Below are 54,719 nucleotides of genomic sequence, written 5' to 3'. Positions count from 1 at the left end.
TATGCAATTACATAATTATGACTTTATGTTTTTGCATAAAAGCATAAACTTAAAAGCTTTGAGACTCAATAAAAAGAAAGCGGTGTTGTGAAGTAGAGGGATACCTCCCCTAAGGAAGACGCACCCTATTCAGTTGTCAATTTGACAAGGGCTCTATAAAGGCCCTCAGAACTTTGTAGTTTATTATAACACGCCTTTGTGCTTTTTAGTTAAGCGATTGCCGTAAGCCAAAGCTAAAATTAGCAACTTCTCTCTAAGTAGCAACAAAACAGCAAAGTAAGCAAGGGCGCAGGCTGGTATGCTGATTAATAAACTAATTCCCTTTAGCGTAAATCCGAACCATCCCATCAGCAAACTTGCAAAGACTATTTTTACCATCCCAGAGAAAATGTCTCTCCAATCAATAATTTTGTAGGTCTTTTTTAGAAGGTATGCAAAGGAAAAAACAGAAGAGGAGGCCGTTCCCAAAGCCAAGCCTATCACACCAAGCTTAAGGACAAAGGCGTAAAGGTAAGCAGTCAAGCCTTCAAAGATTATGCCCCAAAAACTTGCCTTTACAGGAGTGAACGTGTCTCCCCTTGCAAAAAACACACTGCTGAGGGCCTTTTGAAGGGAGAAGAAGACCAAACCTAAGCTGTATGCCTGAAGGACCATGCCAACCACTTTAACGTCGTTCTCTAAAAACATTCCCCTACCGTATAAGAGCTCTACTATTTGTTCTGCAAAGACTAAAAGACCCACAACCGCCGGGAAAGAAAGCAGAAGTATAAAGCGAAGTGCTAAAGTTGTGCTTTTTGTTTTGTCCTCTCCGTGGGAAAGGGCAGAGAGCAAAGAGTTTGCCATACCAACGGATATAGCACCCAAGGGAAGCTGAAAGATGCGGTTAGCGTAATAAAGGTAAGATATGGAACCAAGGGCTAAAAAGGAAGCCAAGAACGTATCGATAAAAAAGGAAAGTTGGGCTATGCCAAAACCCATCAACGCGGGCAAAAGTCTTTTGAGTAGTAGCTTTACATCCGAATGACGCTTAAAACTAATACCTATAGGAGCGCCTTTTAAAAAGAAAACATGAAACAAAAGCTGAAAAAGTCCCCCTACGAGAACACCCGCTATGAGCGAGTAATAGCCAAGGCTGTTAGAACCAACGGTTATAGTTAAGGAAAAGACAGCATTAAAAACCGCTTGGGCAAAGGCGGGAACAAAGAAAACACCCTTTGTATTCAGAACAGCCATAAAAAAGGCAGAAAGACCTACAAAGAAAAGGTAGAGAAATATCCACTTACCCATAAAAACAGCTAAGTCAAAGTAGGATTTGGCCTTAATTCCTGGCGCTATAAGGCTTATTATCTGCTCCGCAAAAAGGACGAGCAACAAGGTAGTAAAAAGGTTTATAAGAAGATAGTACGTGAAGGTGGATTGGAGAAACTCCTTTTCTTTTCCCTCCTTTGTATTCTTGGCGTATATTGGAACAAAGGCAGCGTTAAACCCTCCTTCTCCAAACAGTCTTCTAAAAGTGTTGGGAAGCCGAAAGGCTACAAAGAAGGCATCCGTAATACTTGATACACCAAAATAGTAAGCTATTAAAGCATCCCTTACATAACCTACAGCTCTGCTTATAAAAGTGGCTACAGAAAAGGCTATGCTGTGTTTTATTAATCCCATTTACTTTTGGTGCCGGAGGTGGGAGTCGAACCCACACGCCCTCACGGGCACTGCCCCCTCAAGACAGCGCGTCTGCCAATTCCGCCACTCCGGCTATTATTAAAATTATATACCATGATAGACCAAACAGACCTTCCTAAGGATGAACTGGCAGAAAGGGCAGTCTTAGGTGCCATGATAAAAGATCCCGAAAATATACCCACGGTCCTTGAATACCTAAAAGAAGAAGATTTTTTCTTTGAAGATCACCGAACTGTCTTTTCGCTCCTCTGCAGAGTTTGGGAAGACAAGGGTAGAGATTGGGATGATATAGTCCTAAACAATTACATCGTAAAATCTGGATTGCAAAATAGGATCAGTATGGATTTTGTGTACGCCTTAGCACAGGAGGCAGCAGAAGGAGTGCTCTTAGAAGAAGCGATAAACAGTGTAAAAGAAAAGGCAGGGCTTAGAAGGCTTATGGAGTTGTCCATAGAAATACTAAAAGGAATAAAAGAAAGTCCAGACCTCAGCAATTTGATTGAGAAGGCCACACAGAGGATATACGAGATCTCGGAAAAGCACCATGTTACCCACTACCAACACATAAAGGAGATAACAAACCAGGTTTTAGAAATAATAGAAAAGAGAAGAAGCGAGGAGAAGTTAGTAACTGGAACACCTTCTGGCTACATAGACTTGGACATGCTAACCACAGGCTTTCATCCATCTGACCTTGTTATAGTGGCTGCAAGGCCTGGTATGGGAAAGACGAGTTTTATGTTGTCCATGGCGATGAACCTTGCTCTGGAAGAAAGGATCCCTCTAGCTATATTCTCTTTGGAGATGAGCAAAGAACAGCTTGTCATGAGAATGCTTTCTATGCTCTCAAAGGTGCCCCTTCAAAACATAAGGAAAGGTTTTATATCCGAAGAGGACTGGGAAAGATTGCTAAGCGCTGCCTTGGAACTTTCCTCCTGCAATATATACATAGACGATACTCCCACACTCTCCACTACAGAACTTAGGATAAAAAGTAGGAAGTTAAAGAAGGACAAAGGAGTTCAGATAATATTCGTAGATTATCTACAGCTTCTTAGGCCGCCCCACAGAAGAAGCTCTCGCCAAGAAGAAGTGGCTGAAATTTCAAGAAATCTCAAAGCTCTGGCAAAAGAAATTGCGGTCCCGGTGGTAGCCTTAGCACAGCTCTCCCGTCAAGTGGAGCACAGGAGCGACAAAAGGCCTCAACTTGCGGATCTCAGAGAGTCTGGTCAGATTGAACAGGATGCGGACCTTATCCTTTTTATCCACAGGCCAGAGTATTACAAGAAAAATCCACCACCAGAAGAAGAGGGTATAGCAGAAATAATAGTGGCAAAGCAAAGACAGGGACCTACGGGAATAGTAAGGTTGGCTTTTATGAAAGACACCACGATGTTTAAGTCTCTGTCACCCACCTACAAAAGCAGAGTAGAACCCTATACACCGCAACAGATAGAAGAGGATATTTCTACAGAAGACTACGACTTGGACTTCTGATGAGGGTAAGGTTTAGAATCTCAATATACAAAGACGGTAAGAAATTAAGTAAGGAAGACCTCAAACAGGAAAAATCTCCCTTTTGGATAGGTGTAAGGTATATAACAGAATTTAAATACTTGGAAGCTACAAAATGGCTTATGATTGCAGAAGATTGCTACGAAAAATATCTTTTGCTCTCTCTTGCTAACTTAGCCTTGGGACAGGAGAATCAAGGTAGAGAGTTCTACAGTGAAGCTCTAAAACACAAATCAATGCATCCGCTTAAAATCTTTTTGGAAGTTCCAGAAAAAAATATAAAACTTGAACCCAAAAACCTTTCAGAAATTCTGGCTTTTGTTTAATATTATATTGATGCGGCGTGGATACTTTGGTACCTTTGGGGGCAGGTTTGTTCCAGAAACCTTGATGTACGCCTTAGAGCAGTTAGAAGAAGAATACGAAAAGATAAAAACAGACGAGAGCTTTTGGGAAGAGCTACGCTTATACCTAAGAGACTTTGCGGGCAGACCTACTCCCCTCTACCTTGCCAAGAACCTAACTGAATACGCAGGAGGAGCTAAAATCTACCTGAAAAGGGAAGACCTTTTGCATACGGGTGCTCACAAGATAAACAACACGCTCGGTCAGGCTCTTTTGGCAAGGAGGATGGGCAAAAGAAGGATCATAGCAGAAACCGGAGCAGGACAGCACGGCGTGGCAACCGCAACCGCCTGCGCTCTTTTAGGGCTTGAATGCGTGGTCTATATGGGAGAGGAGGATGCCCAAAGGCAGAGATTAAACGTTTTTAGAATGAAGCTACTGGGAGCACAGGTAAGAATAGTAAAGAGCGGAAGCAGGACCTTAAAGGATGCAATAAACGAAGCTCTAAGGGACTGGGTTTCCAACGTGGAAACCACCCATTACATAATAGGCTCCGTGGTTGGTCCCCACCCCTTTCCAACCATCGTAAGAGACTTTCAGAGGATTATAGGAGATGAGACAAAAAGGCAGATCTTAGAGTTGGAGAGAAAACTTCCCAAGGCTGTTGTAGCATGCGTAGGTGGGGGCTCCAACGCTATGGGAATATTCTATCCTTTTGTGGAGGAAGAAGGGGTAAGGCTTGTAGGTGTGGAAGCTGGCGGGCTGGGTATAGAAACGGGTAAACACGCCGCTTCAATAAACGGTGGAAAAGTTGGAGTGCTTCATGGTATGAAGTCTTACTTTTTGCAAGATGAAGAGGGCCAGATAAAGACCACTTACTCTATATCTGCGGGGCTTGACTATCCGGGAGTGGGACCAGAGCACGCCTACCTTTTTGAGACTGGAAGGGCAGAGTATGTATACGCTACCGATGAAGAAGCCATAGAGGGCTTTAAACTGCTTTCAAGGCTCGAAGGTATAATTCCAGCCTTGGAGCCAGCTCACGCGGTTTTGAAAACTGTGGAGATAGCCAGAGGGCTTGACAAAGAAGATGTGGTGATTCTGAACCTCTCGGGCAGAGGGGACAAAGATATGGAAACAGTTATGAAACACCTTGGAGAAGCTTAAGTATCTTCCGATAGTTTTTTTCCTCCTGTCTGTTCTTTTTTCCATTCAAAGGGGTCAGGATCCCTTTCTTTTTGACGAAGATCTGGGAGAGGGTTTTGTGGTCCTTCGGGTGGAGGGGGAACATACCATAGAAGAGGGTAGGCTTCTTTCAAAGGTGAAGGTCTTGGGTGGAGATTTTCCTGAGATATACGCAAAAAGGGCCACACTCATAGTTTATGGTGCTTTGGACTTGCCCTCAAGAAACTTAAAGGCATACGCAAAAGTGAAAGTGTCAAAGGGAAGGGTAGTTATAACTTCAAGCTATGGGGACCTATCCTTTGTAGAACCAAAGCCAAGCCTCAGAGAGCGCATGATAAAAAGAGTGGAAGAGAAGTTTGAAGATAGGCAAGTTAAGAGCTTGGTGCTTGCTTACTTTTTGGGCGAAGACCAAGAGCTTTTGCCTTTAAAGGTTCAGTCTGCCTTTTTGACCACTGGACTGGTCCATCTTCTAGTAGTCTCCGGGGGGCATCTGACTGCCCTTGCCTTAATTTTGAGATACCTTGCTCCTTACAGGTATGGTTTGATTTTGTCCCTTGTGGGTATAACTTTTTACAGTCTATTTTTAGTCCCTTCTGAGCCCCCAGTCCTTAGAGCCTACCTTATGGCTGTTTTTGTTATTCTTTTGCTCCTTTACGGAGAAAGGCCAAACCTCCTTAACATACTCTTTCTGTCCGGAGCGATCATACTACTTTTTTATCCAGAATACGTTTATTCTTATTCCTTTTGGCTTTCCTTTTGTGCCACCCTTTACATAATCCTATCCCTGAGGGATGCCCCTAAGAAAAACTTGGTTTTTATGTTCTTTTGGGTCTCCTTCTTTGCCTTTCTTGGCACCATGCCCATAATTACCCTCCTTTCCTTTTCTGCGCCTTTTAGCATTGTTCTGACCCCCTTGCTAACTCCCCTCTTTAGTCTTTTTACTGTATATGGCTTTCTGGATATGGTCACTCTATTTTCTTTACCTTCCTTCCCCCTTGAACTCTTAGGAACCGCCATAATAAAAACCGTGGTCTTCTTCTCAGGCTTTGCCCCAACCGTTTTCTTTAAATTCCGTCTTTGGGAGACTGTCCTAAGTCTTTCGTTGGGAGCTTTTACGCTTCACTTTCTAAAAGGTTGGAATAAACTCTTTGCCGGTGTAGTATTCCTCCCCTTCCTGTTTTAGCCTGTGGTAGTAAGCTCCAGTGCAAGAAACCAAACCTTCTGCAATGTATAATCCTAACCTCTTGCTTAGCTCCCTCTCTTCTATTCCTAAGATCTGGGACAGCTCGCTCAGGGTCTTTGGTGTGTTTAGAAGTATTAAGATTGGGTCTTCGGATTTTTCATCCTTTAATTCGAACTTCTGAAGCCTTCCCACAAGCTTTGCCACTCCCTCATTTACCAGCTTTATACAACCTTCCCACCTTTCACTGGACCCGTATCCTACGTGCACATAAACCTGCCTTCCTTGCTCTTTGGCATAGTAAGCGGTTATCAAAGCTCCTGAGTTTTCCCCAGCCTCCACCACAAAAACACCTTCCGAAACCCCGCTGATGAGCCTATTTCTTCTTGGGAATGTGTGTTTTTCAGCGCTCTCCCAAGGAAGAAACTCAGAGACAACAGCCCCGCTACTTAGAACCACTCTTTTTAGACTCTCTTGTGCCTGTAAGATACCAAATCCCAAAAAGCATACAGTATAACCCCCTCCTTCCACACAGAACTTGTGGGAGAGAAAGTCTATTCCCATTGCACCACCAGAAGCTATGGCGTATCCCTTTGACACCAGAAGATTTACCAGGTCCCTTAGATACCTCACACTGTATCCATCTGGCTTTCTTGTGCCCACCACTCCAAAGAATACCCTTTGCTTAAGCTCCCCTTGGTAAAACAAAACAGGTGGTGGATCCTCTATCTCCCTCAGCTTAGGAAAGTAATCTTCATCTGAAAGAGTAATGCATCCTATACCCTCTTTTTGCAATACCTTTATAACTTGCTCCGGGTCAAAGCTGAGATTTTTCTCCTTTATCCTGCTTGCCTTAACCTTTCCCACAAGCTCTTCAAGCTCCGCCTGGTCTGCCTCCAGTATAAGCTTTGGGTCTTTGTAGTGCTGGTAAAGTTTTTTTATGCTCCTTTCGCCAAGCCCGGATATAGCTCTCAGAGTAAGCCAATAAAATACATTCTCCATTAGAGTTTATCCTTTTCTATCAGAGACTTTACCTCTTGGATGGCAGAGTCTATCTGAAGCTCTCTTCTTTCTCCCGTGTGCCTTATCCAAAGCTCCACCTTACCTTCCTTAACTTTTTTACCAACAACCAGGATATAAGGAAAGCCGCAAAGCTCCCCATCTGCAAACTTAAAGCCCGGGCTCTCGTCCCTGTCATCGTATATCACGTCTATTCCGAGCTCCATAGCCAACGTGTATAGTTTTTCCGCAACGCTTTTTTGCTCTTCATCCGACTGATTGACGCAGATAATATCAAGCTCAAAGGGTGCAACCACCGTAGGAAACTTAATACCTTTCTCGTCGTGATACTGCTCTACGATGGCTGGAAGGCACCTTGATATACCAATACCGTAGCATCCCATAACCACGGGCTTTTCCTGACCTAACCTGTCTTTGATGAAAGCTCTCATAGGCTCTGAGTATCTTGTTCCCAAGAGGAATATGTGCCCCAACTCTAAGCCTCTCCCAACTCTAAGAGGAGAACCACATTTGGGACAGGGGTCTGCCTCTTCTACCTGACACACATCTACAAACTCTCCATATTGAATATCCCTTCCCGCATTGACGTTGATGTAATGATAGTCCTCCTCGTTAAGTGCAACCACCATGTTCTTTACTCCAAAAACTGAATTATCCCAGAGGACTTTGAAGTTTGAAGGAAGATTAAAGGGACCTACAAATCCCTTTGATGTGTTTAGAATTCTTCTTATGTCTTCGTCTGTTGCCAGTCTAAATTCATCTGTTCCAAGGACATTTTCTAACTTCTTTTCATCCACTTCCCTGTCTCCCCTGATTAAAACCATGATAGGCTCTTCCCCTTTTAGGTACAAGACCGCCTTTAGAATTTTGTATGCGGGAATTTTTAGGTAGTCAGAAAGCTGGGCTATGGTGGTAGTGTTGGGTGTATAAACCTTCTGGATGGGCTTTTCTTCCTCTTGCTCCTCTTTGTGTTTTGGCAAAGGCACTATTTCTGCATTGGCGCAGTATCCGCAGTTTTCACAAAAGGCTACGCGCGCTTCTCCGTAGTCTGTCAAGACTATAAACTCGTGGGACATTTTACCGCCTATGGTTCCCACGCTTGCTTCAGCTAAAAGGGTGTTCAGCCTTAACTTTTTGAATATCCTCTCGTAAGCAAACTTCATAGTCTCGTAAGATATCATGGCAGAAAACTCATCCTCGTCAAAGGAGTAAGCATCTTTCATAATAAACTCCCTTGACCTTATCAGTCCAAAACGGGGTCTCTTTTCGTCCCTGAACTTAACCTGTATCTGATACAAAATCAAAGGAAGCTTTTTGTAAGAATTTACAAAGCTTCTAAAAAGGTCCGTTATCTCCTCCTCGTGGGTAGGTCCCAAACAGTATTCCCTTCCGTGTCTGTCTTTTAGAGTAAATAGCTCCCTTCCGTAAACTTCCCATCTTCCCGTTTCCTTCCAAAGCTCAGAGGGGTTTAAGACGCTCAGCAAAACCTCTTGAGCTCCGCTTCTTTCCATCTCTTTTCGTACAATGGCTTCTATTTTCCTTATCACCTTTAGAGCGGGGGGAGTGTATTCGTATATGCCAGAGGCTACCTGCTTGGTAAAACCAGCCTTCAGGAGGAGTCTGTGGGAATTTGCTTCTGCGTCTGCAGGCTCTTCTTTTAGTGTATACCAAAAATATCTGCTCCATCGCATAGGTGGGATATTTTAAAATAATCTTATGCTGAACAGAATTTTGAGGTTTTTGGGTATGTTTTCTAACAACATAGGGATCGATCTGGGAACTGCAAACACAGTTATATACTTGGAAGGAAAGGGGGTGGTCCTTTCGGAGCCATCCATAGTGGCCGTAGACGTGAGAACTGGAAAAGTTATAGCGGTGGGTAAAGAAGCCAAAGAGATGCTTGGTAAAACTCCCGGAACCATTCAGACCATAAGACCACTCAGAGATGGAGTTATCACGGACTTTGAGGCCACGAGAATAATGCTCTCACACATGATAAACAAAGTGATAGGCAAAGGTATATTTAAAGCTAAACCCCGAGTAGTTATCGGGGTGCCCTCAGGTGTGACGCAAGTGGAGAAAAGGGCAGTCATTGACGCAGCAAAGAGTGCGGGCGCAAGAGAGGTTTATCTTATAGCAGAACCGATGGCCGCGGCAATAGGTGCTGGACTGCCTGTAGACGAACCTGTTGGTAATATGGTAGTAGACGTGGGGGGTGGAACTACCGAAATAGCGGTTATATCCTTGGCTGGTATAGTAACCTCCACTTCTATAAGAGTGGCGGGAGACGAAATGACCGAGGCGGTGGCTAATTACGTAAAGAAAAAATATCATATACTAATAGGAGAGCAAACTGCGGAGAGAATAAAGATAGAGTTAGGTAGTGCTATCATAGAAGACCAAGAAAGAACGATGGAAATAAAAGGAAGAGATATGACCGGTTTACCGAAGACTATAAGTATATCAAACTTTGATATAGCTCAAGCCTTAGAAGATGTGGTCAATTCTATTATAAACGCTGTAAAGCTAACCCTTGAAAAAACTCCACCGGAATTGGCTTCCGATATAGCAGAGAGAGGCATAGTCTTAGCAGGCGGTGGCTCTTTACTTAGGAACTTAGATACAAGAATCTATCGTGAAACGGGAATATTTACAAGGTACTGTGAAGATCCTATGACCGCAGTGGCACGGGGCGTAGGTTCGGTCCTTGATAAGATGCATCTAATAAGGCAAATAGCCATGGAATGAAAAGTAGAATTATCTACGTTTTACTCTTTTTCTTTAGCGCCCTATCTTACTTAACTGAAGTTTATTCCTATCCAATGATCTCCCCTATAATTGGTTTTATAAACAGTATTTTCTTACCTGTGCTTGAGTTAAAGAGTCAGATCTCTTATAAAGTCAGAGATTTGGCAAATACATATGTCTTTTTAGTTAATGTGCAAAGGGAGAACAAAAGGCTTTTGGAAGAAATCAGCCGATTGAACTTAAAAGTTAGTGAGCTTGAAACGTGCAAAAGAGAGCTTAATCAAATAAAAAATCTGGAGGGATTTTATAAGGAACTAGATTACTTAATAGCAAGCGTGACTGCTTACGATCCCTCTGGCAGGGATGCGTTTATTATTTTAGACAAAGGTAAAAAGGACGGGATCGAAGAGGGCTTTGTGGTAGTAAATAGAAACATATTCGTGGGCATAGTAGACCAGGTATACCTGAGTAGTTCAAGAGTGAGAACGGTATGGTCTGATGCTATGTCTGTAAGCGTGGTAGTGGAGGGTAAGAACTATATATACAAAGGAGGTTTTCCTACTGGTAGGCTCCTGCATGTATTACAAGAAGATGATATTAAGGAAGGGGTTAGGGTTTTGCTTAGAAGTCCCCATTTTCCTTCCTTTGAAGTAGGCAAAGTGTATGGACCACCTTCCCTTGAGGAGCAGTTTTTCAAAAGGGTGGAAGTAAAGCCAGAAGCCGACGTTAGAAGGATGGAGTTCGTTGTTATTTTAAGGAGGAGGATTTGAGTTTCTATCTGGTTTTGTTCTTGATTTTAGTGCTTCAGAGCTCAGTTTTGGTTGGAATTTTTAAAAGTTACCTCTTTGTTCCTGATCTGCTGTTGTGTTTTGTCTTCCTTTCAAACCTCAAAGGCCAGGTAAATTACGGCAGGGGGTTTTTAGGGGCTTTGCTTTTGGATTTACTTCAAGGTTCCTTAGGATGGCATGCGTCTGGTAAGTTGTTAGCGCTCATGATTTTGGACGTTGCAAAAAAGGTTTTTTATGTGAAACTTATCTCAACGCTGGTTATGTTTTATGTAGTAATAGCCACTATCGAACACGCATACAGGTATCTTTTATTCAGAACTAAGTATTACTATCCTCTGGACTTTTATGCTCTAATTGGTTTTTTAATTGAACTGTTCATAGTTTACTTCTTTGGAAAAAAAGTGTTGAAAGGTAGCGATGAAGCGTAGGAATTTTATACTTTTTTTTGTATTGTCTTTCGTTCTATACTTGATTTTGGTTTTCAGACTGTTTTATCTTCAAGTTCTGAAAGGAAACTACTACAAAGACCTATCTAAGAGAAACTACATCAGACGTAGGATAATATATTCCCAAAGGGGGGACATATTAGACAGGCACTATAAAAAGCTTGCCTATGATGTGCCAGAGTATGCAATCTTTTTAGACCCTAAGATAATGCAGGAAAAGGAGGTTGTGGAACAGACCTTGAAAAATCTAAGAGAAATTTTTGGTATAGAGATATCCACCCAATCACTATTAGACAAATACAACAGTATAGAACCTGTACTTATCAAAAAGCTCGCAGATCAATCAGAAATAGATGCATTTTACAACAACAGCTACCGCTTGCCTGGAGTGTTTATAAACACGATCCCAAAAAGATTTTATCCTATGGGGGAGGAATGTGCTCACATCATAGGCTATGTGGGTTATCCCACAAAAAAGCAGTTGGAAGTTTATAAAGATAGAATATCGCATCAAAGCTTGGTAGGAAGGCAAGGGTTAGAGAAAGCGCTGGAGGAATCTCTGCAGGGGGCGGTGGGAGCAGAGGAGCTCATAGTGAATGCGGTAGGGAAAGTGGTAGGTGTATACAAGCAGACAAATCCCAAAAGGGGCAACACAGTGGTTTTGACAGTGGATAGCAGAATTCAAAAGATTGCGTACGAAGTTTTTAAGGAATCAGGGCACAAAGCTGGGGCTATCTTGATACTGAAGGCAGATAGCGGAGAAGTGCTTGCTTTGGTAAGCTATCCTTCTTATGACCCAAACAAGATATACCAGATGTGGGACGAGTATCAAAAGGATCCTTTAAATCCTCTCTTCAATAGAACCCTTCAGGCCTATTATCCACCCGGATCTGTAATAAAGGTCGGATTGGCTGTAGGTCTTCTCCAACAGGGTGTTAGTATTAAAGAAGGGGTAGTTTGTAAAGGATCTTTTCCATTGGGTAATAGAGTTTTCTACTGCTGGAAAAGAGATGGACACGGGTGGGTAAATCTAAAGACCGCCATAAGGGATTCTTGCGACGTGTACTTTTACCACTATTGTTATTACAAACTTGGTCCCAGGAAGATGGAGAGTATTCTAAGGCAGTTTTCCTTTGGTGAATCTGTTCCCTTTGAGCTTCCCAATTCCAGCGGAATATTGCCAAATCCAGAGTGGAAAAGAAAAAACAAAAAGGAACCGTGGTATGGTGGCGATACGGTAAATATGTCCATAGGACAAGGGCACCTAAAGGCTACTCTACTTCAGCAGTGTTTAATGGTAATGGGGATAGTTAATGACGGAGTCATCTACAGACCCACACTCATTAAAGAAGTAAGGGATCCTAATGGAAGGTTAATATGGAAAAACAAAAAAGTAGTTTATAAAGTTGTCAAAGCTCCGCCGGAGTATTTTGCCATTGTTAGAGAAGCTATGAGGGATGTGGTAAGGTCTGGCACTGGCCTATTGGCTAACTCTCCAATGGCAGAAATAGCTGGGAAAACTGGAACAGCTCAGGTAGCAGCAATCAGCGCAAGAAGAAAAACACTACCCTATCGCCTTAGAGACCATGCTTGGTTTGTGGGGTTCTATCCTTACAGAAACCCACATTTCATCATCGGAGTTTTGGTAGAACACGGTGGCTCAGGTGGCGGTGTGGCTGCGCCTATAGCCAGAAGAATAATAGAGAGAATTCAGATGGAGGGTATTCACAAGGAGTTCACTTAGATTAAATTTTTTTGCATGCTTAAGAGCTCGGTTGACCACAAGGCTATCCAGTTTGAATTTGCAAAAAAAGCCTTTTTTTCCTTTATTGAGGAGAGAAAGCACATCATACCATATCTGCGTCCAGAAAAAACTCCTGTGCTCTGCATGGACCTAAACGGAATAAGGCGTAGATACATTGAACTAAAGTATCACTTTTCCAACTTTAATATTTACTACGCAGTCAAAGCAAATGACCACGAGAGAATAATAAAGTCCCTTGCGGAGTTAGGTTCTCACTTTGAAGTGGCCTCTAGCCAAGAGTTGAGTAAGGTGCTTCAATCCGGAGTTAGCCCAAACAGGATAATATCCAGCAACCCAGTTAAACCTTTTGACTTTATAGAGTATTGTAAACAAGTAGGAATGGATAGATTTGCGGTGGATTCTTATACGGAGGTAGATAAGATAGCAAAGGTAATGAAGAGGGCGAGAGTATATGTAAGAGTGGTTGTTCCAAATGAAGGAAGTGATTGGCCACTTTCCAAGAAATTCGGCGTAGATTTGGACACTGCCATAGACTTACTGGAATATGCCAGAGAAAAAAATCTCATACCCTACGGTATTACTTTTCACGTGGGATCTCAGTGCAACAACTTTAGAAATTGGTTCATAGGTATAAGGACTGCTGCTGAACTATGGGAGAGGGCAAGAAGTAGGGGCCTTAAGCTTCAAATGCTAAACATCGGCGGTGGAATACCTGTGAAATACAGTTACGAAGCACTGAGTATAGAAGATATTGCTTATTATGTGAAAGGCTTAATGCAAAAATTTTTCCCTATTTTACCCCACGAACTTCAGATAGAACCCGGGCGCGGTATAGTGGGTGATCAGGGAATAATGGTATGCAGGGTTATAGGTAAAGGGAAAAGGGGGGAGGATAACTGGTTTTATATAGATACTGGCGTTTTTAACGGCTTAGCTGAAGCCTTAGGTGGCATTAGATATGCCTTTTACATAGACAGAGAGGGTGAGCTGAAAGAGTGGACCATCGGAGGAGTGTCCTGTGATAGTATGGACGTGGTGGCAAGAAATGTGGCCCTGCCAGAACCAGAGGTGGGAGATTACCTATACATACTCTCTGCGGGAGCCTACACTACTGTATACGCTGCCCCCTTTAACGGCTTTCCCATCCCAGAAGTTATATTTCCTTAAACTCAATTTTGAGAATACCCTGTTCTTTCAATGGCTCCACCACTATTATCCTTTTCAAAAAGCTCTTCAGCTCATCAGGAACTGCAAAAGTGTTGTTCCCGCTGACGTATGGCAAGTTTAGTATCACTAGTGTTCCCATTTCCATAATCTTAATGATTTGATCCACTTCTCTCTTATCAAAAAACTCCTTAAAGCCTAAGTAAAGAATATCAGGATTTATTAAGACCACATCTCTTAAACCTTCTTCCAAACTTTCCACGTCTACGCCTATTTCTCTCTGTATAGCTAAGGAAACGCCGTGCTTTAGCATGTAATTGAGGGGTTTTTCTAATACAAAAACAACTTTCGTAAAGTTAAAGCATACATACTGCATTAAGGAATATGAAAAAGTGCTTACCTTTATAGGACTCTTGCCCGTTACAATCACCAAACATGAATTTAAATCTTCAAAAATCCTATTTACTTCTTTAATTACGTTTTGGTAGTTCTCACATAAATCTTCCAGCTTTGGTATGTCGAAAGGTGTCTTGACGATTGATATTACATAAGTGCCCCTTTGTTTCACATAAACCACTCTAAACCTGCCTACTTTATGCAAACTGAAGGAAAAGGCTCCTTCTTTCCCCAAATGGCTAATGGGAGTAGATGAATAACTTCTAAGTGCAATAAGCGTATCTCTGACATCCTCATTCGTGAGCACGACATCAAGACACTTAATCAGTCTACCGTCTTTTCTTTCCAGGGGAAAAGTATTTGGTGCCAAAAATACTTCAGAAATCTCATCCGAGCTACTAAGATAACTTATAATTTGCGGTGCATAATTCATTGTTAATTATTTATAATAACACAATTGCATATGCAAAGGTCCGCTGGAGTTTTACTGCACATTACCTCCCTTCCCTCCCCCTTTTGCATAGGAGATTTGGGAAGACAGGCGTATCTTTTTGTAGATTTTCTCTCTGAAAGCAACCAAAGTCTTTGGCAGGTATTGCCTCTTAACCCAACCTTTGAAGAGTTTGGAAATTCCCCCTACTTTTCTACATCCTTGTTTGCGGGCAACCCTGTTTTGATAAGCCCAGAACTTTTGTGTGAAGATGGTTTGATCTCTTCAGAGAGTTTGGAGAAATTCAGAGAAAACCCTACTTCTAAAGTGGATTACCCTAAGGCTTACTTCCTTAAAGAAGTGCTTTTGGAGGAAGCGTTTAAAAACTTTTCCGAATCTGGAGATTTCTATTCCTTTGAGGAAGAAAATTCCTTCTGGCTTGAAGACTACGCAGTATTTTCTGCCCTTAGGAAGAAAAACACAAATTCTTGGGAGAAATGGACAGACCTAAAACCCGATCCTTTGGAAATCAGAAAAGAGAAGTTTAAGCAGTATATATTTTTCAGACAGTGGTTTAAGCTCAAAGAATATGCCAATAGAAAAGGAATAAAGATAATAGGTGACCTTCCTATATACCCTGCCTTTGACAGCGCGGACGTATGGGCTAACAAACACCTGTTTAGGTTTGACGTTGTAGCAGGCGTACCACCAGATTATTTTAGCCTTGAAGGCCAGCTTTGGGGAAACCCAGTCTATAACTGGGATGCATTGAGGGAAGAGAACTTTCAATGGTGGATAAAGAGGATAGAACACTCTTTAAAGCTTTACGATATTTTGCGTATTGATCATTTCAGAGGGTTAATATCCTATTACACTGTACCTAAGGGAGAGAAAACTGCAAAGTATGGAAAATGGGAAAGGGCTTATCCAGAGGAATTTTTCAGCCTTTTAAAGGAACGTTTTCCAAACTTTCCTTTTATAGCGGAAGACTTAGGCACTATAGACAGGGAAGTGGAGGAAATAAGAGATAAGTTTGGTTTTCCATCAATGAGAGTTCTTGCTTTTGCTTTCTTTGAACCTCACAGCTCTCATCTTCCACACAACTATACACAAAACTGCGTAGTTTATACCACCACACACGACAACATGCCCCTTAAGGACTGGTTTGAATACGAGCTCAAAGAAGAAGATAGAGAGAGACTTTATAAGTATATTGGCAAGAAAGTAGAAAAAGAAAGGGTAAGCGCAGAGCTTATTAGGCTTTCCTACATGTCCGTTGCAAACTACTGCATAGTGCCCATGCAAGACCTTTTGAACCTTGGAAAAGAATCAAGAATGAACACACCAGGCACTTCCAAGGGCAATTGGGAGTGGAGGATGATTACTTTACCCCAAGCGGAGCTTAACCTTTGGCTTTCTGAACTGACATACATTTACCAAAGGTTCAACACTTGAGGGCTCCAAAGAGCACATCGTTTAAATACTCCAGTTTCTTTTCCACGTCCTCTTGGCTATCTCCCACTACATTTACATGTCCCATTTTCCTTCTGTACCTTTTTTCCTTTCCATACCAGTAAAGCTTTGTTCCTTCTACAGAAAGTATCCTTTTGATGTCTATTTCTTCGTAGGACTTACCTATTATGTTTACCATGCCAGAAGGGCTTTTTAGCCTTGTGGAGCCAAGAGGCAAACCACAGATTGCTCTTACAAGGTTTTCAAACTGAGATGTATAACAGCCATCCAAAGTCCAATGTCCCGTGTTGTGAGTCCTTGGAGCTATCTCATTTATCAGTATCCGCCCATCCTTTGTATGGAAAAACTCAATACACAAAAGCCCTACTATGTTTAACTCTTCCATCAGAGATTTGACCATTTCCTGCGCAAACGGAAAGTTCAGGTCGGTGGTTTTGTTGTATATCAAAATGCCTTCCTCATGATAGTTTATGGTTAGTGGATACAATTTTATCTCTCCTTTACCACTTCTTACACCTATTATGGAAAATTCAAAATCAAATTCTACAAACTCTTCTACTAAAAACCGCTCCTCTTTTTTGTGATTCATTCTGATTGTCTTAAGCTTTCCTGTATCTCCCTTTATAAGGTATTGACCTTTTCCGTCATATCCAAGACTCTCCGCCTTTATCACCACAGGAAGGTTAAGCATTGCCACGGTTTTTTCTAAGTCTTCTCCAGCAGATACCAGAAAGTTTGGCACTGGATATCCACTTCTTCTTAAATACAGCTTTTCTTCCACTTTACTCTTTTTAAGATTTAGAACCTCAACGGAAGGTAAGGTCAAATGGGAAACGCTTTCCAGCACCTCATCGGGAATATGCTCAAACTCGTAAGTTACAACATCGCAGAGCCTCACAAATTCATCTATACTGCTGTAGTCAAAACATCCGTCTGCTACTTTACAGGCGGGAGAGGTTTTGGAGCTGTCTAAAACCAAAAACTCAAAACCAAGCTTTTTACCTTCCATTATAGTCATCCAGCCAAGCTGTCCTCCGCCTAGTATGCCTATCCTCATCAGTAAGTCCTATGGGCCGGTTGATATTTAAAGATATTTACTGGTATGTACTCAATCACCAGCTTGTCCCCTCTTTGATACACTAGAGTATGCTTTAAGAAGTTCTCGTCGTCTCTGTTTGGATAGTCCTCCCTTGTGTGACCTCCCCTTGATTCTCTTCTATGAAGTGCGCAAAATGCTACCACTCTTGCTAACTCCAGCATATTTCTGAGCTCTAACACTTCCACCAAGTTTGTATTGAATATTCTGCTTTTGTCCACTACCGGTATGCTTTCCCATCTTTCCAAAAGCTCGCTTAGTTCCTGATAGGCTTCTTGCAAAGACCTTTCGTCTCTGAAAATACCCACCTTTTCCCACATTATTTCTCCCATTTTCTTTCTTATATCAGCCAACTTCTCAGACCCTTCTCTGTTCATTAATCTTTCAATAAATTCTACGTTTCTTCTCCTTTCCGCCTCTGTCAGAGGTAGCCAGTCTACTTGCTTAGCATACTCCCTTGCAGATATGCCACAGAACTTGCCAAAGACGAGTATTTCAGTTAGAGAGTTCCCCCCTAATCTATTTGCTCCGTGTACAGACACGCATGCGCACTCTCCCACCGCATACAACCCTTCTAACTCTGTGGCGCTGGTTCTGTAGTTAGTTATATGTATGCCACCCATGCAGTAGTGGGCAGTTGGCCTTATGGGAACAAGGTCCTTAACAGGATCCACACCCTCAAAATCTATAGCAAGCTGGCGCACCTGTGGAAGTCTTTCTTTTATCTTAGCCTCTCCCAGGTGTCTTAGGTCCAAATAGACATAAGCGCTGGTGCCACTGCCAACCCCTCTTCCCTCTCTTATCTCATACTCTATAGCCCTCGAGACCATATCTCTGGGAGCCAACTCCATCTTCTCAGGTGCGTACCTTTTCATAAATCTCTCACCAAGCGCATTTAAAAGATATCCACCTTCACCTCTACAGGCTTCGGAAAGAAGTATGCCCGTCTTTGCCAGGCCCGTAGGATGAAACTGTATAAACTCCACATCCTTAAGCCCCAACCCAGCCCTTAGGGCAACGGCCACACCGTCACCCGTATTACCAACCGCATTGGTGCTTCTCTGCCAGTATATCCTGGCAAAACCTCCTGTGGCTAAGACCAACGCCTTGGTTTGGATGTTCAAGACTTCTCCGTTTTTTATGTCATAAACTGAAACCCCTTTTACCCTTACACCATCGTGGATTATGTCCAATAGAAAAAATTCGTTGTAAAAATCTATGTTATCCCGCGCCAATGCCTGCTCAAACAGAGTGTGGAGTATAACATGACCTGTTCTATCTGCGGAGAAAACAGTTCTCGGAAAAGATGCTCCACCGAAGGGCCTTTGGGCTATCCTTCCATCTGGGAGGCGTGAAAAAGGCACACCCCATCTGTCAAGCTCGTATACAATATCCGGAGCATTCTCGCACATAAAGAAAACTGCATCCTGATCTGCTAAGAAGTCTGAACCTTTTATTGTATCAAAGGCATGGGATGCGGGCGAATCTTCTGGGATCACATTTCCAAGGGCTGCATTCATGCCTCCCTGAGCTGCACCCGTGTGGGAACGTGTAGGATAAACCTTAGAGATGACTGCTACTTTGATGGTTGGGTCCATACTGGCTTCAATAGCAGTTCTTAAACCCGCACCACCTGCTCCAACAATAACCACATCGTATTTTGCCATAGAGTATGATTATACTACCAAACTACTACCCTTTGTGCTTTTACGATGAGATCTGCTATTTGTTCGTAGGACTTTAACTTTTCTTCGGGCAACTTTAGAGCTCTGTCTTGAACGTCTTCCCTACATGCAAACCAATCCTTTCTGGAAGGAAACCTCAAAACCGCATCTTGGACTAACACGACCACGTCCCCTTCCTCCACCAAATCGGAGCTAAAGTCTCCCAATTTTCTCACTATCCAAAGGGTCCTCACCATACTAACACCGTCGCTGAAGAAGCTATCATCCTTTTTATTTGCTCGGTGTTTATAAATTCCACCTCTTTTACAAAGTCCTCTTTTTTTAGTCCCCTCTCTTCCGCAGAAAGATCCTCTACAAAAAGTTTAACATTCACATATTCAAGATTTTCTATCAGTTTCTCAAAACCTGAAATTAAAAGATTTTCCCAATTACATCTGGTCAATGCATAAACGCCATCCTTAAAAAATATCATTGAGACTTCATGGTTTATACCTAAGGCTAAGCCCACACGTAAAGCTTCGTGGGACTTCCAGGAAAAAGGGTCTCCTTTTATTAAAATTGTTACTTTCATTAAGCTTGGGCTTGCGCCCTCTGCAGTATTTTAACCACAACCCACCTTTTGGTCTTTGATATGGGTCTTGTTTCCCTTATTAGAACTACATCCCCTACCTTGCATTGGTTTTCTGGGTCATGGGCATGATATTTTTTGCTTCTTATTATGTGCTTTTTATAGATTGGGTGTTGCATTTTTCTATCTACTCTCACGACCACCGTTTTATCCATCTTGTCGCTTACTACTGTACCAACAAATTCCTTTCTTTTTTCGTGCCACTTCTTTTCCGTCATGATTCACCCCTCAGCTTTTTTTGTCTGATAATGGTTAAAACCCTTGCCAACTCCTTCCTTTTCTTTCTAATCATCATCTTGTCTTTTAACCCCTCAATCTTTTTCTTAAAACGCAGATCCAAGATTTCTTTTCTTATTTCTTTTTCTTTGTTTAAAAGTTCTTTAATCGAAAGCTTTGCAAGCTCCTTAGCTTTCATCCTCTAACACCCCCGTTTTTTCTTACCAATCTGACGCTTATAGGTAGTTTAGCAGCAACCAATCTGCAGGCTTCTTCAGCAACGTCTTCTGGCACACCAGCAAATTCGTACAGGATTTTCCCAGGTCTCACAACTGCCACAAAACCCTCTGGGTCACCTTTTCCTCCACCCATACGTACTTCATTGGGTTTTCTCGTATAGGGCTTATCTGGAAACACGGTTATCCATATCTTTGCTCCTTTACGTAGACTTCTAACCAAAGCGACCCTTCCCGCTTCTATCTGTCTTTGGGTCAGCCAGCAAGCCTCTAATGCCTGTATACCGTATTCACCAAAGGATACCTTGTTTCCTCTAAAAGCTTTACCCTTCAGTGTTCCTCTCTGCTGTTTTCTAAACTTTGTTTTCTTGGGTGCAAGGAAAGACATATTAAACTACCTCCTTTTCTGTTTTCTTTAAATCCTCTTCTATTTTCTTTACTATCTCCTCTTTACCGCCCTTAAGTATGTCACCCTTGTATATCCAGACCTTTACGCCCAAAACTCCGTACTTTGTCTGAGCAACTGCATAGCCATAGTCTATATCAGCCCTCAGAGTCTGAAGGGGCATCCTTCCTACTAAAAACCACTCAGCTCTTGCCAGCTCAGCACCGCCTATCCTTCCCTTCACTTGAACTTTGACACCCTTTGCACCAGCCTTAAGTGCGTTGTCTATAGCCCTCTTCATAGCCCTTCTGTGAGAAACTCTTCTCTCTATTTGTAGGGCTATCTCTTCTGCCACCAACTGGGCATCTAGCTCAGGAGCTCTTACTTCTTCCACGTTTATGTTGTAGTTGTAACCTGGGGCTATGCTAAGCAGATCTTTTTTGAGCTGTTCTACTTCCGCACCCTTACGACCAATTATGATCCCAGGTCTTGCCACCTTTATCCTTATTCTTACCCTTTCCGCAGCTCTTTCGATTACAACCTCAGAGACACCAGCCGCATAGTATCTCTTCTTTATATATTCCTTAATCTTTATATCCTGATGTAAAAGCTTTGTGTAATCTCTCTTATCTGCATACCATTTGGAATTCCAGTCTTTTATTACTGCCACTCTAAAACCTATAGGATGCGTTTTCTGACCCATTAATCTTCCTCCTTTCTCTCCTCTAACTCTATGGTTATGTGGGATGTTCTCTTTCTTATCATTGTAGCCCTTCCGTGTGCTCTTGGCATCCACTTTTTATACATAGGCCCCTCGTCTGCCACAGCCTTTTTTATGTATAGACTGTCAAGGTCCATACCTTTTTGCTGCGCATTAGCTAAGGCGCTTTTCAAAACTCCCTCTACTATCCTTGCAGCCTTTTTGGGAATGAACTTTAGTTGATAGAGCGCATCGCCTGCTTTGGTCCCCTGTATTATTCTTAGCACCTGTCTTGCCTTTGTGGGGGATATTTTTGCATACCTTAAAACCGCTCTCATAACTTCACCTCACTTCTTTTTAGCCACCTTTGAGGATTTCTCCGGGTGGCCTTTGAATGTCCTAGTTGGGGCAAACTCACCCAACTTGTGCCCTACCATATCGGAGGTAATATAAACCGGAACAAAAGTCTTACCGTTATGAACCGCTATAGTGTGGCCCACAAATTCGGGTATTATGGTGGTGTCCCTACTGTAGGTTTTTATGACCTTTCTTTCCCCAGTTTGGTTCATTTTCCTTATCCTATACCAGAGCTTGGGATCTACCCAGGCTTTTTTGTCCACAAGTTTTCTGTACTCATCCCAAATGGCTTTGTATTTTTCGTATGCCTTTTGGAACAGCTCGGGCGTGTGTTGCACCTTTCTAACCTTTTTATAAACTCTCTGGGTTTTCTTGTAGAGTTTCAGAAAACTGTCCAAGTCTTCTATTAGTTTATTTCTCTTGTTCCAGGCACCCTTAAAACCCATTATTTAATACCCTCCTTAAGAGGTTTTCCTTTTCTGCTAACAAGGATAAATTTATCTGAATACTTTTTACCCCTTCTTGTCTTATATCCTTTGGTTTTCCAGCCCCAAGGGGACTCGGGATGCTTTCCTTTTGTTTTACCCTCTCCACCACCGTGGGGGTGATCCACTGGGTTCATAGCCGTTCCCCTTGTGTGAGGCCTCCAGCCAAGCCAGCGGTACCTTCCAGCCTTTCCGTATTTAACAAGCTCGTGCTCAGCCAGGCCAACTGCGCCAACCGTAGCCATGCATCTTTCATGAATAAGCCTGATTTCACCTGAAGGAAGCCTTACCTGAACATAATTGTCTACTTTACCTATTACTTGGGCAGAGGTTCCAGCAGACCTTGCTAACTGTCCGCCCTTTCCTGGGTTTAGCTCTATGTTGTGAATGATAGTTCCTACTGGGATGTATTTTAAAGGCAATGCGTTGCCGGGCTTTATTTCTGGCAGTTCTTTTCCAGCGGAAGCATCCTCATAGGATATAGATATCACAGTATCACCAACCTTTAATCCCTCTGGCCATATTATGTATCTTTTCTCACCGTCTGCATAGTGAAGGAGTGCTATCCGTGCGGACCTGAAGGGATCGTACTCTATGCTCGCAACCTTTGCGGGTACAAGGCTCTTGTCTCTTTTAAAGTCTATTATTCTGTATCTCTTTTTGTGGCCCCCACCTCTTGATCTGACGGTAATCTTTCCGTGAGAACGCCCCTTAGCTCTTTTGTAAAAGTAGGTTAAAGACTTCTCAGGCTCAGACTTGGTTATTTCTGCAAAGTCGTAGAGAACTGCGTGCCTTTGCCCGTTAGTTACTGGTTTTAATTTCCTTACACCCATGTTCTTACCTCACACCAGAAAGATCAATTTCTTGATATGGATCTATCGTAACTATAGCCTTTTTGTAGGATTTTGTATATCCATACCTTCTAAACTTACCAAAAACCCTCTTTTTCTTTGGCTTTACTATCATAGTATTGACTTTAAGAACCTTTACGCCAAAGAGGGTTTGGACCGCATACTTTATCTCCTGCTTTGTAGCATCCATCGCCACTTCAAAGGTGTATTTTTTGTGGTCCTCCATAAGTCTATTGCTCTTCTCTGTGATTATAGGTCTTATTAACACGTCCTCCGGCCTTTTCATGAGCCTAACCTCTCGTAGATCTTATCAAGGGCAGACTTGATTATTACCAAACTGTCTGCCCAAAGTATGTCGTAAACGTTGAGCCCTTCCACAGGAAGAACTTTCGCAGTCTGCAGGTTTCTGAAGGACTTTTCTGTAATCTGGTCCCTTTCGGGAATAATCACTAAAACTTTTTTTCCTTCCAAACCGTTAGCCCTTAGGAATTCTAAAGCTCTCTTCGTTTTGGGAACTTCTCCCATATCTATACTATCCACCAAAATTATAGCGTTTTGTTTTGCTTTTGAAGAAAGGGCCATCTTAAGCGCCAACTTCCTTACTTTCTTGGGTAAAGGATAATAGTAATCTCTGGGTTTGGGACCGTGTGCCACACCACCACCCACAAAGATGTTTGCTCCTCTGTCTCCGTGCCTTGCGTTTCCAGTTCCCTTTTGGGGATAAAGCTTTCTCCCACTGTAAGCCACTTCACCCCTGGTTTTGGTGCTGTGGGTTCCTTGCCTTCTTTTGGCAAGCTGCCACCTTACTACTTCCCACAGAATGTGTTTTTTCACCTCAAGTCCGAATATGTCCTCTCTTAGCTCACTCATGCTTCACTCCTAAGGATGTTCTCTGGAATGTGTTTTATTCTGTTTAGCTTTAACCTCTGCGATCTTCTGTTAGCTATTTTGCTCTTTTCTATAATCAGTATCCCCTTTGGGTGACCAGGTACAGAACCCTTTACGAGCATTACTCCTTTATCGGGCAGCACATCAACCACCAAAAGAGATTGCACCCTTATTTTTTCTGCGCCCCAATGTCCAGCCATTCTTTTACCCTTCCACACCCTTCCTGGATCCGTCCTTTGACCAATAGAACCCACTGCCCTGTGATATCGGTGTCCGTGAGACCTTGGAAATCCACCAAAGTCCCACCTTTTCATCGTGCCAGCAAAACCTCTACCTTTACTAATGCCCACCACGTCTACCAAATCCCCGGGCTTAAAAACATTTTCCAATTTTATTTCCTGCCCTACCTGATAGTCCTGGGGATTATCCACTCTAAACTCCTTCAACTTTCTTAGCAGAGCAACACCAGCCTTTTTCAGATGTCCTATCTCCGGCTTTGTAAGCTTTTTCTCCTTTACTTCAAAGGCACCTACCTGAACCGCACTGTAGCCATCCTTATCCATCGTGCGAATGGCAGTCACATAGTGCTTTGGAACCTTTATAACCGTAACGGGCACCGCTGTACCATCCTTGAGAAAAACCCTTGTCATACCAAGCTTTATTCCAAAAAGACCTACACTCATGCTTAGCTCCCCATCTTTAGCTCAACATCTACCCCTGCGGGCAAGTTTAGGCTCATCAGAGATTCTACTGTCTGAGGCGTGATTCGGACTATATCTAAAATCCTCTTATGCTCCCTTATTTCAAAGTGCTCTCTGGATTGATCAAACTTGTGAGGAGAGCGCAGAACAACCCACCTTCTCCTTTTTGTAGGCAAAGGAATTGGACCTTTCACTATACCACCTGTTCTTTTTACTACATCCACTATCTGCCTGACGGACTGATCCAGTAGCCTATGATCGTAAGATCTCAGTTTTATTCGTATTATGTCCTGCTCCATCCTTTACACCTCAATCAAGGATTTTTGTAACCACACCAGCACCCACAGTCCTTCCACCTTCCCTTATGGCAAACCTAAGTCCTTCCTCCATCGCTATGGGCTTTATTAGCTCAATCTCAAGCTCCACGTTGTCCCCAGGCATCACCATCTCCTGACCCTCTGGCAACTTCACCACTACCCCTGTCACGTCCGCTGTCCTAAAGTAAAACTGTGGCCTGTAATTCACAAAAAATGGACTGTGCCTCCCACCTTCTTCCTTCGTCAATACATACACCTGTGCCCTAAACCTCCTGTGCGGCGTCACACTACCTGGCTTTGCCAATACCTGCCCCCTCTCCACATCGTCTTTGCCTACACCCCTCAAAAGCACACCTATGTTGTCCCCAGGTAGTGCCTCATCAAGGACCTTCCTAAACATCTCTATGGATGTGGCTACAGTCTTCAGTGGTTCTTCTCTGAGCCCTACTACCTCCACTTCCTCACCAGGCTTTAGTACTCCACGCTCTACCCTGCCTGTTACCACCGTTCCACGTCCAGATATGCTAAATACGTCTTCTATGGGCATCAAAAATGGTTTGTCTGATTCCCTTACAGGAGTTGGTATGTATTCGTCCATGGCGTTGAGCAGTTCCACTATGGCATTGCACCACTTGTCAGGTTTCCCTGCTTCTAACTCCTGCAATGTCCCTAAGGCAGAACCCCTTATGACCGGTACCTCATCTCCAGGAAATTCGTACTTATTCAAAAGTTCCCTCACTTCAAGCTCCACAAGGTCCAAAAGCTCTGGGTCATCCACCATGTCACACTTGTTCATGAACACCACTATGTAGGGGACATTGACCTGTCTTGCCAACAGCACGTGTTCTCTTGTCTGTGGCATTGGACCGTCTGCTGCAGAAACCACAAGGATAGCTCCGTCCATTTGGGCTGCGCCTGTTATCATGTTCTTGATGTAGTCTGCGTGTCCTGGGCAATCTACGTGTGCGTAATGTCTTTTTGCGGTTTCGTATTCCACGTGTGTTATGTTTATGGTTATACCTCTTTCTCTTTCTTCTGGTGCTTTGTCTATTTCTTCGTATTTCATACACCTTGCCTTACCGCCGGGCATAACACCCGCAGCCAATGCACATGTTATGGCAGAGGTTAGAGTAGATTTGCCATGGTCTACGTGCCCTATAGTTCCTACGTTGACGTGTTCCTTCTCTCTTACAAACTTCTCCTTTGCCATTCTATCTTACCTCCTTATTTATGATTTAAGAGCTCCTGTTCTTTCTCCGATTATCTGCTCCGCTACGTGCTGCGGAACCTCTTCATAATGGGAAAATTTCATTATAAATGTTCCTCTTCCCTGTGTCAAGCTTCTTAAAGTGGTGGCGTATCCGAACATTTCCGCAAGAGGCACGTAAGCTTTCACTACAGTTATAACACCTTTGTTTTCCATACCCATTATCTTACCCCTTCTGGAGTTTAGGTCTCCTATCACATCACCCACATAATCTTCGGGAGTTTCTACCTCCACCTCCATCACAGGTTCCAGTAGAACTGGATCTGCCTTTTTCATTGCCTCCTTAAAAGCTATAGACCCAGCTATCTGAAAAGCTATGTCTGAGGAGTCTACCTCGTGATAAGACCCATCAAAGAGTCTAACCTTAACATCTACCACAGGATACCCTGCAACTACGCCACTCTGCATAGCTTCTTTAACACCTTTCTCCACAGAAGGTATAAACTCCTTTGGTATAATGCCACCTACTATGGCGTTTTCAAAGACAAAGCCTTGTCCTCTTTCTAAGGGTTCTATTTCTATGATCGCGTGTCCGTATTGACCCCTTCCACCGCTCTGCCTTATAAACTTTCCTTCTGCAGTAGCCTTTTTCCTGATGGTTTCTTTATAGGCTACCTGTGGCTTACCTACATTGACCTCCACACCGTACTCCCTCTTCATTCTGTCAACTATGATCTCCAAGTGCAATTCACCCATGCCGTGTATTAGCACTTGCCCAGTTTCTTGATCCACCGTTGCCTTAAAGGTGGGGTCCTCCTTCATAAACCTATTGAGGACTTGAGATAGTTTTTCTTGGTCCTTCTTTGTCTTGGGCTCTATTGCCATGGAAATAACTGGTTCTGGGAATTCAAGCTTTTCTAAAACTATGGGGTGTTTTTCATCAGAAAGCGTATCTCCGGTGGTTGCATCAAGCCCAACAGCGGCTACTATCTCACCCGCACTTGCTTCTTGCACGTCTTCCCTTGAGTTGGCATGCATAAGCAGAAGCCTTCCAATCCTCTCTTTCCTATCCTTTGTGGCATTGTACACGTAGGAACCGGCTGTAACCTTGCCGGAAAACACCCTAAAGTAGGTTAGCTGTCCTGCATAAGGGTCACTCATAACTTTGAACACATAGGCACAGAAGGGCTCTTCGTCCAGAGGTTTTCTCTCCTCCTCTTGGTCATTCTTTGGGTTAATTCCTTTAACGGGGGGAATGTCCAAAGGAGATGGAAGGTAATCTATTACCGCATCAAGTAGTGGTTGTACTCCTTTGTTTTTAAAAGCAGAACCGCATAGAACTGGCACAAGTTTTTTCTCTATAGTGGCTTTTCTCAATACTTTTTTGAGTTTTTCTACTTCAATCTCTTCACCTTCCAAATACTTCATCATCAACTCATCGTCCTGCTCTACTATAGCTTCCACCATTTTGGCTCTCCATTCCTGAGCCTTGCTTGTGTATTCTTCAGGTATATCTACTATCTCGTAGCGCGCACCGAGCGTTTCTTCTAGCCATATGATAGCCTTCATTTCCATAAGGTCTATCACGCCTTTAAACTGATCTTCTGCACCTACTGGTATTTGAATGGCGACGGGTTTGATGCTGAGCTTGTTTTCTATCTCCCTGAAAACCCTGTAAAAGTCTGCACCGAGCCTGTCTAATTTATTTATGAAGGCAATCCTTGGCACGCCAAATCTATCAGCCCACCTCCAGTTTGCCTCAGATTGGGGTTGCACACCCTCCACTGCGGAGAATACAAAAATAATGCCGTCCAGCACTTTCATAGAGCGCACCACTTCCACAGAAAAGTCCACGTGTCCGGGCGTGTCTATGATGTTTATTTGATGGTCTTTCCAGTAGCACGCGGTGGTAGCAGCAGTTATGGTTATACCCCTTTCCTTCTCTTGAGGCATCCAGTCCATTGTGGCGGCGCCTTCATGCACCTCACCTATCTTGTATGTTTTACCGGTGTAATACAGGATCCTTTCGGTAGTTGTGGTCTTACCCGCGTCTATGTGTGCAACTATACCTATGTTCCTTAATCTCTCTATAGGAACTAACCTTGGCATCTTCTACCTCCTTACCACCTAAAATGGGCAAAAACTTTATTAGCTTCTGCCATTTTGTGGGTTTCTTCTTTTTTCTTCAGGGCTCCACCCTTGCCTTCCAAAACGTCCAGCATTTCCGCCTTTAACCTTTCTATCATCGTATAGCTTCCTCTATGTCTGGCTCTCTCTCTTGCCGCTTCCACTAGCCACTTTAAAGCCAAACTCACCTGCCTTCTTGGAGGAACCTCTACGGGAACCTGATAGGTAGCTCCCCCTACCCTTCTTGGCCTTACTTCGTACTCGGGCTTTAAGGCATCCACTACTTTGTGCAAAAGCTCCACAGGATGCATTTTTGCTACCTTGGACGCTTCTTCCATAGCTGTGTACACTATCCACTCCGCCACGCTCTTCTTTCCACTCTCCATTACCTTGTTTATAAGTTTGTGTACTATTACGTCCCCGTATTTTGGATCTGGCGGGATCTCTCTTGGTTTAACACCGCCTTTTCTTGGCATTATTTTTTACCTCCTGCTTGCGCTTGTTGTTTTGGCCTCTTTACTCCATACTTAGACCTTGATTGTTTTCTGTTGGCAACACCTGCAGTATCCAAAGTTCCTCTTACAACCTTGTATCTCACACCGGGCAGGTCCTTTACCCTACCCCCTCTAACGAGCACTATGGAGTGCTCTTGTAAGTTATGCCCTTCTCCCGGAATGTAGGCGGTAACCTCTATGCCGTTGGATAGCCTAACCCTGGCAACCTTTCTTAAAGCAGAGTTTGGCTTCTTTGGAGTAACTGTATATACCCTAACGCAAATGCCCCTCTTTTGGGGGTTGCCCTGCAGGGCAGGAGATTTACTCTTTTTCTTCTTCCTTTCTCTTCCGTACTTTACCAGCTGATTAAAAGTCGGCATTTCTACCTCCTAAAGTAGTTAATTATACCACACCTTTTTTAACTTTCACCTCTTCCAACTCCAGCAGGCTGTACTCTCCCACACCAGTTCCAGCGGGGATAATGTTGCCTATGATAACGTTCTCCTTTATTCCCCTTAGTTCGTCTACCCTTCCTTCGCAAGCAGCATCTGTTAATACCTTGGTAGTTTCTTGGAAAGAGGCAGCAGATATCCAACTGCTAGAAGTTATGGCTGCCTTGGATATACCAACAAGAACGGGTTCAACCTTGGGGATTTTACCACCTTCTTCTTTTATTCTTTTTATCTCCTCCTTTAGTTCCTCCACATCCACCTCCTCGTTGATCAAGAATCTGCTATCTCCTGCATCCACAATCCTTCTTTTTCTGAGCATCTGCCTGATTACTATTTCAAAATGCTTATCGTTTATTTCTACTCCTTGTAGCCTGTAGACCATTTGAACTTCTTTTAGAAGAAACTTATGTAGTTCATCTACTCCTTTGATCCTAAGTATCTCATGTGGGTCTGGTATGCCATCAGTTAGTGGATCTCCAGCGGATACAGAGTCTCCATTCCTAACTTGAAGATGCTTGCCTTTTGGCACAAAGTATTCCCTTTGCAACCCTGTTTCTTTGTTATATACCACAACTTTAAATCCTTTTCCTTTTATCCTAACTTGCCCATCTATCTCTGCCACCGTGCTGTCTGTGATCTTTGTGCCTTTTTGTATAACCTGTCCATGTGTAACTAAGATGTATTCACCTTTCTTGATATCGTACTTCCTCGTTTCGCCAGTTCTCGGATTAAAAAGTATGACCTCATCCGCATCTTCGTATATTCTCACAGTTCCATCTATTTCAGATAGAATAGCTGGATTTTTAGGACGCCTTGCTTCAAAAAGCTCCTCTACCCGAGGCAGACCACCTACTATGTCCCTAACCTTTGCCATCTCTTTTGGAATTCTGGCTAACACATCTCCTGGCTCCACATAGAAATCTTTTACCACGTAGTATTTATGCTGAATTTCCGTTCCCTCTGATTCTGTGCAAGTTGGGCACAGATACCATTCCATACTTATCTTCTCTGGGGGAATACTAATGATGGAGTTTACCGGAAGGTCGTAAACCACTTCTCTTCCATCCTCAGTAACCACAACTATCCTCGGGGTATGGAGCATAGCGTCTTTTGGTCTGGTAAAGGATACTATGGTAGATGTTTTTCCTGTTAAGGGGTCTCTCTCTTCCTTCACAGTTATATCTAAGGCTATGTCTTTTAACTCCACCCTTCCGGGAGCTTCTGCTATGATGTATGTATTGAATGGGTCCCACTCTGCCAGAACAGTGTTTTCCTTTACCCACGCACCTTCTTCTACCTTGATCACAGCCGAATATGGAACGGCGTGTCTTTCTACCATCCTTCCCTCTTTATCCAGTATACCTATAGCACCATCCTTTGAAATGTTTATCTTTCTTCCATTCCTGTCGGTTATAAGCTTAATGTTGTAAAACTTTACGCTTCCTTCTGTTTCGTTTAGAAGCTCTCCTTTAGCCCTTTCTGCTATGGCCGCACCGCCTATGTGGAATGTTCTCATTGTTAACTGAGTTCCGGGCTCTCCTATGGACTGAGCGGCTATTATCCCAACCGCTTCGCCTATATCCACGAGCTTGCGTTGAGACAGATCCCAACCGTAGCACATAGCACATATACCAAACTCCGCCTCACACGTTAAAGGTGAGCGCACTTTTACCTTTTCTATACCTCTATGAACTATTTTTTCCGCAAGCTCTGGATCTATTATGGTATTTCTTTCTGCGATGATTTCTCCCGTGTATGGATCTATCACATCCTCTGCCAAAGTCCTTCCTATTATTCTGTCTCTTAGGGGCACCTTCTCCTCTCCACCTTCCACTATGGCCGTCATCTCTATACCTTTGGTAGTTCCGCAATCCTTCTGAGTGATCATGATGTCCTGGGTAACGTCTACAAGTCTTCTTGTAAGATAGCCCGCAAAGGCAGTCTTTAGAGCAGTGTCCGCAAGACCTTTTCTGGCTCCATAGGTAGAAATAAAGTACTCAAGCACAGAAAGTCCTTCTCTAAAGTTTGCGGTTATGGGGGTTTCTATAAACTCACCCGTATGCTTTGCCATAAGTCCTCTCATCGCAGCAAGCTGTCTTATCTGATCTCTGTTTCCCCTTGCACCAGAAATTGCCATCATGTATATAGGATTGAAGGTTCCAGGATAGACCTTTCCTCTTTCCTCACGGGAAGACCTTTCTATCTCATCAAACATAGCTCGGGATACCTTATCTGTTATTTCAGACCACAGATCAATTATCCGGTTGTACCTTTCCTTTGATGTTAGAATACCTTTTCTGTATAGGTCGGCTATTTCGTCTGTTTGCTGGAACGCATCTTTGAGTATTTCCCTTTTCACTGTTGGAACCTGAAGATCCTCTATACCTATGGAAATGGCCGCTTTGGTTGCCATCTTAAAGCCTAGCTCTTTAATGCTGTCAAGAAGTTGGGCTGTTATCTCCACTCCATACTTTTCGTAAACCTTGGAGATAAGCTTTGATATTCCCTTTTTATCCAAAACTTCGTTCAAGAAAGGAAAATCTTCTGGAAGTATGCTATTAAGAAGCACCCTTCCGGGAGTGGTTTCTATAACTTTTCCATCTTCCAGTCTGAGTTTTATTAGGGCGTGTATGTCCACCACACCGTTTTCTAATGCTAGCAAAACCTGCTGTCTATTGTAGAACAGCTTACCTTCACCTTTAACACCCTTCACTACTTGAGTCAAGTAGTAAAGACCAAGCACAATATCCTGGGAAGGTAGAGTTATGGGCTTTCCGTGGGCTGGTGAGAGTATGTTTTGGGTGGAAAGCATCAGTATATAAGCTTCCAGCTGGGCGTGGATACCCAAGGGCACATGAACTGCCATCTGGTCTCCGTCAAAGTCCGCATTAAATGGAGGACAGACCAACGGATGAAGCTGTATGGCTTTTCCGTCCACAAGGACAGGTTCAAAGGCTTGAATGGACATCCTGTGAAGAGTAGGAGCTCTGTTAAGCAGAACTGGATGTTGTTTTACCACCTCTTCCAAACATTCCCAAACCTCAGGGGTCTTGTTTTCTACGAGTTTTTTTGCACTTTTGATGGAAGTGGCATAGCCCTTCTCTTCCAGTCTTCTGTAGACAAAAGGTTTAAACAGCTCAAGAGCCATTATTCTGGGAAGACCGCACTGATGCATTTTGAGCTCAGGACCAACCACGATGACCGACCTTCCAGAGTAGTCTACCCTTTTCCCAAGAAGGTTTTGCCTAAACCTTCCCTGCTTACCTTTCAGATAATCTGCCAAGGATTTGAGAGCCCTTCCGTTTTGGGTTATGACCTTTCCACCTTTGCCGTTATCTATGAGGGCATTGACAACCTCCTGAAGCATCCTCTTTTCGTTTCTTATTATTATCTCGGGAGCGTCCAGCTCTATAAGCCTTTTCAGCCTGTTGTTCCTGTTTATGATCCTTCTGTACAGATCGTTAAGGTCTGAGGTGGCAAACCTACCCCCATCTAGAGCGACCAAAGGCCTAAGTTCGGGTGGAAGGACAGGCAAAACCTCAAGAACCATCCACTCTGGTTTGTTTCCACTCTTTATAAAGCTTTCCACCAGCTTTAGCACTCTAAGCTGTTTTTTGATTTTACTTTCCGAGAGTTCCTTAAGGACTGTATTCCTTATATCTTCTTCAATCTTCTCAAAGACTGGAATATCATTCCTCTTGGACCTTTGCTGCTCATAGAACTCTCGAATAGCTCTATTACCAGTTAAACAGCCTTCACAATCTTGGTTGTATATTTTCCCACTATGAACGTCCAGATACAACTCTTCGTTAAACACACCCAAAAGAGCTTGGTCTAAGGTCATACCCTCTGGAATTGATAGGTCTATTGCATAAAGCCTAAAGTTATCCGCTACAGCTTTTATCATCTTATGATAGAGCTTTTTGTACTTTACTTCCAACTCTTTGTTCATGTCCTCAAAGGAAAAGCTGTAGGGTTTAACTTCCATCCTCAGCTTTTTGGCATAAGCTTCCAAATCAAGAACTGATAGCACCTTCTTTATAGCCTCTGCTCCCATACCACCCTCGTACTTGTGCTCCAGATTACCTGCGTACTCGCTGAGATATTTATCTTCATCCATCACATGGAGCTTCACAAATACCGTATTGCCCATATCGTCCTTGATAGGTATGGTATCCTCGGCTTGTTCAAAGATTGTCCTTTCATCCTCGCTGGGATACTCTATGACCAAGTAAGATTCAAAGTAGATAACCCTTTCCACATCCCTTGAGGACAAACCCAAAAGGGTGGCAATCTTAGAGGGACTGCTCTTTAAAAACCATATGTGCACTACAGGAGCAGCAAGCTCTATGTGTCCAAACCTTTCCCTACGAACGTAAGATTTGGTAACTTCCACACCGCATCTGTCGCATATCGTTCCTTCATACCTCTTTCCTCTGTATTTACCGCAAAGGCACTCGTAATCTTTTATAGGTCCAAATATTTTTGCGCAGAAAAGACCGTCCTTTTCCGGCTTATGAGTTCTGTAATTTATGGTTTCGGGCTTTTTAACCTCCCCATAGCTCCAGCTTCTTATTTCTTCTGGGGAAGCCAGCATTAACTTTATTTTTTCAAAGGGAAGCAAACCTTTTCTCATGCTTCTTCCTCCGTCTTTTTCACTTGATCACAGGGCATATCCGCCCCGTTTTCACACCTTACGTCCAAGCCCAAGGCTTTCAGTTCTCTTACTAAAACCCTAAAGGATTCCGGTATGCCAGGAGAATACATGTATTTACCCTTAACTATGGCCTCGTAAGCTTTTGTACGTCCTTCTATGTCGTCAGACTTGACTGTTAGCATTTCTTGCAGAGTATAGGCTGCACCGTGAGCTTCTAAAGCCCAAACCTCCATCTCTCCGAGCCTTTGCCCACCAAATTGGGCCCTACCACCCAGAGGTTGCTGGGTAACCAGCGAATAGGGACCTGTGCTCCTTGCGTGGATCTTGTCATCCACCATGTGTATGAGTTTAAGCATATGCATATAACCTACAGTGACTCTCATATCAAAGGGTTCTCCCGTCCTTCCATCGTATAGCACAGTCTTCCCATCCTCCGGAAGACCAGCCATCCTAAGAAGCTCCTTTATATGCTCTTCGCTAGCACCTTCAAAAACGGGAGTGGCCATGGGTATGCCGTATTCCGCATACTCTTGAACAATCTCCTTAAATTCTTGATCGGTAAGAGAATTTAGAAAGTCTTCAATAGCCTTTGCGTTTTGACCATCGGGTGTGTCACCCACGCTGTAGATCCTTTTCAAAAACTCTGTAATTTCCTTTCTGTCCTTTATTTCTTGTATAAGCTTACCTAGTTTTTTCCCAAGCTCCTTTGCAGCCCATCCCAAGTGAGTTTCTAGTATTTGACCCACGTTCATACGAGAGGGAACACCCAGAGGGTTAAGAACTATATCCACCGGTGTGCCGTCTTCAAGGAAGGGCATATCTTCCACGGGTAAAACTACCGATATGACACCCTTGTTTCCGTGCCTACCTGCCATCTTGTCTCCAACCTTTATCTTTCTCTTCTGAGCTATGTATACCTTTACTAGGGCGATTACTCCCTGAGGTAGTTCGCTTTTCTTACCCACAGCCTCTATTTTCTCTTCGTAAATCTTACTTATCATATCCGCTTGGGACCGCGTCCTATCCCTTATTTCCTTTATCTTTTCGCAGAGCTGTTCATCTTCAAAAAGGTTCTCCGGTTTGGTAATTATGTAATTTAGAAGCACTTCAAATAGGGCGTCATTTATAACAGTACCTTTTGGATACGTCTTTTTCTTTATTGTTATTTCCTTGTCTAAAGCCTTACCCAAAACCAAGCTCTTTACTAACTTGTTCCTGCCTTCCACTATAAGCTTCTTCTTCTTCTCAAGCTCTGCTTCCAGTTGCTCTCTTTCTTGCCTTTCCACATGCTCCGCCAAATAGTTTCTTCTTTCCCCTATTTTTCTTGCAAAGATTTTTACATCCACCACCACACCTTCCACACCTGGAGGGCATCTCAGGGAAGTGTCTTTAACGTCCCTTGACTTTTCTCCGAAGATAGCCTGCAAGAGTTTTTCCTCAGGCGTTAGCTGGCTCTCACCCTTTGGAGTAACTTTTCCAACTAGAATATCCCCTGGCTTTACGTATGTTCCGATCTTCACTATACCAAACTCATCCAAGTGAGCCAATGCCCTTTCTGGCACACCTGGAATAGAGCGAGTGATCTCTTCATAACCCAGCTTGGTTTCCCTAGCTTCTACTTCCAGCTCTTCTATGTGGATGGAAGTATAAACGTCCTCTCTTACCAAACGCTCTGAGATAACGATGGCATCCTCAAAGTTGTATCCTCTCCATGGCATGAAGGCTACAAGAACATCCTTCCCTAAAGCAAGTTCTCCTTTGTATGTGGATTGGCCATCGGCTAGCACATCTCCCTTCTTTACCGATTGACCCTTAACTACTAAGGGTCTTTGATTTATGCACGTGTTCTGGTTTGTTCTTTTAAACTTCTCAAGTTCGTATATGTCTATACCTATATCCGTTGGATCGTTTAGGTCAATTTCTTCTGGATATACCCTGACGACGATCCTCTTACTATCCACTTCCTCTACCAATCCGCTCCTTTTTGCAACCACAATAGCCCCACTATCCCGCGCCACAATTCTCTCCATACCGGTACCTACTAAGGGAGCTTGGGTGAATATCAGAGGCACTGCTTGTCTCTGCATGTTTGAACCCATAAGCGCTCTGTTTGCGTCGTCGTGTTCTAAGAAGGGTATTAAAGAAGCGGATACAGAAACTACTTGCCTTGGTGTTATGTCCATGTAATTAACCTGTTCTGGACGCACTATCTGGATGTCGTTTTTGTACCTTGCATACACCCTGTCAGTTTTAAGCTTGCCATCCTCTCCATAAGGTGTGTATTGGGCTATTACAAAATTCTCTTCTTCATAAGCGGCCAAGTATTCTACATCATCCTTAACTATACCATTCTCAACCTTTCTGTATGGTGTGACTATAAAACCGTATTCGTTAAGTTGAGCGTATACTGTAAGGGATGTGACCAAACCTATGTTTTGCCCCTCTGGTGTTTCTATGGGACAGATCCTACCGTAGTGGGATGGGTGCACGTCCCTTATTTCAAATTTTGCACTTTCCCTTGTAAGACCTCCCGGACCCATAGCAGAAAGTCTTCTTTTGTGAGTTGTAGCGGAGAGCGGATTGGTGTTGTCCAAGTATTGGGAGAGTGTGCCACCTTTCAAAAAGTCGTAAATCGCACCCGTCAAGTACCTTGGCTGGAGAAGATCCTGAGGTTTGAGGTTCGGGTCATCTGGACTCACTACTGTACACCTGTCTCTGAAGTACTTTTCCATACGGGCTATACCTATCCTGCATTGGTTCTCCAAAAGCTCCCCAACCGCACGAACTCTCCTATTGCCAAGATAGGCTATATCATCCTTCTTTTGCCTTCCGTACCTGAGGTCTATAAGATACTTGACCACATTTACAAGATCCAAAGCACTTAAAAACCTCGCCTCCCCTTCTGTATAGTCTTTAACCCTTACCTCACTCTTGGTTTTGAAAAGCTCTTTAAGAAGCTCTTCTGTAGCCAATCTTTCTGTTCCATCTTCTACCACTACCAGAGGAGGCAGAGAGCTCAACTTCTCTACATCTGCAGGTTTTAATACCTTTGGTACGTTGTGCACCTTTGCATTGAGCTTTACCCTACCCACCTTGGAAAGGTCGTATCTCGTTATATCCTTAAAGTACAGTTCAAAGTGATTCCTCGCCCTGTTTATAAGATGCTCCAATTCCATCACCATAGGTTCAACAGCCCTAAGCTTTTTGTATATATCCACCAGCGCAATGTCGGATAGCTTGAATTTAGAAGGTATCCTTATCTGGCTTCTTTTGTCGGGATCTTTTGGCGAACATTCAGAAATTAAAGTTTCCACTATGATCTTACCATAGGGACTCTTTACAGTGCTTTCTTTAGAAACCGCACAGACCTCTTCTACGCGTATTCTTTCATCTTTAAGCAGTCTTTCCAAAAGATTTGTATCTTCTATGTATCTTTCTTCTATAAACTCCTCCTCAGTTCCCTTTCCTTCCACTATTCCCTTGTATTTGAGTATGGCAAACAGGTAAAAACCTTCTAAATCCTCTGTTTTGTACTCTTCTCCTGTTTCCCAATCAAACAAGGCACCATTTCTGACAAAGAACTTTTTAGTTTCTGGATAGAAAGCTTTAAGTATGCTGTAAGCAGTTTCCAAACCGAAAGCTCTAAATGCATATGAACCACTTACTTTTTTCTTGTCCACTCTGAGGGTAAGCGTATCGGCCGTGCTAGAAAGCTCAAATTCTATCCTAGAACCCTTATCTGGAATTATGCTAGCCCTGTATATCATCCGCACTATGGTTGTTTCTTTCTGCCTCTCTTCCTTTTCTTCAAAGAAAACCCCAGGAGAACGTATCAGTTGATTGACCAATACTCTCTCACTTCCGTTTATCACGAAAGATCCGTGTTCCGTCATCATAGGAATTTCTCCGAAATACACCTTCTTTGGTTCGCTAACCCTTTCACCTTTTTTCGTCTTAGTTTTTAGTCTAACTAAAACTCTTAGGGGAGCAGAATAACTAAAACCTCTTATCTTGCAATCTTCCACAGTAAACTTTTCTTTATAGACAAGCTTTGAACCGCACTTGGGGCAGTCTACTCCGTATCCCCCAAGAAAGCTTGAATCCGAGTAAGCTTTGTAGCCACACTTATTACACTCCCAATCGCCAATTTCATATCCTAAGTATTCTATGGTAATCTTTTCATCTGGGTCTTTCATGGGAAAGGACGTTCTAAACAGGTACTCCAACCCTTTCAGTTCCCTGCTGTGAGGGGCTTTTTTGAACTGTATGAAAGATTCAAAAGACTCTTTGGGAACTGTAAGAAGGTGTGGAGGATTGATTAGCTCTTCTCTTTTACCAAAGAACTTTCTTGGAAGAGCGATGTTCTTCTTCATGCCTTTACCTCTACTAAATTTTTAGGGTTAAACTTAAAAGTATGCCATAGGATGGGGGAAAAAACAAAATACCCCCTTTACAGGTAGGGGGTACTAGCTTGCAAAAAAGCTTACTCTTACAAATAATCACTTTATCTCTACTTCTGCCCCTGCTTCCTGAAGCTTTTTGGCTATTTTTTCCGCTTCCTCCTTTGGAATTGCCTCCTTTACAGGTTTGGGAGCACCATCTACCAAGTCCTTTGCCTCTTTTAGACCCAAACCAGTTATCTCCCTCACGACCTTTATTACGTTTATCTTATTAGCACCAGGATTTTTGAGAATTACGGTAAATTCTGTCTTCTCTTCTGCTGCTGGAGCTGGACCTGCAGTAGCTCCTGCTGCCACTGGCGCAGCTGCCACCATAGCAGCTGCAGAAACGCCGAACTTCTCCTCCAGTTTTTTGACCAGCTCGGCAACTTCCAAAACTGTCATGTTGCCTATGGCCTCTACTATCTCTTCAATGCTAATAGTCGGCATGTTTATACCTCCTTATTGGGATTTTTTCTCTTCTATTGCTTTTAAAGTAAGAACTAACTTCTGGGGAATGCTCTTGAGTGCCATTATAAAGTTCATCAGAGGTGCTTGCAGTGTGCCCATAAGTTTGGATATGAGCACCTCCCTTGGGGGTAATTCCGCAAGAGCCTGTATATCCTGTGGTTTCAGAAACTTTCCGGACATAAACCCACCCTTTATGCTCGCTATGGGGTTTTCTTTGTTTAATTCCTTGGAAACCTCAAAGACCTTCTTTGCAACAACCACAGGATCACCATAAGCAAAAACCAAAGCGGTGGGACCTACTAACACCTCCCTGTGGTCCGCCACAGGAGTTTGCATAAATGCTCTGTAAAACAGTGTGTTTTTTCCTACCAAAAGCTCTGCGTTCATGCTTTTGAGCTCAGCTCTAAGTTTAGTAAGAGGCGAGGCATCTATGCCCGAATAGTTGAAGAATATTACCAGATTAGACCTACCTATCCTATCTTTGTAACCATCCACCAATTCTGCTTTTAATACCCACGCCTTTCTCATGCAACCGCCTCCTGCAACTTTCTAAGCGTTGTGCTTATGTCCACTTTCACACCTGGAGACATGGTCCCAGAAAGAGTTATACTTCTAATGTACTGGCCCTTGGCACCAGCAGGCTTTGCCTTTACAACCGCATCAATAGCAGCGTAAATATTTTCAATTAACTTTGCATCCTCAAAAGAAACCTTACCGACTGGCATGTGCACGTTGCCAGTTTTGTCTACCTTAAACTCCACTCTACCTTTTTTAGCCTCCTCTATAGCTTGTTTTACGTTTGTAGTAACGGTGCCAGTTTTCGGGTTTGGCATAAGACCCCTTGGTCCCAGTATTTTACCCAACTTTGCCACTTTGGGCATAATATCGGGAGTGGCTATGACAACATCGTAATCCACCCACTCTTCCTTTATTATCTTGTTTATCAGATCCTCTCCACCTACATAGTCTGCACCGGCTTCCTTTGCAAGTCTTTGCGTTTCACCTTCTGCCAAAACCAAAACTTTAAGCTCTCTACCTAAGCCGTTGGGAAGCACAACCGAGCCTCTTACCATCTGGTCTGCATACTTTGGATCTACTCCAAGCTTCATAGCAAGCTCAACAGTCTGGTCAAACTTTGGACCGCACTCAGCCTGCATCTTTTTCAACAATCCTACAGCCTCTTCTACAGAATAAAGCCTGTTTTTGTCGTATAGCTGAATACATTTGGCGTACCTTTTACCCCTCTTCATTACTCACTCCTTCCAACCTTCTATTTCTATACCCATGCTTTTTGCAGTGCCGGCTATGGTTCTCATGGCAGCATTCAAGTCGTTGGTGTTCATATCCTTCAGTTTGATTTTGGCAATCTCTTTTAGCTGATCCACTGTTATTTTACCTACCTTTTGCCTCTTTGGATCGCCAGAACCACTTTGGACTTTGGCTGCTTTCTTCAGCAAGTAGGATGCAGGGGGAGTTTTCATTACAAAGGTAAAGCTTCTGTCTTGATAGATGGTTATAACAACTGGCACCACGGTGCCTGGTTCAAATTCCTTGCTTGCTGCGTTGAACTGTTTGACAAATTCCATTATATTTACTCCGTGCTGACCGAGTGCTGGACCAACTGGTGGTGCAGGGGTAGCTTGCTGTGCAGGAAGCATAAGCTCCACTGTGGCAGTCACTTTCTTAGCCATTATTAGCCTCCATGAAGAATAAAAAATTATAACATATTTTCAAAGTTTTTCAACCTGAGAGAAGTCCAGCTCCACTGGAGTTAACCTTCCAAATATGCTTATTAACACAGTTATTTTTTCTCTCTCTGGATGCACCTCTTCTACAGTGCCAGTAAAATTCATAAAGGGTCCCTCTATAACCCTTACTTGATCTCCTTTTTCAAACAGGACTTTAACAGGCTTTACACCCTTCTTGACAAAGGCTATTATTCTTTCCACTTCCTTTTCGTCAAGAGAAGCTACTTTTCCACCCACCAAGACTGGTTTATACACGTGAGGTGTCTTTTCTATAGCCCTCAAGAGAGCATCATCTATATCAGCTTTCATAAGTAAATATCCGGGGAACATCTTAGATTCCAGAATAATTTTTGCTTCTGTTTTGTTTTCTTTGCAGACTATCTTCTGCCCTGGTTTTGAAATGGGGGGCGCTTCTACGCATAGGTCTCCCTCCACACTTTCCAAAACCCTAACCTCTCCGTTCTCTATCCTAAAGGTGGTCACACCCTTTTTCCCCAATACGCTGATGTCCCTGTTGTTTCCCCGCAAAGACAACCTATACTTTTCCTTTCCCATAGTCTTTATGACTACCTTTTCCTCTGCAGGAACGACTACTTCTTGAACCTTTTCAGAGAGACCTTCCAACTCAAGAACCTTTAGAAAATTTTCCTTAGCTGTTGCTTCTTTACCCGCTTCTACCTGTAAAGCATACCACTTAAACTCACCCATTACCTACCTCTCAATGAAAGCAAAAAATTGACCATATTTACAAAGGCTATATCTAAAATCCAAAGATAGAAGCCAATTATAAGGGAAAATATTATAACACTGATTGTGGCCTTAAAGGCCAAACTTCTGCTAGGCCAAGAAACCCTATTTAGCTCCTGCCTTACGCTCTTTAGGAAGTTTTTAATCTTTTCCATTCTTTTCTCCATGCGGGGCACGGAGGACTCGAACCCCCAACCGCGGGATTTGGAGTCCCGCGCTCTGCCAATTGAGCTAGTGCCCCTATTTTACCTCTCTGTGTATAGTGTGCTTTTTACACCACTTGCAGTACTTTCTTAGCTCCATCCTCTGGGGCTTTTTCTGCTTGTTTTTAGTGGTGGAGTAGTTCCTCCTCTTGCACTCCGTGCACGCCAAAACTATTATTTCTCTTACCGCAGCCATCCTTTACACCTCAATCAAGGATTTTTGTAACCACACCAGCACCCACAGTCCTTCCACCTTCCCTTATGGCAAACCTAAGTCCTTCCTCCATCGCTATGGGCTTTATTAGCTCAATCTCAAGCTCCACGTTGTCCCCAGGCATCACCATCTCCTGACCCTCTGGCAACTTCACCACTACCCCTGTCACGTCCGCTGTCCTAAAGTAAAACTGTGGCCTGTAATTCACAAAAAATGGACTGTGCCTCCCACCTTCTTCCTTCGTCAATACATACACCTGTGCCCTAAACCTCCTGTGCGGCGTCACACTACCTGGCTTTGCCAATACCTGCCCCCTCTCCACATCGTCTTTGCCTACACCCCTCAAAAGCACACCTATGTTGTCCCCAGGTAGTGCCTCATCAAGGACCTTCCTAAACATCTCTATGGATGTGGCTACAGTCTTCAGTGGTTCTTCTCTGAGCCCTACTACCTCCACTTCCTCACCAGGCTTTAGTACTCCACGCTCTACCCTGCCTGTTACCACCGTTCCACGTCCAGATATGCTAAATACGTCTTCTATGGGCATCAAAAATGGTTTGTCTGATTCCCTTACAGGAGTTGGTATGTATTCGTCCATGGCGTTGAGCAGTTCCACTATGGCATTGCACCACTTGTCAGGTTTCCCTGCTTCTAACTCCTGCAATGTCCCTAAGGCAGAACCCCTTATGACCGGTACCTCATCTCCAGGAAATTCGTACTTATTCAAAAGTTCCCTCACTTCAAGCTCCACAAGGTCCAAAAGCTCTGGGTCATCCACCATGTCACACTTGTTCATGAACACCACTATGTAGGGGACATTGACCTGTCTTGCCAACAGCACGTGTTCTCTTGTCTGTGGCATTGGACCGTCTGCTGCAGAAACCACAAGGATAGCTCCGTCCATTTGGGCTGCGCCTGTTATCATGTTCTTGATGTAGTCTGCGTGTCCTGGGCAATCTACGTGTGCGTAATGTCTTTTTGCGGTTTCGTATTCCACGTGTGTTATGTTTATGGTTATACCTCTTTCTCTTTCTTCTGGTGCTTTGTCTATTTCTTCGTATTTCATACACCTTGCCTTACCGCCGGGCATAACACCCGCAGCCAATGCACATGTTATGGCAGAGGTTAGAGTAGATTTGCCATGGTCTACGTGCCCTATAGTTCCTACGTTGACGTGTTCCTTCTCTCTTACAAACTTCTCCTTTGCCATACCTTGCTACCTCCTGTATTTAAGCCCAGGACCGGACTTGAACCGGCGACCTCACCCTTACCAAGGGTGTGCTCTGCCCACTGAGCTACCTGGGCTATGTCTTTAAAGCGGGCGACGGGACTCGAACCCGCGACCTGCTGCTTGGAAGGCAGCTGCTCTACCACTGAGCTACGCCCGCTAAAGTGGAGGGGGCAGGATTCGAACCTGCGCAGGGCGGAGCCCGGGGGATTTACAGTCCCCTGCCTTTGACCACTCGGCCACCCCTCCTAAAGCTGGCGGTGGGACTTGAACCCACGACCGCGGGATTACAAATCCCGCGCTCTGCCCACTGAGCTACGCCAGCTGAAAATTATATCATAAATCATAACATAAAAATTTTCAAGACGAGGCTGTTTCAAATGCTTCCCACTACCCTTTTATGCCTTGTATAAAGTTGGCCTTCATCAAGTTCAGATTTTAGCCTTCATACATTTGATAGTCAATATAACTGTGTTTTTGAAACAGGCTTTTTCAAGACTGACTAACTCTCCTGTTATATAATCTTCATGAGGAGGTGTTTGATGAAAAAGTTGATACTTGTGTCCGTGCTTTTAAGCAGCTTGTCCTTTGCCCAGCAGAAATTCGCATGCATAGACCCTAATAGGATACTTCAAGAATCCCAGACTGCTAAAAAAGCGCAAGAAGGACTAAGGAATAAATTTCAATTCTATCAAAATCAGTTAGATGAGATGGGGAAAAAATTAGAGGAGCTGAAAAAACAGATAGAAAGTAAAGCCATAAGTCAGAAGATGAGGGAAGAAAAAATAAAAGAATATCAGAAGCTGGAAGCAGAAGCCATAGAATTACAGCAAAAAGCACAAAAGGAGCTTAATGAGCTGAGAATAAAAACAGAAGATGAACTTACAAAAAAAATAAAAGAAATATCCGAGGATATTTCAAAGAAAGCTAATTTTACTGGAGTTTTGGACTGTAGCGTGTTTGTTTATAGGTCTGCGGAAATAGACATAACGGATGAGGTTATAAAAAGGTTGGATGCAAAATGAGTCTAAACAGGGAGCTTTTGGATATACTCGCCTGTCCAAGGTGTAAGGGTGATCTCAAATACGATGAAAAGTTGGAAGTTTTGATTTGTCAAGCCTGCGGTCTATTTTACGAAATAATTGAAGGCATACCTATACTAACTCCCGACTCTGCAAAACCTCTTTCAGAGCTTGAAAAAGTTCATCCTCAGAAAGCACAACCTTAACCCCGCTGGGCTTCACCCTTTCACCGAAGTGTATATAATCAACAGGTTTTTTATATATCTTCTTGTAGTTTTCTACCATCTGATAGTCTGCAAGGCTATCTCCGATATAGATCGCGCTGTCCAATCGCATACCCTCAATACAAAAATGAAGAGCATAGGGATTTGGCTTTCTCAGATTGGGATCTTCTATAGTATCATCATCCACTACAAAGTCAAAAAATTCCCAAAGCCCAAACCTGTCAAAGGCACTTTTTAAGTCCTCCTTTGGTCTTCCCGTAAGTATGCCAAGAGGGATGTTATATTGTTTTAATTTTCTAAAAAACTCTCTGCTCAAGATTAGTCTTTCCAAGTTTTTAAGTTTTTCGTATTCCTTGTTAAATTCTTTTATGATTTCTTCTAAGGAAGCGTATTTATTGAAGGTTTTTATGACTTCCAAAGTAGCCAAATAGTCGTTGTTTATACCATTTTTGAATTTTATTTCTCTAACCTTTTCTATGTCTAAGCTAATCCCTATGAATTTTTCTGCAGTATTTTTTATAGCGTAATGGTAAGAAAGACTCACATCTATTATCACACCATCCACGTCAAAGATTAACCCTTTCCTCATCCTCGGTTTTGCCGTCCCATTTTTCCTCAGTCTATCTTATCCGATGTTAGCCCTTATCTCCGAACTGTAGATGTTAAATTATAATGCGAAGCGGCAGGTTAAGATGCCATAGTATTACTGGGCAAAGCTTTGGAAAGTAAAAACTTTGCGAACTTATTTGCTAAAAAGGTTGTTTTACTGTCCTCCGGGAAAACTATGTAATACCATCTCCTTGCATTAAATCCTCTTATTTTTACCTCAACTATGTTGCCTTCCTGTAAATCTTTCTCTAATATCCCCCTTGAAAGAAAACTACATCCGTGACCATTCTTGACCATACTGAGAATAGACCTTCCGCAGTTTATCTCAATCTTTATTTTCAATCTTTCAAAAATTACTCCCAATCTTTCCAACTCCTCCTTTACCACCCTTCTGGTACCCGAACTGACTTCTCTAAATATCAATTCAGCTGAGTATAAATCTTCTGGGTTTATTTCTCCTAACTCAGCGAATGGATGCGAAGGATGGGTAAAGAATACAATCTCATCGTAGAACCAACGAACGGCTCTAAATTTTTCAGATGGTTCTCTCTCAATCAGTCCAATGTTTAAAACACCAGAAGAAAGCCCTTCCTCTATCTGTTGAGAATTTTCCACAAAAGCCTTTATGGATATACCTGGCATCTGAGAGTGGAACTCAACCAACAGCTCTGGGACCTTGTATTCACTCAGCGTGGTGCTTATCCCAACAAACAGGGTGTCCTTAAAATCCTTCTTTATCTTTGCCATTTCCTCCATAAGGCTTTCATAATCTTTTAAAAGGGACTTTGCCAAAGCGTAAATACGCTTTCCTTCCTCTGTTAAAACTATTCGTCCACTCTGTCTCTGAAATAGTTTGGCACCAACCATTTTTTCCAAAGCCTTTATTTGCTGTGTAACGGCAGGCTGTGTAATGTACAAAATTTCAGAGGCTTTTGAAAAACTACCTAAATCGGCAACTGCCACAAAGGTCTTTAACTTTGTGATGTCAATCATTAGTTTTAATATAATACAAAATTATGTTGAGTTAAGTATGACTTATTTTAAGAAACTCTTTGACCAATCTTTCTATGTTATCTCTAATGCTTCTCAATTTAGCTAAATCTGATTGATCCTTCACCTCTTCTAAGACCCAGTGTTCCCTTCTTTTGTGGTTTATGTAATAGGGGCATCTATCCCGTGCTTCTGGAGACAAAGTTATAAGTATGTCTATCCTATCGTATGGTAGAGATTCACATCCGACTGGGTGGATACCCTCTACAGGATAGCCCTTCTCGGTCAGTACCTTTATTACATTTTCTGGTAAGTTTTTTTCTGGTTCAATTCCTGCAGAGTAAACTTCTACGTTCAACAGTAGCATCTTGGCTAATTTTGTAAATATGGATTTTGCCATCGCAGCCCTTACTTTTCCTCTTGTAGATACAAAGCATACCTTCATTGTTATAATTTTAAAGTTATGTTGGAGTTGTTAACTGAAAAGTTTAGTAAAGCTCTTTCAAAACTAGAAAAAAACAAAAAATTAAGCGAAAAACAGATAAATGACTTTTTGAGGGAAATAAGGACGGCGCTTTTGGAAGGCGATGCAGATTATGAAGTGGTAAAAGCTTTTTTGAAAAGGGTCAGGGAAGAGGCTCTGAAAGAGGATTTAAGCAAAAAACTCTCACCTTATGAACATTTGCTGATGACGGTTTACGAGGAGTTAGTAAAAATATTGGGTGGGAGTAAAGCAGACCTAAAAAAGGGAGTAGTTTTGTTTGTTGGACTTCAGGGTACGGGCAAAACTACCACCATAGGAAAGTTAGCCAAGTATTTAAAGGAACAAGGAAACAAAGTGGCGGTGTCTTCTACGGACGTGAGAAGACCAGCGGCTATGCTACAGCTTCAAAGATTAGCAGAGAAAATAGATGTCCCATACTATAAATTTGAAGAAGGATTGAGCGCCATTGAGATAGCTAAGCTTGCTTCCTCTAAAGCAAAATCTGAAAGAGTGGATTACTTACTCTTGGATACCGCTGGAAGATTACATATAGACGACGAGCTTATGGAAGAGCTGAAATCCATAAAGGAAGTTATCTCTCCTTCCGAGGTTCTTTATGTGGCAGATGCAATGCAAGGGCAAGAAGCTTTGAGGGTAGCAAAGGTATTTCACGAAAAAGTGGGGCTCACCGGGGCAATCCTTACAAAGATGGACGGAGATGCCCGTGGCGGTGTAGCCTTTTCTATAAGGGAAGCTTTGGGCATTTCCATAAAGTTTGTAGGAACAGGAGAAAAGCTTGAGGACATAGAACCTTTCTATCCAGATAGAGTTGCTCAGAGAATATTGGGCCTTGGAGATGTGCAAAGTCTTTTGGAAAAAGCTCAAAAAGCCATACCAGAAGACGAAGCACAAGTTATGGCTACAAAGGTTTTAACCGGAGAGTTTGATTTGGAAGACATGCTAAAGCAATTTGAGTTTATAGAAAAGATGGGACCCATAGACAAGTTGCTAAGCATGGTGCCCGGATTGTCTGCTTATGTAAAGTATATTAAAATAGACGAAAAGTTAATAAAGAAAAAGAAGGCAATTATCCAGTCTATGACTAAAGAAGAAAGAAGAAATCCCAAGATAATAAACATGAGCAGAAAAATCAGAATAGCAAAGGGGAGCGGCACGTCAATATCTGATGTGAATAAACTACTTAAAGAGTATGAACAAATGAAAAAATTTATAAGAAGTATGAAAAATGCTAAAGGTCCTCTTGGTATTCCAAGACCACCTTTTAGGTTTTAAGCATATTCTAAAAAACTTACATTAGGAAACTTTTAAAACTTGCGGGCTTTGGTGTGGCTTACGCTACCCTTCACAAAGGCTTTTCTTTTGCAGGTGCTGAAAGACCTGTGGAAACGCCTCTCTTTGCCCTCAGAGGAGATGGTTTTGTGGTAGCTATCGATACTAAATAGCAAGAATATCCACTGGTGGGAAAGGTGGGACACTGGGTTCAATTAGTAAAAACGGTAAATTTCTTTTTGTGGCAAACAACGCACCAGACCAAAGGACTGTAAGCGTGATAGATACTGTAAATCTAAGGAAGGTTAAAGATATTGAAACTGGTTCAAGGCCTAAGCATCCTGTAATTTCTCCTAATGGGAGGCTCCTTAGAGTCCACAGACCCTGCACGCATAGAAGGACATCACGGAAACTTTACCAAAACGGAGAACTTGTGAAGGTGATAAACTCTAGGGCGTATACCGGGTAAAGGAAGTAGTCAATTGCCTTGAGAGTCCATTGCCCCTTGGTTTAAACTACAGCTTTGGTTATATAACATATGCTTTCCGTTGGAGGAGTTTGACGCAAGGGAAGGTATTGCATACATTGAAGGTATAGCTATGGATGAGCTGGATGTGGCGGAAAGGTTAAGGTTTAGAAACCATAGCGAAGTGGATGATTTGCTCAAGGTGTGTATAAACTCCGAAAAAGACAGAATTTTGTTTTGGAAGGTGCCAAGTGGAGTGGTTAGCTATATACTCAGCAAACTTCCAAAATACAAGAAGGTTTATCATCTGAGCAATCATTACTTACTTCCGAATGCTTACCTTTCAATAAGGTTAGACACTCCAGAGAAGGAAAATTTTATTTTATCCTACTATAATAATACGAAGATATGAAACTCTTAACGCACTTTATCTTGATCCTTCTTCTCTTAGTTCTGGATTTCAAGGCTTCAGAGCATCATCACGAAGACCATCAATATCATCACGACTGTGAGCTCTGTATAGTCCAACACCAACAACAGTACACGAGCGATGTAAATTTAGAATTAATTTTCAATTTCCCCACACTTTCCTTAGATAACCCAAAAGCACCGCAAGTTTTGCCCTCGTCCTCATACAAAAAGCACACACTAACCAGAGCACCACCAACAGAATAAGTCCTCCTAACCACACCACTTTTTAAACACAAAAAACTTCAGGAGGTGAAAGGATGAAGGTTTTGTATATATTTAGCACGCCCAACAGTGCTTCTTACATTTTGGGAAGGATGATCCTTCCCCAACTTGAACACGATGCCCACCCAGTTGAGGTGGTGGGTATGTTCTTCTTTCAGGATAACACTTACGTGCTCGTTAGGGGTAACCCGATAGGAGAAAGGCTTTCTAAGCTTTTGAAGGACGGAAAGGTTGGTTTTTTGATGGGTTGCGACCAGTGTTGTTATGAGAGAAACATAGCGGACAAGCTTGTGGAAGGTGCCACTCTTGGGTGCTTTCCTATGCTTTACGGTAAAGCCCAGCAATTGGGCGCAGAGCAAGTAATAACACTTTAAAGGGAGGTAGTGTCATGAAGAAATTAGCTCTTTCTCTTGCTATATTTAGCTTTTCCTTTGCTCAGGAAAGCTTAGAAGACTTAAAGCGCCAGCTTGAAGAACAAAGAAGGCTCATAAGAGAGCTGGAGAAGAAAATTGAAGCCCTTGAGAAGGTTCAGAAGGTTGAAGCAAGACAAGAAGAGAAAAAGGAAGAAAAGCCAACGCCAGCGGACAGAACCCTTCAACTTAGAAGCAAGTATGAAGAAAGGCTAAAAGCCTTTCAAATCTCTCCCTTCAGACAAACTGCCTTTTTGCCAGACATCTCCTTGATAGTGGATACATCCGTTGTGGGAAGGAACAGAAAAGACAAAGAACTTAAAGAGCTTAAAATTCCAGGCCTGTATCACAAGCACGAACATGACAAACATGGACACGGCGCACCAAACGAAAAAAGAGGCTTTAACCTAAACTATGCAGAGCTTTTCTTTTACTCACCTGTGGATCCATACTTTGACCTTTACGCCACCATTCCTTTCTCCGAGCACGGCGCGGAAGTGGAAGAGGCTTATGCGGTAACAAGGGGCCTTCCCGGTGGTTTTCAACTAAAAGTAGGTAAATTTAGAAGCTCCTTTGGAAGGCTGAACTCTCAGCACCCACACGCCTGGGACTTTGCAACCCAGCCCTTAGTCTATAAAGTCTTCTTTGGAGATGACGGACTTACAGAAAAAGGTATTCAGCTAAACTGGCTTGCTCCTACACCTTTCTACCTACTGTTTGGTGCGGAAGTCCTTCAAGGAGAGAACGAGCAAAGCTTTGGAACAGAAGGGTTTAGAATAGGTTCAGTAGAAGTCCCAGAGACAAGGAAACCAAACTTATACGTAGGTTTTGTAAAAACGTCCTTTGACGTAGGAAATCTTTCAGTTCTAACTGGACTATCTTACGGCGCTGGACACACCAGAATACATCACACACACGATAACAAAGAGCATGCCTTTGCGGGAAAGACCAAGCTCTATGGCTTTGACCTTACCGCAAGGTATAACATAGACTCTACGAGGTATGTGTCCTTCCAAGGGGAGTATATCTATAGAGATAGCGAAGGTAAATATTTTGAATACGACGGCAACATGTTAACCACTGAAGAAACTAAAAAGAAACAAGGAGGCTTCTATTCCCAACTTGTTTTTAGATTTGACAAAAGGTGGAGAGCGGGTGTTCAATACAACCTCATAAACAAGAACGACGTCAAAAAGGATGGAGTTAAGCGGGATCTGCCAAAGAACCTCCCAGCTTACTATGCCATGCTTGAGTATAGTCCTACGGAGTTTTCCCGCATAAGGCTTCAGGTAGGGCAAAACAGGGCATTCTATGAGAAGAATAGCAGGAAAACGGTAAATGAAGTGATCCTCCAGTTTAACTTTGCCATAGGAGCTCACGGAGCCCATCCCTTCTAATAAGTTTGCCCCCTCTGGGGGCTTTTTATGACCATAGGCGGAGATGCGAAGGATGAAGGTTTTTATGTTTATACTACTCATCATTAGCTTTAGCTTTGCCCAGCTGAAGGTGGTAGCCACTTACCCTTGGATAGGAGAGCTGGTAAAGGAGATAGGAAAAGATAAGGTAAAGATTCACGTTATCGCAAAAGGCACCGATGACCCTCACTTTGTTGTTCCAAAGCCTTCCCACATTGCTAAAATGAGAGATGCAAACCTTTTGATCATCCAAGGTGCAAGCATAGAAATAGGCTTTCTTCCTCCTCTTCTTCAGCAATCCAACAATCCCAGAATTCAACCTGGTAGAGAGGGCTTTTTGGACCTTTCCCAGTTTGTGGAACTTATAGAGAAACCTCAGAGGGTTTCCAGGGAGATGGGAGACGTGCATCCAGAAGGAAATCCTCATTACAATTTGGACCCACACAACATACCCATTCTGGCAAGAGTTGTCGCAGAAAGAATGTGTCAGCTGGATAGCCCAAACTGCTCTTACTACAAAGCTAACCTTGAGGACTTTGTGGGAAGATGGAACGCAAAGTTAAAGGAGTGGGACAGAGAATTCTCAAAGCTAAGGGGAACTAAAGTTATAAGCTATCACAAGCTGTATGACTATTTCTTAAACAGATACAGGATAGTTTTGGTGGGAACTTTGGAACCGCTTCCGGGCATTCCTTCAACTGCCAAGCACATAGAAGACCTTACCGCCCAAGCCCAAGGAGTAAAGTTTATCCTTCAGGATGTCTATCACGAAAAAAGGACTGCAGAATACGTGGCAAAAAGGCTAAATGCCAAAGTACTAATTTTACCCCACGACGTGGGTGCGGTGCCAGAAGCTAAGGACTTATTTTCCTTGTTTGATGAGATCCTCAAAAGGTTCAACCAATGATAGACATACTCTTAAACGCCCTATTGCTTTCCTTCATACTTTTGGGTATTCACGCCTACTTTGGGCTTGAGATAGTAAGAAGGGGGATAATATTCACAGACATTGCCATAGCCCAATTTTCTGCGGTGGGGCTTGCCCTCTCCCTTTTTTTCTTTGACAGACCCTCCTACTTTCTTTCTTTATCCTTTGCACTGCTGTCAAGTATTCTTATCGCTTTGTCCCAAAGGTTTAAAGAGTATTCAGAAGCTTTTATAGGCTTGATGTATGCTTTGGGCTTTTCTTTGGTGGTGCTTTTGCTTTCCAAATCCCCCCACGGTATAGAAGAGCTACTAAAGCTTACCGCAAGAGACATTCTTTTTGTCCTTAGAGAAGAGATAGTAAAAACAAGCTTTTTGTATGCGTTCATCGGGTTTTTGCTCTACATAAGGGAAAAGTTTTTAAAAGGGTCTTTAAAGGATTTTGCTTTTTTTGCCCTGTTTGCTTTAACCGTAACAAGCTCGGTAAATTTGGTGGGAGTGTTTGTAGTCTTTTCTATACTGGTTGCTCCTGCTCTAACTGCCAAACTCTTAGGAAAGGGTCTTGCGTTTGCTTGGATATACGGCTCTGCGGTTAATACCTTAGCTATAGTTCTGTCTTTTCTTTTTGACCTTCCCACTGGCTTTAGCGTGGTGTTCTTTAACTCTTTCTTGAGTGTGCTGGTTTTCTTAGTTCGTTTGTTAAGTCGGAAAACTTCATAAAGCCTCTATAAGCACAGCTTTACTTTCTAAGCACTCTATCAGACTTTCCAAGTCTTCCCTTTTCACAAAATAAACTCTCCCACCTATTGGTTTTCCCAATTCTTTAAGTGGATTTATTCTGATGTAGCCTAAACTGCTTGCCACATAGCCTGTAGTGTAGTCTTCGTCGTCGCTCCAGCAAAGCTCTGCCAAAACACCACAGTGAATGTTCTTTGTAGCCAATGCCAAAGCATCCATAAGCCTGTTTAAATACTTTCTTTTTATCCCCCTCTTTAAAAGGGCTTGCTTTATAACTTTTCTGTCCTTCCAATCAACCCTTACTGTTCTTATGCCCCTTTCCTTGTCTGGTTCCAATCTTTCCCCTGTTTGCACGTCCATAAGCGCTGCGCCCCTCATGTTACCGCCCCTTGGATTTGGTCCCTTGTCCAAAAGCTCTAAAGCCTTCTGTCCAAGCTCCCGCTTTATACCTAACTCTTCCAATTTTTTCAACGCAAAGGCTCTTGCTTCCTCAACAGATTTAAAGTCATGGCTGTATATGGTTAAAGCCTTTGGGATCAAATACACCTTTTCCACTTTTTCCACAGTAATTACCAACCTGTCGTAAACCTTTGGCCTTTTGAGAAGCTCTTGGACCACCTTATTTAAAGATTCCTCATCTATCAACCTCTCCGCTCCCGAGATGTGCAGACCTTTTAGCTCAGCTCTCATACGCACGCTGATCATTTTTTGGAATACCTTCCAAACAAACCAAAGATGTATCCTAACCCAAAGCCTAATATGAAAGTACCTACCACCAAAAAACCAAGGGGCACGGGTGGTATGCGATAATACACACCGTTAAACTCAGGAGTAAGAACAAACTCCACTGGAGAAAGATTTAGATATACCAAGTAGCTAAAGCCTAAGAGCAAAGCTATGAAGAAGATAAAGTATATTAAAAACTTCATAGCAGACCCTCCTCTCTTTTTGCATTTTCTATCTGAACAAACACCTGTTCTTTGGAAGTGCCTCCGTAGGTTTTTCTCCTGTCTGCGCAAACTCTTGGATCCAAAAGTTTCAAAGCGCTTTCATCAAAGAGCTCAGAAAACTCCTTTAGCTCTTCCAAGCTAACTTCCTCAAGCCTTTTGCCTTTTTCCAAAAGGTAGCCTACCAAAGAACCCACTACTTTATGCGCCTGTCTGAAAGGTAATCCCTTTAGCACAAGGTAGTTTGCCAAATCTGTGGCTAAGGTAAAACTACCAGCACAGGAAAACGTTCTTTCTTCGTTTATCTGCAAACCTTTTAGCAAAAGAGCCATAACCTCCAAAGAGCTTTTTAGAGTATCTATGCTATCAAAAAGGGGTTCTTTGTCCTCCTGTAGGTCCCTGTTGTATGCGTATGGAAGTCCCTTTAGGGTAGTTAAAAGACTTATTAAATTCCCATAGAGCCTTCCTGTCTTTCCTCTTATTAGCTCCAACACATCGGGGTTTTTCTTTTGGGGCATTATGGAACTGCCCGTGCAAAACCTGTCCGGCAAAGACACAAAGCCAAATTCTTCCGATGACCAGATTATCAGATCCTCTGAAAGCCTTGAAAGATGCATACCGCAAACCGCACAAGCGTAAAGCACATCAAGGATAAAATCCCTTTCTGCGGTGGCATAAAGAGAGTTTCTGATAACAGACCTAAAGCCAAGCTCCTTTGCGATGTAAAACCTATCTATGGGGAAATCCACACCAGCGGATGCACCACTGCCAAGGGGGAGGCTATCCAAAAGTCTGTAGGCATTTGCAAACCTAATGCTGTCAGTCAAAAGGGCCTCCCTGTGGGCAAGGAAGTAGTGGGCAAGCCTTATAGGCTGAGCCCTCTGAAGGTGTGTATAAGAAGGGATTAAAACATCCACCGTTTTTTCAGCAAGCTCTACCAAAGCTATTCTTAGCTTCTTTAACTCTTTTTGTAATTTTTCTATCTCCTCTTTTAGAAAGAGCCTTTCGTCTGTTGCCACCTGATCGTTGCGAGACCTGGCAGTATGCACCTTCCCACCCACCTCTCCTACCTTTTCCGTTAAAGCCCTCTCTATGTTCATATGCACATCCTCTAACTCTTCCAAAAACTCCATCTTTCCACTTTCCACATCCTCCTTTAGTTTTAGCAATCCAGATACTAATAGCTCTTCTTCTTCCTTTGTGATTACTCCAGCTTGGCTCAGTGCCTTTACGTGGGCAATGCTTTGCCTTATGTCCTGAAGGGCAAGCCTTTTGTCAAAGCTAACCGATTGAGTAAATTTCTCTACAAGCTTTTCTGTTTTCTCTTTAAACCTTCCTTCCCAAGGTTTTTGCATAGGATTATTTTAAACTTGCTATTTGGCTTTGTTGAGAGAGAAAATCTCTTCTGGCGTTCCTCTTCAGCTAAGCCAAGTGCTTCAAAAACTATTTTGTCAAGCTCTCTTCTGTCTGGCACTATGCGGTCAAAAGTGTTTTTAATTTTAGAAGACCCAATCCCAATTTCTTTACAAACCCTGTGCTAATCGTTCTATTTGTGTAAAAGTAGGCTTTTTTTTCGCCAAACGATTTAGCCATTGGACTTTTCTTCCCTATACAATTATTTTTTTCATTTACTCTTTGCTTTCAATAATCTATTTTTTACAAGCTCTAAGACTGCGCGATAGACTTCAAGTTGCTCTTCTTCTGTTAAGCCAAGTGCTTCAAAAACTATTTTGTCAAGCTCTCTTCGGTCGGGCATTATGCGGTCAAAAGAGACTTCTTCTGGCTTCACATACTCATAAGGATGCTCCGGATGTGTGCAGTTTTTCTCCTTGCATTT

The 54,719-nt window shown here is 42.8% G+C and carries 58 protein-coding genes, 6 tRNA genes and 1 pseudogene; 19 read left to right on the top strand and 46 right to left on the bottom strand.

The genetic code is table 11. The annotated features are described in order from the left end of the window. Positions 1-183 precede the first annotated feature (183 nt). Both murJ and V7P40_RS06420 read right to left on the bottom strand, forming a co-directional pair. Positions 184-1,662 (bottom strand): murein biosynthesis integral membrane protein MurJ, encoded by a 1,479-nt coding sequence (murJ, locus tag V7P40_RS06425; protein ID WP_333785149.1) that lies wholly within the window; start codon positions 1,660-1,662, stop codon positions 184-186. A gap of 7 nt (positions 1,663-1,669) precedes the next feature. Beyond that, positions 1,670-1,756 (bottom strand) — tRNA-Leu (locus V7P40_RS06420). A 20-nt stretch (positions 1,757-1,776) separates the two neighbouring features. On the opposite strand from V7P40_RS06420, the gene dnaB reads away from it, so the two are divergent. The 4 genes from dnaB to V7P40_RS06400 are packed head-to-tail and all read left to right on the top strand — an operon-like array spanning position 1,777 to position 5,911. Further along, positions 1,777-3,180: a replicative DNA helicase gene (gene dnaB, locus V7P40_RS06415; RefSeq protein WP_333785148.1), complete on the top strand. Its 1,404-nt coding sequence runs from the start codon at positions 1,777-1,779 to the stop codon at positions 3,178-3,180. Then, entirely contained in the window at positions 3,180-3,524 is a 345-nt protein-coding gene (locus V7P40_RS06410; protein ID WP_333785147.1) for a hypothetical protein, read from the top strand. The genes dnaB and V7P40_RS06410 overlap by 1 nt, the downstream gene beginning before the upstream one ends. A gap of 10 nt (positions 3,525-3,534) precedes the next feature. Beyond that, positions 3,535-4,710 carry a tryptophan synthase subunit beta gene (gene trpB, locus V7P40_RS06405; RefSeq protein ID WP_333785146.1) on the top strand — a complete coding sequence of 392 codons (1,176 nt, stop codon included), beginning with the start codon at positions 3,535-3,537 and terminating at the stop codon, positions 4,708-4,710. Further along, positions 4,697-5,911, top strand: a complete 1,215-nt coding sequence (locus V7P40_RS06400; RefSeq protein WP_333785145.1) for a ComEC/Rec2 family competence protein — start codon at positions 4,697-4,699, stop codon at positions 5,909-5,911. The genes trpB and V7P40_RS06400 overlap by 14 nt, the downstream gene beginning before the upstream one ends. On the opposite strand, the gene dprA is transcribed toward V7P40_RS06400, so the two are convergent. Both dprA and V7P40_RS06390 read right to left on the bottom strand, forming a co-directional pair. Next, complete coding sequence (gene dprA / locus V7P40_RS06395) at positions 5,855-6,910, bottom strand: DNA-processing protein DprA (RefSeq protein ID WP_333785144.1); 1,056 nt, start codon at positions 6,908-6,910, stop codon at positions 5,855-5,857. The genes V7P40_RS06400 and dprA overlap by 57 nt on opposite strands. Next, positions 6,910-8,619 carry a proline--tRNA ligase gene (locus V7P40_RS06390; protein ID WP_333785143.1) on the bottom strand — a complete coding sequence of 570 codons (1,710 nt, stop codon included), beginning with the start codon at positions 8,617-8,619 and terminating at the stop codon, positions 6,910-6,912. Before V7P40_RS06390 ends, dprA begins: the two co-directional genes overlap by 1 nt. A gap of 25 nt (positions 8,620-8,644) precedes the next feature. Between V7P40_RS06390 and V7P40_RS06385 the strand changes: the two genes are divergently transcribed. The 5 genes from V7P40_RS06385 to V7P40_RS06365 are packed head-to-tail and all read left to right on the top strand — an operon-like array spanning position 8,645 to position 13,842. Beyond that, entirely contained in the window at positions 8,645-9,676 is a 1,032-nt protein-coding gene (locus V7P40_RS06385) for a rod shape-determining protein (RefSeq protein WP_333785142.1), read from the top strand. Then, positions 9,673-10,446, top strand: a complete 774-nt coding sequence (gene mreC, locus V7P40_RS06380; RefSeq protein WP_333785141.1) for a rod shape-determining protein MreC — start codon at positions 9,673-9,675, stop codon at positions 10,444-10,446. Before V7P40_RS06385 ends, mreC begins: the two co-directional genes overlap by 4 nt. Beyond that, on the top strand, positions 10,443-10,892 hold the full coding sequence (locus V7P40_RS06375) for a hypothetical protein (protein ID WP_333785140.1): 450 nt from the start codon (positions 10,443-10,445) through the stop codon (positions 10,890-10,892). Before mreC ends, V7P40_RS06375 begins: the two co-directional genes overlap by 4 nt. Beyond that, positions 10,882-12,654: a penicillin-binding protein 2 gene (gene mrdA, locus V7P40_RS06370; RefSeq protein ID WP_333785139.1), complete on the top strand. Its 1,773-nt coding sequence runs from the start codon at positions 10,882-10,884 to the stop codon at positions 12,652-12,654. The genes V7P40_RS06375 and mrdA overlap by 11 nt, the downstream gene beginning before the upstream one ends. A 15-nt stretch (positions 12,655-12,669) precedes the next feature. After that, positions 12,670-13,842, top strand: a complete 1,173-nt coding sequence (locus tag V7P40_RS06365) for a type III PLP-dependent enzyme (protein ID WP_333785138.1) — start codon at positions 12,670-12,672, stop codon at positions 13,840-13,842. Here V7P40_RS06365 and V7P40_RS06360 read toward each other — a convergent pair. After that, complete coding sequence (locus V7P40_RS06360; protein ID WP_333785137.1) at positions 13,829-14,668, bottom strand: twitching motility protein; 840 nt, start codon at positions 14,666-14,668, stop codon at positions 13,829-13,831. The genes V7P40_RS06365 and V7P40_RS06360 overlap by 14 nt on opposite strands. 30 nt (positions 14,669-14,698) lie before the next feature. Between V7P40_RS06360 and malQ the strand changes: the two genes are divergently transcribed. Next, the gene (gene malQ / locus V7P40_RS06355; protein ID WP_333785136.1) at positions 14,699-16,120 is read left to right on the top strand and encodes a 4-alpha-glucanotransferase; all 1,422 of its coding nucleotides are present in this window, start codon (positions 14,699-14,701) and stop codon (positions 16,118-16,120) included. On the opposite strand, the gene V7P40_RS06350 is transcribed toward malQ, so the two are convergent. The 34 genes from V7P40_RS06350 to V7P40_RS06185 all read right to left on the bottom strand — a co-directional run bounded on the left by V7P40_RS06350 (position 16,110) and on the right by V7P40_RS06185 (position 42,995). Further along, complete coding sequence (locus tag V7P40_RS06350) at positions 16,110-17,195, bottom strand: 5-(carboxyamino)imidazole ribonucleotide synthase (protein WP_333785135.1); 1,086 nt, start codon at positions 17,193-17,195, stop codon at positions 16,110-16,112. The two genes, malQ and V7P40_RS06350, sit on opposite strands and share 11 nt — an antisense overlap. Beyond that, entirely contained in the window at positions 17,195-18,901 is a 1,707-nt protein-coding gene (locus tag V7P40_RS06345; RefSeq protein ID WP_333785134.1) for an FAD-dependent oxidoreductase, read from the bottom strand. The genes V7P40_RS06350 and V7P40_RS06345 overlap by 1 nt, the downstream gene beginning before the upstream one ends. Before the next feature lie 14 nt (positions 18,902-18,915). After that, positions 18,916-19,155 carry a sulfurtransferase TusB gene (locus V7P40_RS06340; protein ID WP_333785133.1) on the bottom strand — a complete coding sequence of 80 codons (240 nt, stop codon included), beginning with the start codon at positions 19,153-19,155 and terminating at the stop codon, positions 18,916-18,918. Then, positions 19,149-19,490, bottom strand: a complete 342-nt coding sequence (locus V7P40_RS06335) for a DsrE family protein (protein ID WP_333785132.1) — start codon at positions 19,488-19,490, stop codon at positions 19,149-19,151. Before V7P40_RS06335 ends, V7P40_RS06340 begins: the two co-directional genes overlap by 7 nt. After that, complete coding sequence (gene rpsQ, locus V7P40_RS06330; protein WP_333785131.1) at positions 19,490-19,765, bottom strand: 30S ribosomal protein S17; 276 nt, start codon at positions 19,763-19,765, stop codon at positions 19,490-19,492. The genes V7P40_RS06335 and rpsQ overlap by 1 nt, the downstream gene beginning before the upstream one ends. Further along, entirely contained in the window at positions 19,762-19,962 is a 201-nt protein-coding gene (gene rpmC / locus V7P40_RS06325) for a 50S ribosomal protein L29 (protein ID WP_333785130.1), read from the bottom strand. Before rpmC ends, rpsQ begins: the two co-directional genes overlap by 4 nt. Then, positions 19,959-20,387 carry a 50S ribosomal protein L16 gene (gene rplP / locus V7P40_RS06320; protein WP_333785129.1) on the bottom strand — a complete coding sequence of 143 codons (429 nt, stop codon included), beginning with the start codon at positions 20,385-20,387 and terminating at the stop codon, positions 19,959-19,961. The genes rpmC and rplP overlap by 4 nt, the downstream gene beginning before the upstream one ends. A 1-nt stretch (position 20,388) precedes the next feature. Beyond that, a complete protein-coding gene (gene rpsC / locus V7P40_RS06315; protein WP_333785128.1) occupies positions 20,389-21,087 on the bottom strand; it encodes a 30S ribosomal protein S3 in 699 nt (232 codons plus the stop codon). Then, the gene (gene rplV, locus V7P40_RS06310; RefSeq protein WP_333785127.1) at positions 21,087-21,422 is read right to left on the bottom strand and encodes a 50S ribosomal protein L22; all 336 of its coding nucleotides are present in this window, start codon (positions 21,420-21,422) and stop codon (positions 21,087-21,089) included. Before rplV ends, rpsC begins: the two co-directional genes overlap by 1 nt. Positions 21,423-21,431: 9 nt before the next feature. Further along, the gene (gene rpsS, locus V7P40_RS06305) at positions 21,432-21,728 is read right to left on the bottom strand and encodes a 30S ribosomal protein S19 (protein ID WP_345786307.1); all 297 of its coding nucleotides are present in this window, start codon (positions 21,726-21,728) and stop codon (positions 21,432-21,434) included. Positions 21,729-21,886: 158 nt separating this feature from the next. Then, positions 21,887-22,759 carry a 50S ribosomal protein L2 gene (gene rplB, locus V7P40_RS06300; protein WP_333785126.1) on the bottom strand — a complete coding sequence of 291 codons (873 nt, stop codon included), beginning with the start codon at positions 22,757-22,759 and terminating at the stop codon, positions 21,887-21,889. Between the two features lie 4 nt (positions 22,760-22,763). Continuing rightward, on the bottom strand, positions 22,764-23,063 hold the full coding sequence (gene rplW, locus V7P40_RS06295; RefSeq protein WP_333785125.1) for a 50S ribosomal protein L23: 300 nt from the start codon (positions 23,061-23,063) through the stop codon (positions 22,764-22,766). Continuing rightward, entirely contained in the window at positions 23,060-23,647 is a 588-nt protein-coding gene (gene rplD, locus V7P40_RS06290; protein WP_333785124.1) for a 50S ribosomal protein L4, read from the bottom strand. Before rplD ends, rplW begins: the two co-directional genes overlap by 4 nt. Continuing rightward, entirely contained in the window at positions 23,644-24,348 is a 705-nt protein-coding gene (rplC, locus tag V7P40_RS06285; protein ID WP_333785123.1) for a 50S ribosomal protein L3, read from the bottom strand. The genes rplD and rplC overlap by 4 nt, the downstream gene beginning before the upstream one ends. Before the next feature lie 2 nt (positions 24,349-24,350). After that, positions 24,351-24,665 (bottom strand): 30S ribosomal protein S10, encoded by a 315-nt coding sequence (rpsJ, locus tag V7P40_RS06280; protein ID WP_333785122.1) that lies wholly within the window; start codon positions 24,663-24,665, stop codon positions 24,351-24,353. 10 nt (positions 24,666-24,675) lie between these two features. Next, positions 24,676-25,893 carry an elongation factor Tu gene (gene tuf / locus V7P40_RS06275; RefSeq protein WP_333785109.1) on the bottom strand — a complete coding sequence of 406 codons (1,218 nt, stop codon included), beginning with the start codon at positions 25,891-25,893 and terminating at the stop codon, positions 24,676-24,678. An 18-nt stretch (positions 25,894-25,911) separates the two neighbouring features. Then, positions 25,912-27,999: an elongation factor G gene (fusA, locus tag V7P40_RS06270; RefSeq protein WP_333785121.1), complete on the bottom strand. Its 2,088-nt coding sequence runs from the start codon at positions 27,997-27,999 to the stop codon at positions 25,912-25,914. Between the two features lie 11 nt (positions 28,000-28,010). Continuing rightward, positions 28,011-28,493 carry a 30S ribosomal protein S7 gene (rpsG, locus tag V7P40_RS06265; protein ID WP_333785120.1) on the bottom strand — a complete coding sequence of 161 codons (483 nt, stop codon included), beginning with the start codon at positions 28,491-28,493 and terminating at the stop codon, positions 28,011-28,013. After that, the gene (rpsL, locus tag V7P40_RS06260; protein WP_333785119.1) at positions 28,493-28,891 is read right to left on the bottom strand and encodes a 30S ribosomal protein S12; all 399 of its coding nucleotides are present in this window, start codon (positions 28,889-28,891) and stop codon (positions 28,493-28,495) included. Before rpsL ends, rpsG begins: the two co-directional genes overlap by 1 nt. A 22-nt stretch (positions 28,892-28,913) precedes the next feature. After that, positions 28,914-33,599: a DNA-directed RNA polymerase subunit beta' gene (gene rpoC / locus V7P40_RS06255; RefSeq protein WP_333785118.1), complete on the bottom strand. Its 4,686-nt coding sequence runs from the start codon at positions 33,597-33,599 to the stop codon at positions 28,914-28,916. Then, a complete protein-coding gene (locus V7P40_RS06250; protein WP_333785117.1) occupies positions 33,596-37,993 on the bottom strand; it encodes a DNA-directed RNA polymerase subunit beta in 4,398 nt (1,465 codons plus the stop codon). Before V7P40_RS06250 ends, rpoC begins: the two co-directional genes overlap by 4 nt. A 126-nt stretch (positions 37,994-38,119) precedes the next feature. Further along, positions 38,120-38,509, bottom strand: a complete 390-nt coding sequence (rplL, locus tag V7P40_RS06245; RefSeq protein WP_333785116.1) for a 50S ribosomal protein L7/L12 — start codon at positions 38,507-38,509, stop codon at positions 38,120-38,122. 12 nt (positions 38,510-38,521) lie between these two features. After that, complete coding sequence (rplJ, locus tag V7P40_RS06240; RefSeq protein WP_333785115.1) at positions 38,522-39,058, bottom strand: 50S ribosomal protein L10; 537 nt, start codon at positions 39,056-39,058, stop codon at positions 38,522-38,524. After that, positions 39,055-39,780, bottom strand: a complete 726-nt coding sequence (gene rplA / locus V7P40_RS06235; RefSeq protein ID WP_333785114.1) for a 50S ribosomal protein L1 — start codon at positions 39,778-39,780, stop codon at positions 39,055-39,057. The genes rplJ and rplA overlap by 4 nt, the downstream gene beginning before the upstream one ends. Before the next feature lie 3 nt (positions 39,781-39,783). After that, positions 39,784-40,221: a 50S ribosomal protein L11 gene (gene rplK, locus V7P40_RS06230; RefSeq protein WP_333785113.1), complete on the bottom strand. Its 438-nt coding sequence runs from the start codon at positions 40,219-40,221 to the stop codon at positions 39,784-39,786. Positions 40,222-40,260: 39 nt separating this feature from the next. Further along, positions 40,261-40,986, bottom strand: coding sequence for a transcription termination/antitermination protein NusG (gene nusG / locus V7P40_RS06225; RefSeq protein WP_333785112.1), 726 nt, complete (start codon positions 40,984-40,986; stop codon positions 40,261-40,263). Then, positions 40,986-41,180, bottom strand: coding sequence for a preprotein translocase subunit SecE (gene secE / locus V7P40_RS06220; RefSeq protein WP_333785111.1), 195 nt, complete (start codon positions 41,178-41,180; stop codon positions 40,986-40,988). Before secE ends, nusG begins: the two co-directional genes overlap by 1 nt. Positions 41,181-41,193: 13 nt before the next feature. Continuing rightward, positions 41,194-41,266 (bottom strand) — tRNA-Trp (locus V7P40_RS06215). Next, positions 41,266-41,424: a 50S ribosomal protein L33 gene (rpmG, locus tag V7P40_RS06210; RefSeq protein ID WP_333785110.1), complete on the bottom strand. Its 159-nt coding sequence runs from the start codon at positions 41,422-41,424 to the stop codon at positions 41,266-41,268. Before rpmG ends, V7P40_RS06215 begins: the two co-directional genes overlap by 1 nt. 10 nt (positions 41,425-41,434) lie before the next feature. Beyond that, on the bottom strand, positions 41,435-42,652 hold the full coding sequence (tuf, locus tag V7P40_RS06205; RefSeq protein WP_333785109.1) for an elongation factor Tu: 1,218 nt from the start codon (positions 42,650-42,652) through the stop codon (positions 41,435-41,437). A 22-nt stretch (positions 42,653-42,674) separates the two neighbouring features. After that, positions 42,675-42,747, bottom strand: a tRNA-Thr gene (locus V7P40_RS06200). Between the two features lie 11 nt (positions 42,748-42,758). Continuing rightward, positions 42,759-42,830, bottom strand: a tRNA-Gly gene (locus V7P40_RS06195). Positions 42,831-42,835: 5 nt separating this feature from the next. Beyond that, a tRNA-Tyr gene (locus V7P40_RS06190) sits at positions 42,836-42,919 on the bottom strand. Positions 42,920-42,922: 3 nt separating this feature from the next. Next, positions 42,923-42,995 (bottom strand) — tRNA-Thr (locus tag V7P40_RS06185). A gap of 217 nt (positions 42,996-43,212) precedes the next feature. On the opposite strand from V7P40_RS06185, the gene V7P40_RS06180 reads away from it, so the two are divergent. Both V7P40_RS06180 and V7P40_RS06175 read left to right on the top strand, forming a co-directional pair. After that, the gene (locus V7P40_RS06180; RefSeq protein ID WP_333785108.1) at positions 43,213-43,695 is read left to right on the top strand and encodes an OmpH family outer membrane protein; all 483 of its coding nucleotides are present in this window, start codon (positions 43,213-43,215) and stop codon (positions 43,693-43,695) included. Continuing rightward, a complete protein-coding gene (locus V7P40_RS06175) occupies positions 43,692-43,898 on the top strand; it encodes a Trm112 family protein (RefSeq protein WP_333785107.1) in 207 nt (68 codons plus the stop codon). Before V7P40_RS06180 ends, V7P40_RS06175 begins: the two co-directional genes overlap by 4 nt. Here V7P40_RS06175 and V7P40_RS06170 read toward each other — a convergent pair. The 3 genes from V7P40_RS06170 to V7P40_RS06160 form a co-directional block, all read right to left on the bottom strand. Further along, positions 43,825-44,505 (bottom strand): HAD-IA family hydrolase, encoded by a 681-nt coding sequence (locus tag V7P40_RS06170; RefSeq protein WP_333785106.1) that lies wholly within the window; start codon positions 44,503-44,505, stop codon positions 43,825-43,827. The genes V7P40_RS06175 and V7P40_RS06170 overlap by 74 nt on opposite strands. 98 nt (positions 44,506-44,603) lie before the next feature. Next, positions 44,604-45,518, bottom strand: coding sequence for a LysR family transcriptional regulator (locus V7P40_RS06165; protein ID WP_333785105.1), 915 nt, complete (start codon positions 45,516-45,518; stop codon positions 44,604-44,606). 31 nt (positions 45,519-45,549) lie between these two features. Then, positions 45,550-45,960: a low molecular weight phosphatase family protein gene (locus tag V7P40_RS06160; RefSeq protein ID WP_333785104.1), complete on the bottom strand. Its 411-nt coding sequence runs from the start codon at positions 45,958-45,960 to the stop codon at positions 45,550-45,552. An 18-nt stretch (positions 45,961-45,978) separates the two neighbouring features. Here V7P40_RS06160 and ffh point away from each other — a divergent pair, with 18 nt between their 5' ends. The 7 genes from ffh to V7P40_RS06125 all read left to right on the top strand — a co-directional run bounded on the left by ffh (position 45,979) and on the right by V7P40_RS06125 (position 51,917). After that, complete coding sequence (gene ffh / locus V7P40_RS06155; protein WP_333785103.1) at positions 45,979-47,292, top strand: signal recognition particle protein; 1,314 nt, start codon at positions 45,979-45,981, stop codon at positions 47,290-47,292. 545 nt (positions 47,293-47,837) lie between these two features. Continuing rightward, the gene (locus V7P40_RS06150; protein ID WP_333785102.1) at positions 47,838-48,167 is read left to right on the top strand and encodes a hypothetical protein; all 330 of its coding nucleotides are present in this window, start codon (positions 47,838-47,840) and stop codon (positions 48,165-48,167) included. Beyond that, on the top strand, positions 48,164-48,430 hold the full coding sequence (locus tag V7P40_RS06145; protein WP_333785101.1) for a hypothetical protein: 267 nt from the start codon (positions 48,164-48,166) through the stop codon (positions 48,428-48,430). Before V7P40_RS06150 ends, V7P40_RS06145 begins: the two co-directional genes overlap by 4 nt. Positions 48,431-48,483: 53 nt before the next feature. After that, positions 48,484-48,822 (top strand): hypothetical protein, encoded by a 339-nt coding sequence (locus V7P40_RS06140; protein WP_333785100.1) that lies wholly within the window; start codon positions 48,484-48,486, stop codon positions 48,820-48,822. 14 nt (positions 48,823-48,836) lie between these two features. Then, positions 48,837-50,255, top strand: a complete 1,419-nt coding sequence (locus tag V7P40_RS06135) for a hypothetical protein (RefSeq protein WP_333785099.1) — start codon at positions 48,837-48,839, stop codon at positions 50,253-50,255. A gap of 64 nt (positions 50,256-50,319) precedes the next feature. Further along, entirely contained in the window at positions 50,320-51,180 is an 861-nt protein-coding gene (locus V7P40_RS06130) for a zinc ABC transporter substrate-binding protein (RefSeq protein ID WP_333785098.1), read from the top strand. Continuing rightward, positions 51,177-51,917, top strand: a complete 741-nt coding sequence (locus V7P40_RS06125) for a metal ABC transporter permease (protein ID WP_333785097.1) — start codon at positions 51,177-51,179, stop codon at positions 51,915-51,917. The genes V7P40_RS06130 and V7P40_RS06125 overlap by 4 nt, the downstream gene beginning before the upstream one ends. On the opposite strand, the gene V7P40_RS06120 is transcribed toward V7P40_RS06125, so the two are convergent. From V7P40_RS06120 to V7P40_RS06105, 4 genes and pseudogenes are all read right to left on the bottom strand, one after another. After that, positions 51,912-52,640: a 6-carboxyhexanoate--CoA ligase gene (locus V7P40_RS06120; RefSeq protein WP_333785096.1), complete on the bottom strand. Its 729-nt coding sequence runs from the start codon at positions 52,638-52,640 to the stop codon at positions 51,912-51,914. The two genes, V7P40_RS06125 and V7P40_RS06120, sit on opposite strands and share 6 nt — an antisense overlap. Further along, entirely contained in the window at positions 52,637-52,864 is a 228-nt protein-coding gene (locus V7P40_RS06115; RefSeq protein WP_333785095.1) for a hypothetical protein, read from the bottom strand. Before V7P40_RS06115 ends, V7P40_RS06120 begins: the two co-directional genes overlap by 4 nt. Continuing rightward, complete coding sequence (argH, locus tag V7P40_RS06110) at positions 52,861-54,237, bottom strand: argininosuccinate lyase (protein WP_333785094.1); 1,377 nt, start codon at positions 54,235-54,237, stop codon at positions 52,861-52,863. The genes V7P40_RS06115 and argH overlap by 4 nt, the downstream gene beginning before the upstream one ends. A 269-nt stretch (positions 54,238-54,506) precedes the next feature. Then, positions 54,507-54,719: pseudogene (locus V7P40_RS06105) on the bottom strand (hypothetical protein); the annotation flags it as partial.

The organism is Thermocrinis sp. (genome assembly GCF_036781485.1).
GTDB lineage: Bacteria > Aquificota > Aquificia > Aquificales > Aquificaceae > Thermocrinis.
Note: the sequence above shows the minus strand (reverse complement) of the source record. Positions and strands in the feature narration are given on the sequence as shown.

Bases quoted from the DNA above. Each gene is read 5' to 3' on its own strand.
- rplL (WP_333785116.1), bottom strand. From the start codon at position 38,509: ATGCCGACTATTAGCATTGAAGAGATAGTAGAGGCCATAGGCAACATG.
- V7P40_RS06165 (WP_333785105.1), bottom strand. From the start codon at position 45,518: ATGATTGACATCACAAAGTTAAAGACCTTTGTGGCAGTTGCCGATTTA.
- rpoC (WP_333785118.1), bottom strand. From the start codon at position 33,599: ATGAGAAAAGGTTTGCTTCCCTTTGAAAAAATAAAGTTAATGCTGGCT.
- rplV (WP_333785127.1), bottom strand. From the start codon at position 21,422: ATGAGAGCGGTTTTAAGGTATGCAAAAATATCCCCCACAAAGGCAAGA.
- rpmC (WP_333785130.1), bottom strand. From the start codon at position 19,962: ATGAAAGCTAAGGAGCTTGCAAAGCTTTCGATTAAAGAACTTTTAAAC.
- tuf (WP_333785109.1), bottom strand. From the start codon at position 25,893: ATGGCAAAGGAGAAGTTTGTAAGAGAGAAGGAACACGTCAACGTAGGA.
- V7P40_RS06115 (WP_333785095.1), bottom strand. From the start codon at position 52,864: ATGAAGTTTTTAATATACTTTATCTTCTTCATAGCTTTGCTCTTAGGC.
- rplA (WP_333785114.1), bottom strand. From the start codon at position 39,780: ATGAAGAGGGGTAAAAGGTACGCCAAATGTATTCAGCTATACGACAAA.
- malQ (WP_333785136.1), top strand. From the start codon at position 14,699: ATGCAAAGGTCCGCTGGAGTTTTACTGCACATTACCTCCCTTCCCTCC.
- rpsL (WP_333785119.1), bottom strand. From the start codon at position 28,891: ATGCCGACTTTTAATCAGCTGGTAAAGTACGGAAGAGAAAGGAAGAAG.
- V7P40_RS06125 (WP_333785097.1), top strand. From the start codon at position 51,177: ATGATAGACATACTCTTAAACGCCCTATTGCTTTCCTTCATACTTTTG.
- V7P40_RS06365 (WP_333785138.1), top strand. From the start codon at position 12,670: ATGCTTAAGAGCTCGGTTGACCACAAGGCTATCCAGTTTGAATTTGCA.
- murJ (WP_333785149.1), bottom strand. From the start codon at position 1,662: ATGGGATTAATAAAACACAGCATAGCCTTTTCTGTAGCCACTTTTATA.
- rplW (WP_333785125.1), bottom strand. From the start codon at position 23,063: ATGAAAAGGCCGGAGGACGTGTTAATAAGACCTATAATCACAGAGAAG.
- V7P40_RS06145 (WP_333785101.1), top strand. From the start codon at position 48,164: ATGAAACTCTTAACGCACTTTATCTTGATCCTTCTTCTCTTAGTTCTG.
- V7P40_RS06410 (WP_333785147.1), top strand. From the start codon at position 3,180: ATGAGGGTAAGGTTTAGAATCTCAATATACAAAGACGGTAAGAAATTA.
- rplK (WP_333785113.1), bottom strand. From the start codon at position 40,221: ATGGCTAAGAAAGTGACTGCCACAGTGGAGCTTATGCTTCCTGCACAG.
- rpsJ (WP_333785122.1), bottom strand. From the start codon at position 24,665: ATGGAGCAGGACATAATACGAATAAAACTGAGATCTTACGATCATAGG.
- dprA (WP_333785144.1), bottom strand. From the start codon at position 6,910: ATGGAGAATGTATTTTATTGGCTTACTCTGAGAGCTATATCCGGGCTT.
- rpmG (WP_333785110.1), bottom strand. From the start codon at position 41,424: ATGGCTGCGGTAAGAGAAATAATAGTTTTGGCGTGCACGGAGTGCAAG.
- V7P40_RS06135 (WP_333785099.1), top strand. From the start codon at position 48,837: ATGAAGAAATTAGCTCTTTCTCTTGCTATATTTAGCTTTTCCTTTGCT.
- V7P40_RS06385 (WP_333785142.1), top strand. From the start codon at position 8,645: ATGCTGAACAGAATTTTGAGGTTTTTGGGTATGTTTTCTAACAACATA.
- fusA (WP_333785121.1), bottom strand. From the start codon at position 27,999: ATGCCAAGGTTAGTTCCTATAGAGAGATTAAGGAACATAGGTATAGTT.
- mrdA (WP_333785139.1), top strand. From the start codon at position 10,882: ATGAAGCGTAGGAATTTTATACTTTTTTTTGTATTGTCTTTCGTTCTA.
- argH (WP_333785094.1), bottom strand. From the start codon at position 54,237: ATGCAAAAACCTTGGGAAGGAAGGTTTAAAGAGAAAACAGAAAAGCTT.
- V7P40_RS06350 (WP_333785135.1), bottom strand. From the start codon at position 17,195: ATGAGGATAGGCATACTAGGCGGAGGACAGCTTGGCTGGATGACTATA.
- rplP (WP_333785129.1), bottom strand. From the start codon at position 20,387: ATGTCTTTCCTTGCACCCAAGAAAACAAAGTTTAGAAAACAGCAGAGA.
- trpB (WP_333785146.1), top strand. From the start codon at position 3,535: ATGCGGCGTGGATACTTTGGTACCTTTGGGGGCAGGTTTGTTCCAGAA.
- V7P40_RS06250 (WP_333785117.1), bottom strand. From the start codon at position 37,993: ATGAAGAAGAACATCGCTCTTCCAAGAAAGTTCTTTGGTAAAAGAGAA.
- V7P40_RS06140 (WP_333785100.1), top strand. From the start codon at position 48,484: ATGAAGGTTTTGTATATATTTAGCACGCCCAACAGTGCTTCTTACATT.
- rplD (WP_333785124.1), bottom strand. From the start codon at position 23,647: ATGAGTGAGCTAAGAGAGGACATATTCGGACTTGAGGTGAAAAAACAC.
- rpsG (WP_333785120.1), bottom strand. From the start codon at position 28,493: ATGCCAAGAAAAGGCGGTGTTAAACCAAGAGAGATCCCGCCAGATCCA.
- V7P40_RS06360 (WP_333785137.1), bottom strand. From the start codon at position 14,668: ATGAATTATGCACCGCAAATTATAAGTTATCTTAGTAGCTCGGATGAG.
- V7P40_RS06170 (WP_333785106.1), bottom strand. From the start codon at position 44,505: ATGAGGAAAGGGTTAATCTTTGACGTGGATGGTGTGATAATAGATGTG.
- V7P40_RS06160 (WP_333785104.1), bottom strand. From the start codon at position 45,960: ATGAAGGTATGCTTTGTATCTACAAGAGGAAAAGTAAGGGCTGCGATG.
- rplB (WP_333785126.1), bottom strand. From the start codon at position 22,759: ATGGGTGTAAGGAAATTAAAACCAGTAACTAACGGGCAAAGGCACGCA.
- rpsQ (WP_333785131.1), bottom strand. From the start codon at position 19,765: ATGACGGAAAAGAAGTGGCACGAAAAAAGAAAGGAATTTGTTGGTACA.
- V7P40_RS06335 (WP_333785132.1), bottom strand. From the start codon at position 19,490: ATGAAAGTAACAATTTTAATAAAAGGAGACCCTTTTTCCTGGAAGTCC.
- secE (WP_333785111.1), bottom strand. From the start codon at position 41,180: ATGGAAAAGATTAAAAACTTCCTAAAGAGCGTAAGGCAGGAGCTAAAT.
- V7P40_RS06120 (WP_333785096.1), bottom strand. From the start codon at position 52,640: ATGATCAGCGTGCGTATGAGAGCTGAGCTAAAAGGTCTGCACATCTCG.
- V7P40_RS06175 (WP_333785107.1), top strand. From the start codon at position 43,692: ATGAGTCTAAACAGGGAGCTTTTGGATATACTCGCCTGTCCAAGGTGT.
- V7P40_RS06180 (WP_333785108.1), top strand. From the start codon at position 43,213: ATGAAAAAGTTGATACTTGTGTCCGTGCTTTTAAGCAGCTTGTCCTTT.
- V7P40_RS06345 (WP_333785134.1), bottom strand. From the start codon at position 18,901: ATGGCAAAATACGATGTGGTTATTGTTGGAGCAGGTGGTGCGGGTTTA.
- dnaB (WP_333785148.1), top strand. From the start codon at position 1,777: ATGATAGACCAAACAGACCTTCCTAAGGATGAACTGGCAGAAAGGGCA.
- ffh (WP_333785103.1), top strand. From the start codon at position 45,979: ATGTTGGAGTTGTTAACTGAAAAGTTTAGTAAAGCTCTTTCAAAACTA.
- V7P40_RS06390 (WP_333785143.1), bottom strand. From the start codon at position 8,619: ATGCGATGGAGCAGATATTTTTGGTATACACTAAAAGAAGAGCCTGCA.
- tuf (WP_333785109.1), bottom strand. From the start codon at position 42,652: ATGGCAAAGGAGAAGTTTGTAAGAGAGAAGGAACACGTCAACGTAGGA.
- V7P40_RS06130 (WP_333785098.1), top strand. From the start codon at position 50,320: ATGTTTATACTACTCATCATTAGCTTTAGCTTTGCCCAGCTGAAGGTG.
- rplJ (WP_333785115.1), bottom strand. From the start codon at position 39,058: ATGAGAAAGGCGTGGGTATTAAAAGCAGAATTGGTGGATGGTTACAAA.
- V7P40_RS06340 (WP_333785133.1), bottom strand. From the start codon at position 19,155: ATGGTGAGGACCCTTTGGATAGTGAGAAAATTGGGAGACTTTAGCTCC.
- mreC (WP_333785141.1), top strand. From the start codon at position 9,673: ATGAAAAGTAGAATTATCTACGTTTTACTCTTTTTCTTTAGCGCCCTA.
- nusG (WP_333785112.1), bottom strand. From the start codon at position 40,986: ATGGGTGAGTTTAAGTGGTATGCTTTACAGGTAGAAGCGGGTAAAGAA.
- rplC (WP_333785123.1), bottom strand. From the start codon at position 24,348: ATGAGTGTAGGTCTTTTTGGAATAAAGCTTGGTATGACAAGGGTTTTT.
- rpsC (WP_333785128.1), bottom strand. From the start codon at position 21,087: ATGGGTCAGAAAACGCATCCTATAGGTTTTAGAGTGGCAGTAATAAAA.